This is a genomic window from Paraburkholderia denitrificans, from assembly GCF_042655705.1.
GTDB lineage: Bacteria > Pseudomonadota > Gammaproteobacteria > Burkholderiales > Burkholderiaceae > Paraburkholderia > Paraburkholderia denitrificans.
In genome coordinates this window covers 1-57671 of record NZ_JBHSMP010000003.1, presented here as the reverse complement: position 1 = coordinate 57671, position 57671 = coordinate 1, and the positions used below count along the sequence as shown (strand labels likewise).

Annotated in this window: 44 protein-coding genes and 2 pseudogenes (1 of these 46 running past the window's edge); 27 read left to right on the top strand and 19 right to left on the bottom strand. The window is 63.1% G+C overall.

Features of this window, described 5'->3' with window-relative positions; all coding sequences use genetic code 11:
- From pelF to ACFPTO_RS00615, 6 genes are all read right to left on the bottom strand, one after another.
- Positions 1-941: the 5' portion of a GT4 family glycosyltransferase PelF gene (gene pelF / locus ACFPTO_RS00640; RefSeq protein WP_377708685.1), read on the bottom strand. 754 nt of this gene lie to the left of the window's left edge; only the first 941 of its 1695 coding nucleotides appear in the window; it begins with the start codon at positions 939-941; the stop codon falls past the left edge of the window.
- On the bottom strand, positions 938-1948 hold the full coding sequence (locus ACFPTO_RS00635; protein WP_377708684.1) for a hypothetical protein: 1011 nt from the start codon (positions 1946-1948) through the stop codon (positions 938-940). Before ACFPTO_RS00635 ends, pelF begins: the two co-directional genes overlap by 4 nt.
- On the bottom strand, positions 1941-3374 hold the full coding sequence (locus tag ACFPTO_RS00630; protein WP_377708683.1) for a PelD GGDEF domain-containing protein: 1434 nt from the start codon (positions 3372-3374) through the stop codon (positions 1941-1943). Before ACFPTO_RS00630 ends, ACFPTO_RS00635 begins: the two co-directional genes overlap by 8 nt.
- Positions 3375-3416: 42 nt before the next feature.
- Positions 3417-3962 carry a penicillin-binding protein activator LpoB gene (locus ACFPTO_RS00625; RefSeq protein ID WP_377708681.1) on the bottom strand — a complete coding sequence of 182 codons (546 nt, stop codon included), beginning with the start codon at positions 3960-3962 and terminating at the stop codon, positions 3417-3419.
- Positions 3963-4067: 105 nt separating this feature from the next.
- A complete protein-coding gene (locus ACFPTO_RS00620) occupies positions 4068-8078 on the bottom strand; it encodes a tetratricopeptide repeat protein (RefSeq protein WP_377708680.1) in 4011 nt (1336 codons plus the stop codon).
- Positions 8068-10767 carry a polysaccharide deacetylase family protein gene (locus ACFPTO_RS00615; protein WP_377708678.1) on the bottom strand — a complete coding sequence of 900 codons (2700 nt, stop codon included), beginning with the start codon at positions 10765-10767 and terminating at the stop codon, positions 8068-8070. The genes ACFPTO_RS00620 and ACFPTO_RS00615 overlap by 11 nt, the downstream gene beginning before the upstream one ends.
- Positions 10768-11453: 686 nt before the next feature.
- On the opposite strand from ACFPTO_RS00615, the gene mug reads away from it, so the two are divergent.
- The gene (gene mug / locus ACFPTO_RS00610; protein ID WP_377708677.1) at positions 11454-11999 is read left to right on the top strand and encodes a G/U mismatch-specific DNA glycosylase; all 546 of its coding nucleotides are present in this window, start codon (positions 11454-11456) and stop codon (positions 11997-11999) included.
- 84 nt (positions 12000-12083) lie between these two features.
- On the opposite strand, the gene ACFPTO_RS00605 is transcribed toward mug, so the two are convergent.
- Positions 12084-12983: a LysR family transcriptional regulator gene (locus tag ACFPTO_RS00605; RefSeq protein ID WP_377708675.1), complete on the bottom strand. Its 900-nt coding sequence runs from the start codon at positions 12981-12983 to the stop codon at positions 12084-12086.
- A 158-nt stretch (positions 12984-13141) separates the two neighbouring features.
- On the opposite strand from ACFPTO_RS00605, the gene ACFPTO_RS00600 reads away from it, so the two are divergent.
- Both ACFPTO_RS00600 and ACFPTO_RS00595 read left to right on the top strand, forming a co-directional pair.
- Positions 13142-13312 (top strand): hypothetical protein, encoded by a 171-nt coding sequence (locus ACFPTO_RS00600; RefSeq protein ID WP_377708673.1) that lies wholly within the window; start codon positions 13142-13144, stop codon positions 13310-13312.
- Entirely contained in the window at positions 13290-13490 is a 201-nt protein-coding gene (locus ACFPTO_RS00595; protein ID WP_377708672.1) for a copper chaperone, read from the top strand. The genes ACFPTO_RS00600 and ACFPTO_RS00595 overlap by 23 nt, the downstream gene beginning before the upstream one ends.
- Positions 13491-13615: 125 nt before the next feature.
- Here the strand turns inward: ACFPTO_RS00595 and ACFPTO_RS00590 are convergent, their stop codons facing one another.
- On the bottom strand, positions 13616-13807 hold the full coding sequence (locus tag ACFPTO_RS00590) for a hypothetical protein (RefSeq protein ID WP_296651108.1): 192 nt from the start codon (positions 13805-13807) through the stop codon (positions 13616-13618).
- 394 nt (positions 13808-14201) lie between these two features.
- Here ACFPTO_RS00590 and ACFPTO_RS00585 point away from each other — a divergent pair, with 394 nt between their 5' ends.
- From ACFPTO_RS00585 to ACFPTO_RS00575, 3 genes and pseudogenes are all read left to right on the top strand, one after another.
- Positions 14202-15710, top strand: a complete 1509-nt coding sequence (locus ACFPTO_RS00585) for an acetyl-CoA hydrolase/transferase family protein (RefSeq protein ID WP_377708671.1) — start codon at positions 14202-14204, stop codon at positions 15708-15710.
- 774 nt (positions 15711-16484) lie between these two features.
- Positions 16485-19607 (top strand): diguanylate cyclase, encoded by a 3123-nt coding sequence (locus tag ACFPTO_RS00580; RefSeq protein ID WP_377708670.1) that lies wholly within the window; start codon positions 16485-16487, stop codon positions 19605-19607.
- Between the two features lie 115 nt (positions 19608-19722).
- Positions 19723-19875, top strand: a pseudogene (locus tag ACFPTO_RS00575) (L-threonine dehydrogenase); the annotation flags it as partial.
- Between the two features lie 106 nt (positions 19876-19981).
- Here ACFPTO_RS00575 and ACFPTO_RS00570 read toward each other — a convergent pair.
- Positions 19982-21112 carry a branched-chain amino acid ABC transporter substrate-binding protein gene (locus ACFPTO_RS00570; protein WP_377708669.1) on the bottom strand — a complete coding sequence of 377 codons (1131 nt, stop codon included), beginning with the start codon at positions 21110-21112 and terminating at the stop codon, positions 19982-19984.
- A 342-nt stretch (positions 21113-21454) separates the two neighbouring features.
- Here ACFPTO_RS00570 and ACFPTO_RS00565 point away from each other — a divergent pair, with 342 nt between their 5' ends.
- On the top strand, positions 21455-22738 hold the full coding sequence (locus ACFPTO_RS00565; RefSeq protein ID WP_377708668.1) for an L-cysteine desulfidase family protein: 1284 nt from the start codon (positions 21455-21457) through the stop codon (positions 22736-22738).
- Positions 22739-22878: 140 nt separating this feature from the next.
- On the opposite strand, the gene ACFPTO_RS00560 is transcribed toward ACFPTO_RS00565, so the two are convergent.
- Together ACFPTO_RS00560 and ACFPTO_RS00555 are read right to left on the bottom strand one after the other, a co-directional pair.
- Positions 22879-23799 (bottom strand): SDR family NAD(P)-dependent oxidoreductase, encoded by a 921-nt coding sequence (locus tag ACFPTO_RS00560; protein WP_377708667.1) that lies wholly within the window; start codon positions 23797-23799, stop codon positions 22879-22881.
- Positions 23778-24347 (bottom strand): TetR/AcrR family transcriptional regulator, encoded by a 570-nt coding sequence (locus tag ACFPTO_RS00555; RefSeq protein WP_377708666.1) that lies wholly within the window; start codon positions 24345-24347, stop codon positions 23778-23780. The genes ACFPTO_RS00560 and ACFPTO_RS00555 overlap by 22 nt, the downstream gene beginning before the upstream one ends.
- 526 nt (positions 24348-24873) lie before the next feature.
- Between ACFPTO_RS00555 and gspD the strand changes: the two are divergent.
- The 3 genes and pseudogenes from gspD (at position 24874) to gspF (ending at position 29861) form a co-directional block, all read left to right on the top strand.
- Positions 24874-27100, top strand: a pseudogene (gene gspD, locus ACFPTO_RS00550) (type II secretion system secretin GspD).
- A complete protein-coding gene (gspE, locus tag ACFPTO_RS00545; RefSeq protein WP_377708665.1) occupies positions 27097-28611 on the top strand; it encodes a type II secretion system ATPase GspE in 1515 nt (504 codons plus the stop codon). The pseudogene gspD and the gene gspE overlap by 4 nt, the downstream one beginning before the upstream one ends.
- Positions 28612-28643: 32 nt before the next feature.
- Positions 28644-29861, top strand: coding sequence for a type II secretion system inner membrane protein GspF (gspF, locus tag ACFPTO_RS00540; RefSeq protein WP_377708664.1), 1218 nt, complete (start codon positions 28644-28646; stop codon positions 29859-29861).
- A 55-nt stretch (positions 29862-29916) separates the two neighbouring features.
- Here the strand turns inward: gspF and ACFPTO_RS00535 are convergent, their stop codons facing one another.
- Positions 29917-30330, bottom strand: coding sequence for a type II secretion system protein N (locus ACFPTO_RS00535; protein WP_377708663.1), 414 nt, complete (start codon positions 30328-30330; stop codon positions 29917-29919).
- 103 nt (positions 30331-30433) lie between these two features.
- Here ACFPTO_RS00535 and gspG point away from each other — a divergent pair, with 103 nt between their 5' ends.
- The 11 genes from gspG to ACFPTO_RS00480 all read left to right on the top strand — a co-directional run bounded on the left by gspG (position 30434) and on the right by ACFPTO_RS00480 (position 40101).
- Positions 30434-30904 (top strand): type II secretion system major pseudopilin GspG, encoded by a 471-nt coding sequence (gene gspG, locus ACFPTO_RS00530; protein ID WP_377708662.1) that lies wholly within the window; start codon positions 30434-30436, stop codon positions 30902-30904.
- A 9-nt stretch (positions 30905-30913) separates the two neighbouring features.
- Positions 30914-31396, top strand: coding sequence for a GspH/FimT family pseudopilin (locus ACFPTO_RS00525; protein WP_377708661.1), 483 nt, complete (start codon positions 30914-30916; stop codon positions 31394-31396).
- A 2-nt stretch (positions 31397-31398) separates the two neighbouring features.
- Positions 31399-31827 carry a type II secretion system minor pseudopilin GspI gene (gene gspI, locus ACFPTO_RS00520; protein WP_377708660.1) on the top strand — a complete coding sequence of 143 codons (429 nt, stop codon included), beginning with the start codon at positions 31399-31401 and terminating at the stop codon, positions 31825-31827.
- Positions 31805-32494 carry a prepilin-type N-terminal cleavage/methylation domain-containing protein gene (locus ACFPTO_RS00515; protein WP_377708659.1) on the top strand — a complete coding sequence of 230 codons (690 nt, stop codon included), beginning with the start codon at positions 31805-31807 and terminating at the stop codon, positions 32492-32494. Before gspI ends, ACFPTO_RS00515 begins: the two co-directional genes overlap by 23 nt.
- A 2-nt stretch (positions 32495-32496) precedes the next feature.
- On the top strand, positions 32497-33627 hold the full coding sequence (gene gspK / locus ACFPTO_RS00510; protein ID WP_377708658.1) for a type II secretion system minor pseudopilin GspK: 1131 nt from the start codon (positions 32497-32499) through the stop codon (positions 33625-33627).
- Positions 33628-33661: 34 nt separating this feature from the next.
- Positions 33662-34996 (top strand): type II secretion system protein GspL, encoded by a 1335-nt coding sequence (gene gspL / locus ACFPTO_RS00505; RefSeq protein WP_377708657.1) that lies wholly within the window; start codon positions 33662-33664, stop codon positions 34994-34996.
- Positions 34993-35499, top strand: coding sequence for a type II secretion system protein GspM (gspM, locus tag ACFPTO_RS00500; RefSeq protein ID WP_377708655.1), 507 nt, complete (start codon positions 34993-34995; stop codon positions 35497-35499). Before gspL ends, gspM begins: the two co-directional genes overlap by 4 nt.
- 122 nt (positions 35500-35621) lie before the next feature.
- Positions 35622-36401, top strand: coding sequence for a type II secretion system protein N (locus tag ACFPTO_RS00495; protein WP_377708653.1), 780 nt, complete (start codon positions 35622-35624; stop codon positions 36399-36401).
- Between the two features lie 255 nt (positions 36402-36656).
- Positions 36657-38303 carry a phosphodiester glycosidase family protein gene (locus tag ACFPTO_RS00490; protein ID WP_377708840.1) on the top strand — a complete coding sequence of 549 codons (1647 nt, stop codon included), beginning with the start codon at positions 36657-36659 and terminating at the stop codon, positions 38301-38303.
- A 323-nt stretch (positions 38304-38626) separates the two neighbouring features.
- Positions 38627-39112 carry a hemerythrin domain-containing protein gene (locus ACFPTO_RS00485; protein WP_377708652.1) on the top strand — a complete coding sequence of 162 codons (486 nt, stop codon included), beginning with the start codon at positions 38627-38629 and terminating at the stop codon, positions 39110-39112.
- A 437-nt stretch (positions 39113-39549) separates the two neighbouring features.
- Positions 39550-40101: a cytochrome b gene (locus ACFPTO_RS00480; protein ID WP_377708650.1), complete on the top strand. Its 552-nt coding sequence runs from the start codon at positions 39550-39552 to the stop codon at positions 40099-40101.
- 21 nt (positions 40102-40122) lie between these two features.
- Here ACFPTO_RS00480 and ACFPTO_RS00475 read toward each other — a convergent pair whose 3' ends face one another.
- Entirely contained in the window at positions 40123-40752 is a 630-nt protein-coding gene (locus tag ACFPTO_RS00475; RefSeq protein ID WP_377708649.1) for an AraC family transcriptional regulator ligand-binding domain-containing protein, read from the bottom strand.
- Between the two features lie 317 nt (positions 40753-41069).
- Between ACFPTO_RS00475 and ACFPTO_RS00470 the strand changes: the two genes are divergently transcribed.
- The 5 genes from ACFPTO_RS00470 to ACFPTO_RS00450 all read left to right on the top strand — a co-directional run bounded on the left by ACFPTO_RS00470 (position 41070) and on the right by ACFPTO_RS00450 (position 48101).
- Positions 41070-42704 carry an AMP-binding protein gene (locus ACFPTO_RS00470; RefSeq protein ID WP_377708648.1) on the top strand — a complete coding sequence of 545 codons (1635 nt, stop codon included), beginning with the start codon at positions 41070-41072 and terminating at the stop codon, positions 42702-42704.
- A gap of 666 nt (positions 42705-43370) precedes the next feature.
- Positions 43371-45068 (top strand): methanol/ethanol family PQQ-dependent dehydrogenase, encoded by a 1698-nt coding sequence (locus tag ACFPTO_RS00465; protein WP_377708646.1) that lies wholly within the window; start codon positions 43371-43373, stop codon positions 45066-45068.
- Between the two features lie 119 nt (positions 45069-45187).
- Entirely contained in the window at positions 45188-46420 is a 1233-nt protein-coding gene (locus ACFPTO_RS00460) for a c-type cytochrome (RefSeq protein ID WP_377708644.1), read from the top strand.
- Between the two features lie 57 nt (positions 46421-46477).
- Positions 46478-46792, top strand: a complete 315-nt coding sequence (locus ACFPTO_RS00455) for a high-potential iron-sulfur protein (protein WP_377708642.1) — start codon at positions 46478-46480, stop codon at positions 46790-46792.
- Positions 46793-46979: 187 nt separating this feature from the next.
- Positions 46980-48101 (top strand): porin, encoded by a 1122-nt coding sequence (locus ACFPTO_RS00450; RefSeq protein WP_377708641.1) that lies wholly within the window; start codon positions 46980-46982, stop codon positions 48099-48101.
- 41 nt (positions 48102-48142) lie between these two features.
- Here ACFPTO_RS00450 and ACFPTO_RS00445 read toward each other — a convergent pair whose 3' ends face one another.
- From ACFPTO_RS00445 to ACFPTO_RS00420, 6 genes are all read right to left on the bottom strand, one after another.
- Positions 48143-48571, bottom strand: a complete 429-nt coding sequence (locus ACFPTO_RS00445) for an ExbD/TolR family protein (protein ID WP_377708640.1) — start codon at positions 48569-48571, stop codon at positions 48143-48145.
- The gene (locus ACFPTO_RS00440; RefSeq protein ID WP_377708639.1) at positions 48562-49314 is read right to left on the bottom strand and encodes a MotA/TolQ/ExbB proton channel family protein; all 753 of its coding nucleotides are present in this window, start codon (positions 49312-49314) and stop codon (positions 48562-48564) included. Before ACFPTO_RS00440 ends, ACFPTO_RS00445 begins: the two co-directional genes overlap by 10 nt.
- 46 nt (positions 49315-49360) lie before the next feature.
- Positions 49361-50086 (bottom strand): energy transducer TonB, encoded by a 726-nt coding sequence (locus ACFPTO_RS00435; protein ID WP_377708638.1) that lies wholly within the window; start codon positions 50084-50086, stop codon positions 49361-49363.
- 19 nt (positions 50087-50105) lie between these two features.
- Entirely contained in the window at positions 50106-52403 is a 2298-nt protein-coding gene (locus tag ACFPTO_RS00430) for a TonB-dependent receptor (RefSeq protein ID WP_377708636.1), read from the bottom strand.
- A 72-nt stretch (positions 52404-52475) separates the two neighbouring features.
- Positions 52476-54002, bottom strand: coding sequence for an acetaldehyde dehydrogenase ExaC (exaC, locus tag ACFPTO_RS00425; protein WP_377708635.1), 1527 nt, complete (start codon positions 54000-54002; stop codon positions 52476-52478).
- Between the two features lie 440 nt (positions 54003-54442).
- On the bottom strand, positions 54443-56488 hold the full coding sequence (locus ACFPTO_RS00420) for a sigma-54-dependent Fis family transcriptional regulator (RefSeq protein ID WP_377708634.1): 2046 nt from the start codon (positions 56486-56488) through the stop codon (positions 54443-54445).
- A gap of 368 nt (positions 56489-56856) precedes the next feature.
- Between ACFPTO_RS00420 and ACFPTO_RS00415 the strand changes: the two genes are divergently transcribed.
- On the top strand, positions 56857-57671 hold an 815-nt coding region (locus tag ACFPTO_RS00415), incomplete at its 3' end, for an AMP-binding protein (RefSeq protein WP_377708633.1).

Genomic DNA, 57671 nt, shown 5'->3' with positions numbered 1-57671 from the left:
TCGACGAGCGGCATCAGCGCATCGACGTCGATGCCGTTCGGGATCGTGCGCGTCAGCGCCGCACGCGCGCCATCGGCGATCTGGCGCTGGCGGTTGCCCTCGTACAGCGCGACGATCTCGTCGGCGGCGTCATACGCAAGACGCCCCAGCGCTTCGAAAAAGCGCAGCCACAGGTCGCGGAAATAGCTCACGTCGGACATGTCGCGCTCGAACACGCCGCGGTTGTCGCGAATCCAGCGGCTTTGCAGCAGGTCGATCTTGCGTTCCTTCGTATAGATGCCGTGCTCGCTGACGACGAGCGGGCGACCGGTGCGGTGATGCAGCAGCGCGCCGAGATAGCCTGCATAGCCGGTCGATATCGTGTGGTAGACCCTGGCCTGCACGGTCTGGGCCGCCACGTTGGCGAGCTGCCAGAGCGGCTGGTGCATGTTGCGCACGGTCCAGAAATAGTCGGTAAACGACGGGTCGGTGCAGCGCTCGCGATACTCCTGCTCGATGTATTCCCACGATTCGCGGCTGTGCAGGAACTGGTCAACGTCGAGTTTTCCGCCCTGCGCGAGCATCGAGATCAGTTCCACCATCATGGCGCTGATTTCCGGCTGCCGGTCGCGCTCGCGCAGCAGCTCATGGAACGTGGCGGAGAGCGCGAAGGCTTCGCGGTCGCCGCGCACCTTGCGGCGATGCTGCTTCGGTTCGACCGGCGCGGTGCCGTAGAGAAAGTGCTCTTCGAAGTGCACGACATTCCCGGGCAACGGGTAGGCGGGCTTCGGATAGTCTTCCTTGCGTCCGCCGATAAAGACGATGCCGAATTGCCGCTGCGGATAGGCGCGGATCATGTCGTTGACCCAGCTCGATACGCCGCCGCGCACGTAGGGAAAGGTGCCTTCGAGCAGCAGGCAGATATCGGTTTGCGCGGCGCGGCGATAGAGCGATGTGTTCATCGTGTCCAGTAATCGATCACGGGTTTGAGCGCCGGGGTGCTGGCGTGCCGCGCAAGTTCGCCGACGATAGCCGCCGCTTCGGCGTGATGGCCTTGCCGGAAGGCTGCCTCGGCGAGCCACGGCAGCAGCCGCTCGCGCGGAAAGCTGAGCTCGCGTGCGCGCTCGAGGAGCGGTGCGGCTTCGTCGGCACGGTCGCGCGCGAGCGCGAGGCGCGCAAGCAGCAGGCAGAGCGCGGCGTCGCGCTCGCCGTTGGCGAGCGATTGCGCCGCGCGCGCGTGCTTTTCGGCCTCGGCGATGGCGTGGCGGTAGACATCGCCTTGCGCGAGCCGCTGATAGACCAGCTCGAAATGCAGTTCGGCGAGCCGCCGGTGCAGTGCCTGCTGTTCCGCTTCGGTGCGCTCGTGTTCGAGCGCGTCGCGGCAGGCAAAGATCTGGTTCACGATCTCGTTCTCGGCCTGGTCGAGCATGCCGTAGGCGAGCAGGCGCAGATCGTCGACCGGGTCGGCGAGCAGATTGCGCAGCAGCGCGCCGGTAGTCCGGGTCGGCAATTGCTGGATCGAAACGAGTGCGGCGAGGCGGTCGTCCGTTGCGCCATGCCGGTTCGTGAGACGCGCCTGCACGCGCGCGCCCGCGGCGTGCGAGACGCGCGAGACGAGGTGCGAGACGAACTCGGGCCGCCCCACGAGATCGAGTTCACGCGATGGCCGCGCAATCGCCAGCCCCGCGCCGGCGTAGCTGGCGATCACTTCGAGCAGCCCGCCCACGCCCGGCACGAAAAACGACAGCGCCCAGAGATGGAGGAGCGCGCCGCGCCGCGGCTCGCGCTTTGCGGCAGGCAGCATGCGGCGCAATACGACGGCCTCGGCGGCGGCGGCGGGCGCCTGGAGCAGCAAGAAGCACGCAAGCGCGCCGATTCCGGCTGGCGGGTGCAACGCGCCCCACACGGCCAGGCCTTGCAGCAGCGCGGCAACCGGCGTGGCGAGGAGGAGCGCGAACGCGTTACGCATGGCCCATCGCCCGTTGCAGCAGTTCGGCAAGATTCGTGTTCCCCGACGCGCCCGTCACGAACAACGTGTGCACGCCGATGTGCGCGCGCTCGAAATCGGTGTCGAACTGGTTGCGCAGGTTCGACTCGATGCGGTTGAGATAGCCGGACACGCCGGTCGCATCGGCCAGCGGCATCAAGTTCAGAAGCACGGAACGCTGCGGCGTTTGCAGCGTCCAGGCGAGATCCGCCGAGCGTCCGCGGCGCAGGACGTGTTCGAACAGCGAGTCGCGCGCTTCGTCGCGCGGGAAGGCGAGGGCGACCACCGACGATGCGACGCCGCTGCGCCGGTGCAGGCGCACGAGACGGCCGTATTCGAGGCCGAAGTCGGTCGGGCAGCCTGGCACGGCCTCGATGAGTTCGCGCGTCGCGCGGGCGTATTCGAGCCCGTCGCCGTAGTAGCCGAGCAGGACGAAGAGCAACTGGAGGTTGTCGTGATTGAGCGACAGGAACGGCATGCGCTGCACGACGAGCAGCGCGCGCGTCTCGCCGGTGGCCGAGATGAGCGGCGCGCAGGCGATATACCGGCTGTCGCGCACGGCGCCGTCCGCCGATTTGAGGTGGGCGAGCTGCCCGGTCGAAAGGGCGAGTGCGGGCAGCGGGTCGGCGGCGTCCAGATCGAAGGGCTCTCCGGCCGTTGCGAGGGGCGTGAGTCCGAGCTTGCCGTGGTGCACCGGGTAAAGCGCCGCGACCTCGATCTGGCAGGACCGTGCGATGAATTCGACGAGCCGCGCCGTGCCCGGCAACGCTGCCCCGGTGGCCGCAGCGGATTCGCTCGTGGCCGCGTCGGCGGCGTTGCCCGCCGCGAGCTGGCGCAGTTCGTGGATCGAGTCGCGCAGCGTGGTCGGCCGCGTGAGCAGATCGCGTTCGAGCCGCTCGTGCGAGAGCCGCAGCAGGTAGTGGTTGTCGGTGAGCGCGGTGAGCCGCTCGTTCAGATAGTCGTTGACCGCATTGGCGCGGTCGGCGCGCACGTTCCAGGTGTCGGCAAAGTGTCCGGTGAGGATCACGAGGACGCCGCCGCCGACAAAGAATGCCGTAGGCCACGGCGTCCCGGCCGGGTAGGCGAACACCCAGGTCAGCGCGAACAGCAGGGCCGAGGTGAACCCGGGTGCGACGCCGTAGCGCAGCGCGACGAGCGTCGGAACGAGCCAGAGCCAGGGGAAGCCGCTCTTGAGCACGAGCGGGTCGGCGCGATCGACGAGCCAGGCGAGCGCGAGCGGCACGATCGTGACGACTGCGGCCTCGATCCACGCGAAGCGCCGCCGCGCGACCGGCGCGAGCAGGCTGCGCAGCCGGCCGGGGTTGCCGTGGGAGCGCTCGTACAGGTGCCGCCGGCCGGCGGGTTTGCGTGCGGTCTGTTCGCCGGGGCTAACGGTCTGCGTGTCCATCTACGTCTCGCATTGGGCGGTATTGGGCGGTGTTGGGCGCGTTCAGCCGTGCGCGGCGAGCGGCGCGAGCAGCTTGCCGACGAGGCTCTGCGCCGTACCGCCGAGCGCCGAGCGGCTCCAGCCGCTGCGCGAACCCGTTGCGCTCCAGACGACGCGCCCCGAGGGCAACTCGCGCAGTTCGAACGATAACGCGACGACAGGTTCGCCATCCACGCCGACCTTGTAGCGCCACTCTTCGACGGCGCCGCTCAGGACGAATTTCGCGTGGTGCGCGCGGGCCCATTCGAGGCCCTGTTCGATGCCGGGCTGCGTGGTGGCGTCGAAGGTCGCACCGTTGTCGGCGGCGGGCATGGCCGCCACGTTCGCGAAGCCGTGCTTGCGCAGCGTGTTCGCCGCGATGGCCTGGGCGGCGCGCCCGGCATCGGGCGTCTCCGTGAGATTCGCAAGCGGCAGCACGGCTACGCTGTCCGTCGCAGCGATTGCCGGTGCGGGCGTCGAGTCGACGCTCGCACACGCGGCGAGCCCCAGCATGCATGCCGCGGCCAGCGCGTGCGCCCAGTTCCTGCGGATGCGTGCGATTGCATTCATGTGCGTTCTTCCTTTTCGATTCGTCAGTTGTCTATTGTCGGTTGTCTCTTGGGTCCTACCGGCGGCGTGCGCCGTTCCGCTTCAAATCGCGCTTTAAATCGCGCTTCAATACAGCCAGCGATAGCGCGCGCCGATCAGCGTGACGGCCGTTCCGTTCTGGGCGACTTGCTCGCGCTGGAAATAGAGCGCGGCCTGGTCGCCGCCGAACACCGATCCCGCGATGCCGAGATTGGCGTCCACGCCCCATCCCTGCACGGTGTCGTGCACGATGCCGACGTCCAGATACGGCCGCCACGCGTGCGTGTAGCGCTCGGCCAGGTCGTTGCCGAAGCCCGCGTAGAGGCCGAACTGCGTGTAGCTGTTCGGCATGAACGCGGTGACGCCGGGCCCGGCGGCGCCGGGCGGCACGAGCCGCGCAAGCAGGGCGTCCGGATGGCCGCTGTCGTTGTAGCTGCCGTGCGCGCCGACGAGGCGCAGCGTGTAGTCCGGGTAATCGGTGCGGATCTTGTAGTCGATTTCGGCCTGCTGGACGATGCCCGTGCCGACGAAATTGCGCGCCTGGCTGTAGAAGCGGTCGGCTTCGATGTTCGCGTTGAACGACCAGCGCGAATCGATCTGCCAGGCGAAACCGGCCGTCGCCAGGTCCTTCATGCCGCCGACCAGCAGCGTCTGTACTTCGTCGGCTTGCGCGTTGCGTGCGATCGAGCCCGTGAGCGTAAGCGGCGACGCCTTGCCCGTCGTGCCGTCGAGCCGGAACGTATAGAACGAGTCGAGTCCGTCGCGCCGCCCGAAGGCCGCATTCACGGTTGCATCGCGCGTTTGCCGGCGCAGATAGAACGCTGCCGCGCGGTCGACGCTGTCGACGTTGATGAGCTGCGTCTCGTCGGCGCTGTGCTGGAACCGCTGGCGCGCGGTGAGGCCGATCAGGTAATGGTCGCTCAGCTTGAGGCTTGCCGCGATGGTCTGCTGCACGTAGTCGAGCGGGTGCTCGACATAGCTTTCGACGGATGCGCCAATCGACTGATTCCAGAAGAGCGAGGTGTCGACGAGGCGCGTATGCAACTGGGTGTCGTCCGGCGCGCCGTCGAGACCGGCGAACGCATGCGCTTGCGCGGCGCCCTCGCGGTCGACGAGGCGCTCGGCGTCGATGCGCGAATAGAGCGACAGCGCCGCACCGCGCGTGTCGAGAATCTGCGTGACCTGCCGCGTGTCTTCTTCGGCCAGTGCGATGGTGAGCCGCTCGTTGCGGTCGGCGGCGAGATCGGCTGCGTAGCGGCGCGCGAGCCAGCGCCTGGCCACTTCGTTGCGTTCGCCCGAGAGCGCCCACGCGACGGCGACGTCGCGCGCCACCGCGTGGCGCAGCCGCTGGTACTGCGCATCGCGCTCGTTCGGCGTGGGCAGCGGCGCGACACCTTCGGCATTGCCGAGCAGGCTGGCCGCGGAGGGGTCGTCGGGTGCTTTCGCAGCGGGCGCCGAAAGGGCGTCGAGCAGCCGTGCGGCGGCGTCGCCGTCGGTGAATTCCTGCGCGAGCAGCGCGCGGCGCGCCTGGAGTTGCTGGCGCGCGTCCCATTCGTTGCGCGCGGGCGTCGTGAGGCGCTTCGCTGGCTTCCCTTCGCCTGGTATCCCGGCATCTGGTTTTCCGGCGTCGTGCGTCTCGTGCAGCAGCGCGAGCCAGACGCGCCGCCGCACTGCCCACGCCTGCTCCGTGTGCCCGGCCATATCCTGCGCGTCCGCATACGTGAGCAGCCACAGCGGATCGTTCTGGTTCGAGGCGGCCTGGCGGCGCAGATAGCGTAAGGCGGCTTCCGGACGGTTCAGTTGCATTTCTCCGGCGGCATAAGGGCCCCAGAGCGATTCGTCCTCAAGCGAGCGATTGCGCCAGCGTTCGAGCGCCGCGCGCACTTCATCCACGCTGCCCGCATCCACCGCCATCCACAGGTACGCCGCGCGCGTATCGTTGCTCGCGCCCGACATCGCCACCGCGCGGCGCAGATCGGCGAGCGCCGCGCCGGTGTCGCTGAGCTGGCGCTCATACTCGGCGCGCGCGGCGAGGAATTCCGGGTTGCGCTCGGCGGCCGCGCGTTGCGCGGGTGTGAGCGAGGCGAGCAGCGCGCCCGCTTCATCGAGCGCGTGCGCGGCAACGAAATACGTGAGCGCGTCGTGCAGCGCCTGGACGTCGCCCGTCGAGCGGAAGTTGCGCGTCGCCGTGCGCGCGGCGTCGATCGGATACGGGTAGTAGAAAAAGGTCATCGCCGCGAAATCGTCGGCGGTGGTGCCGGGGCTCAGCAGCAGATGCCGGTAGGCGATGTTGGCATCCGCGTCGTCCTCCAGCAGCCGCGCGAGCTGCGCGTAGGTGCGCCAGTAGAGCGCATCGGCGTCGCCTTCCGGCTGCTGCACGCGCTTGAGCGCGGCGAGTGCGCCCGCGTAGTCGCCGCGCTGATACAGGAGGTTCGCGCTGCGCTCGGCGTACTCGGAGCTGTGCGGCACGGCCTGCTGCAGCGCCTCGTAGGTCGCGAGTGCCGTGTCGAAGTGGCCGCTGCGCTGCGACAGCCACGCGTAGCGGCGCTCGATCTCCTCCGTGCGTGCGCCGTGCGCGCGCGCTTTCAGGAAGGCGAGCCCGTCCTCGGGGCGGCCGAGCCGCTCGTAGGCGGCGATCACGCCGTCGACCAGCGACAAGTTGGCGGGCTCCGCGTCCGACGCACGCACGAGCGACTGCACATAGGCTTCGTCGTCGTGCAGCATGGGCGCCATGCGCTGGACGTTGCGCCAGCCATCGGGGTCGTCGGTTGCCTTGGCGTACGTGAGCCACGATTGCATCGCCGCCATCGGCTCGTTGTGCCATTCCTGGACCTGCGCGAGGCGCTTGCGCCATTCGGGATCGCTGCCCGCGCGCGCGACTTGCTTTGCCGCGACGGTTTCGGCGCCTGCCAGATCGTTCGCTTCGAGAAACGACTGATAGAGCGTGAGGGCGAGCTTGTCGTCCTGCAACGGTTTATCGACTGCTGCGGGCGCCGATGCCGCTATCCGCACGAGCCGTGGCCGTTGCGCGGTCGCGTAATCGATCTCGACGATGCCGCCCGCTGCGCGGTGCGCAGGCGCGGACACAAAGCGGTCGATGCCGGGCAGCCGCAGCCAGACTGCGTGCGCTGCGTGCGATGTTCCGGGGCGGGTGGACGCAGTGTGCGCGGTTGCCGTGACGGTTGGCATGGCGGCGGCATGTGCGGCTGCATGTGCGGCGGCGAGCCGTATCGCGCCAGCCTCGGGCGTACGCTGCGCGACGAACGGCAAGAGCGCGCGCGCGTAGCGTTCGACGAGTTCGGGACGATTGGCCGCGCGCGCGAGTTCGAGCATGACTTCGAGCGTGGCGCGGTCTTTGGCGAGCGCGCCGAGGTGCGCGTCGCCCTGCGCCAGCGCGTCGTCGAGCAGACTGCCCGCCTGGAGCGCGCGCACGGCGGCGATGAAGTCGCGGCGTGCTTCGTCCGTGGTCGACGCCATCGCCTGGGCGACGAAGTAAGCCGATGCCGCCTCGCGGTATGCGCCCGTCGCGAGATCGTAGCGTGCCGCCTCGCGCTGCCAGTGCAGTTTGCGCGCGGGGTCGGCCGCGACGAGCCGTTCGTCGTAGCGCGCGGCGGTGGCCGGTGCGTTCACGGCGAGCGCCTGGGTCGCGAGCCATTGCAGTTGGTCAGCACTCCAGGCTTCCGGAACCATGGCCTTGAGCAGCGCCTGCGCATGGGCGATATGGACCGCGCGGTCGGATGAATGCGGCTCCGCCGCGAAGGCGCGCGTGAGGTCGCAGCGCAGCAGCAGATCGTCGGCGTCGCGGCGCTCGCCGGGCGTGCCGAGCGCGGCGAGCCGTGTGGCGATCTGCTGTGCGTCGTCGAGCCGGCCGAATCCGAGGTACTGGGTGCCGAGCGCCTTCAGGTACGTCGGGTCCTTGGGCGCGCTGCGCAGCCACGCTTCCAGGTAGGCCGTATTCAGCGCGTTCGGCGTGTTGTCCCCGAGCACGCGCGAGCGCAGATGCGCCGCGTTGTAGGTGCCGGCGAACGCCGCCATGAGCGCGATTGTCGCGCCCGCGAGCATGGAGGTCGTGGCGATGCGGGGCCGGTCATTGGCCACAGGCGACCTCGACGGGCTGGTACGTTACCCGCACGCCGGGGACTGCCGGAGTGACGATGCGCAGCGTGTCGCCCTGGCGTTGCGTGGCGAGCGCGCGGCCGCCGCTACTTGCACGGCACTGTGCCGCGTGCGCGATGGCGACGAACGGCTGGTAGTAGCCGCCGAATTCGAAGTGCAGCCCGTGCGCGGTGCGCGTGAAGTTGCGCACGAAACCATTGGCCTGAGCGATGTACGGGAGTGCGCCGTTCGGATCGGACCGGACGAGCGAGAAACGCGCGCTGCCGCCGTCGATATGGATATAGGTGCCGTCCGGGCCCGGTGCGTAGCCGGTGACGCCTGTCGCATCGTTCATGCGCGGCACGTCGCTGGCGGCCCAGTGCAACTCGCGCACGTGACCGTTGCCGCGCACGAGCCATGCGTCGCCCTCGCGCGCGACCGCAAAGGTATGCCAGTCGAGCACCTTGCGCTCGTAGTCGGCGATCTGCACGGGCAGCACCGGCTGCGCGAGCACGGTGCTGAAGATCGTGTCGAGTGCGCGCAGCGACGCGAGCTTGGTGCCGCTGTACATGTGGTAATAGACGTCGATCGGCTTGAAGCGCAGTGGCCGGTCGGTCATGTCGAAGGTTTGCAGCACCTGGGTGAAGCCATAGAACGGGCCTTGCCAGTCGTTCGTGTAGACGTTTTCGTCCTGGTTCGGCGCCAGCACCTGGTACGCGCCCGGACCCTTGTCGATGCCGATGGGCGCGATGTTCGTCCAGCTGTTGTTGTTGCGCGTGATGACCGTGTCGCCGCCGTTGATATTGAATACGCCCGCATCATAGGTGCGCTTCACGGCAACGGCTGGCGGCATGCAGTCGCCGGACCATTGCAGCACGTCCACCTTTTTGCCGGGGGGCGCGAGGCGCGTGTTGATGTACTTGATCGAGCCGAAGATTTCGCGGTCGAGATTGAAGCGATAGCCCGGAATATTCAGCGAGAACGCCGCGTCGGAGCCGCCGCGGTCGGTTTGCCCGCCGCTCTTGCTGTCGACTTCCTCCCAGATGAACGGGTGCGAGTACGTGTGCGTGCCGATCTCGACGTAGGGCAGCGCGAACATCTTGCGCGCGATGGCTTCGAGACGCGGCGAAATCGCGGGATACAGGCCGTCGGGGCCGACTTCGCCTTCGATGACCGATAGGGTCGTCGGGATCGGATAGCGGGTCCAGATGCGCTGATAAAGCGCCTCGCCCGAATAGTCCGGGCCGGGAAATTCGGCGCGCGAGGCGAAGCCGTCGCCGTCCACGTGGCTCATCAAAAGACGCCGCCCGTTTTCGGTCGTGACGCTCGGGCCCGGCAGCGCGGCAAGCCGCAACGTCGACTTCAGGAAGTCGATCGGCTGGATCACCCAGCGCTCCTGGTTGATGCCGTTCAGCGATATCTCGGTGTACTGGTTCAGGGCGAAACCGCCCCACGGCATCACGCCCGCGGCATCCACGCGCGTACCGTTCGCATCGATGCCGAGCAGCGAGCGGCCCGCGCTCGTCACGCGTACGTTGGGCAGATCCCGCGGATCGGGCGCTGGCATCGCTTCGAAGCCGATCATGGGGTCGCGCGCGGCGATCGACAGCGGCCCCTTGAGCGGACCGTTCACTGAGGCGAGTCCTGGAAGCTCGCTCGAATCGCCCGCGGCGAAACCGAACTGGCCGAGAAAGGTGATCGGCACGTGCGCGCTACTGACCTCGCGGAGCCAGTGTCGCCACGCCATCTGGTTGTCGACGTCGCCGTGCTGGATCCACACCACCACGCCCGCATACTGGTCGGGCGTGACGTTCTCCGGCAGCGGGCCGGTAATGTCCGCATACCGGGCTTCGTAACCGAGGTAGTTGAGCGGCGTGGCGAGCACGCGCACGCCCGGCGTGGAGTCGATCTGCTCGTCGGCTTCGCGGTCCTGCACGACCAGCACCTTGCGCGGCATCACCTCGATGCGGCCGATGCCGACGACGTCCTGCGCCGCATCGGTCACGTACGGATCGAGCCCTGCCGACAGCACTTGCTGAGCGGTGCGGCGCGCGCACGCGCGGTCGGTCGCTGGGCAGTATTCGAGCGAGACGACCGGAATGCTGGTCTCGTGCGTGAACGCCTGCGCTGCTTGCAGCGCACCCGGCGCCGGAACGGGCTGTGGAACAGGCTGTGTGGGGTCCGGCGCCGCGTCGTCGGCCTGCGGCGCGCTGAAAAACGGGCCGGACAGCACGGCATAGATGTCCTTGGCGTGCGTGCGCGCCGCATTCAGTGCGTCGTCGCCAGCGAGCACGATTGCGGCGTCGGGATACGCCGCGCGAATTGCGCCGATCGCATCGCGTGCCGCGGGCGTATCGAGCACGAAGCCGTGAAAGCCGCGATTCCAGAGCGGCGCAATTTCCTGCGCCATGAAACCGGCGACCGGTTCACCGGGCTGCGCCGTCGTGCGCGCGATGTAAATCGTATGCGCGAGCGGATGCAAGGCCGGATCGAATGTGCGTGCCGGATCGAGCACGACGGCGTCGAACGCCTGCAACAGATCCATCGGCGGATTGTCGGCGTCGAAAGTGGCGAGATTGATGTGGCGCGGCCCGGTCGTTGCAGCGGCAATCGTGAGCGCCGCCTCGGCAGGCGTTGCACAGGCGACATGCGAATACGCACTGACCGCGATGCAGGCGGCCAGCGTGCGCATTAGTTTGAAACACCCCGTCGAATGTAAAGCCTCTCGCGTAGAGAGCACCATCTTATGTGCAAGACTTGCCAACTTCCGTACCCGGATAAATTGAATCGTCGGAGATCAGATCGACACGCGCCATTCAATCTGTGGTAATGCGGATTTGTCAAGAGACGCCGTTGCGCGCAGGTGCTTGACTCCGTCTATAGGGGGCGAAGTTACCACGAATTCCGGGGGAGTTCGAAGTCATTTAAAACCCTGGGCGTTAATGCGTTGTTTTAGTCAGACGTCGCCGGGGCAAATAAAGAAAGGGTGCCGCACCACCAAAGCTGCTCGCGGTTTCGCACGTTCTGGCGATATAAACTGAACTAGTTTTATAGCAAACGTTTTACCTTTGCAGGTTAGTCCGGTTTTGAAAATGGGTTACCGGATCACGCGGCGGATAAAAGGGGGCAATCAGGGAGGATTTACACGCGAAAATGGTGGCCGATGAATGGTTCTAATGAGCCGCGGTCCACGGAATTACCCGTCGTGTATTCCTTCCGGGTCCGTGAAGCACGGGTGGATCACTGCGTGCCGCCGCCGTGAATCGCTCAATGAATGGCCGCATGCGCGCTCGCGACGGGCGGCTCATCACGTTGACCCGCGCGACTTCAGAGAGGAAGCAAATGTGCAGCCATGATCCAGAACCGGAGTCGGCCAGCATGACATCGATGATGTACACCCATGCGGATCAACCGCTTCCCGACATTATCGAACCCGGGTTGTCGATACTTTTTTGTGGAATCAATCCAGGGATGTCCGCAGCGTCGACGGGGCATCACTTTGTGGGGAGGGGCAATCGATTCTGGCGCGTCCTTCATCGCGCCGGATTTACGGACGAGGAGTTTCGTCCCGAGAACGACCGGCAACTGCTGCGCTATGGCTGTGGTCTGACGACAGCCGTCGCGCGTCCCACGGTTCGTGCAGACGAGTTGTCGAAGGCGGAGATTCACGCCGCGGCTACGCAGCTTGAATATAAGGTTCGACACTACGCGCCGCGATTCATTGCCTTTCTTGGCAAGATGGCGCTCTCCGAAATGTCCGGTCGGCGCACGGTTCAATGGGGCTTGCAGGACGCCGGTTTCGGCGGCGCGCGTGCATGGGTCCTGCCGAATCCGAGCGGCTTGAACCGCGCGTTCAGCCTTGATGCACTCGTCGCTGCGTACCGTGAACTTCGTGTTGCGGCTGAGTCCTCCTGGCAGGACTAGCAAGACGCAATCGTTGTGCGGGCAACGCGGACTTTCGTGAAAGTGTTTCGTTGCTCCTGCCTCGCTGTCGCGCGGCAGGCCGGATCAAGCTGCCGCGATGCGATCCTTGAGGCCCGGCGTTACGAAGTCGAGAAACGCGCGCAGCTTCACCGGAAGGGGTGTTTGTCCCGTATGCACGAGACTGACCGGCAATGGCGCCGCCTCGAAGGCTTCGAGCACGACGCGCAATTCGTTCGCGCGTATAGCGTCTGCCACCTGGTAAGACAGCACACGTATCAACCCGGCGTCCAACCTGGCGGCAGCGATTGCGGCATCCGCCGTGTTGACGGCAAGCTGCGAATGAACGGGCACCGACTGCGCCGACCGGCCGGACCCGAAAGCCCAGGCGCGCATGGATTCGAGCGCCTCGAACGTAATGCACTTGTGCCCGCCAAGCTCGCCTGGTTGCTCCGGCGTGCCATGCGTTGCCAGATAGCGGGGGCTGGCACAGATGACCCGGCGCACTGTTCCGACGCGCTTCGCGACCAACGTGCTATCGGGCAATTCGCCGATCCGTATCGCGACATCGGCGTGCTCGTCCAGCAGATGCACGACGCGATCCGTGAGGATCAGATTGATGTCGATTTCCGGATAGTGCGTGAGAAAATCCGTAATCACGGGCACGACGTGCAGACGGCCAAAGGCAATGGGCGCGGTGACGACGAGTTCGCCTTTGGGCGCCGCGTATTCGCCCGTCGCGGTGCGCTCGGCTTCGCCGATCTCTTCAAGAATGCGCCTGCACGCAGCGACGTATGAGCTTCCGGCCTCCGTCAATGAAAGCTTTCGTGTCGTGCGGTGAAGCAGACGTGTTTTCAGATGCGATTCCAGTTCTCCCACCTTGCGGCTGACTGTGGCCAGCGGCATGTCGAGATTGCGCGCGGCCGCCGAAAGGCTGCCCGAATCGACGACCGCGACGAGGATGGACATGGCTTCGAGGCGATTCATGGAGCCTGCCAATTAATGGAACGATGAATTTCGATCCTGCTGGATTCTCTTTGTTGATGCAAGCGTGTAACTTTGGCATCCTGGTTGGCTGCACAATCGCCGGTGCGATTGGCGCGGCATAGGGAAGGCGTGCGGTATACGGCGCCGGAGCGGCGTTCATGGTGCCGGTCTGGATGGCTGCCGCACTTCTCTTGCTGAAGGGTGCGCCGTCCACTAATCTTTCCTGTGGGCGCCTGCTTGCTGTGCGGTGGTCGCTGATGCGGGACAACCGCCCGATTCGCGCGTCTTTGAAGGGAGACGGGAAAAATGAAGTTCGCGATGAAAACTGAAATCGGGGCAGACGATCGCGTAACGATCGAGCATGCGATGAAGACTGTCGACGCCGACGCGAAAGTCGATCTTGACATTGCCGCACAGACGGTCAGTGTCGACTCGTGGCTGATGCCGGAGGAGTTTCTTATCGCGTTCTATGAGGAAGACTACGACGTGGCTATTGCCGAATGGTAAGTCGCACGAGACTGAAAGCGGTCTTGCGTCGGACAGAAAAAAGACCGAGCCGGCTGCGCTGTTGCAGGCGTGGCCACGCGGCCGCTGTCATGGCGGGAGGCGGCGCATGCGTGCCTGGCATTCCCCTACTGGTGACCCACGTGAGACTTGATCGCCCGCCATGTGGCCTGCCATATCGGCCAGTGGACGTGTTCTGAACCGGCCTGGGTGGCGCGCCAGGCGAGAACCGCAGCCGCGGCGATTACCGCGATAAACACTGCGGGCGCGATCAGCGATCGCCATTCATTTTTCATCGCTGTTTTTGGATCGGTTGCCATCGGGTGCTCTTGTTATACCGCGTCCTGCGGCTTTCTTGTAGCTTTCAACGGTCTTCTCGTGGCTGCTGGGAAGCGGCGTGACACGCGGCGCGCACGCCTGAGACAGACATCCAGTGGGTTGCGCAAGCGTAAAATTGCGCAGAAGGCATTGTTCCCTGAATTGAATTCGGCAATTTAACTGAAATCAAACTGCCAGCGAAAACAATCCGTAAGATGTAGGGCGCTCGCGCCGGTGCGGCGGAGCGCCAGATTGCCCGGCATCGTAAACAGGGAATGCCGGAAGCTGGGCAGGAGACGCGTAAAGTGATGGAAAGGGCGGGCGGCACAGCGAGGTGTCGCCCGGCCCGTGACGTTTAGAAATGTGGCAGAAGCCCTGGAACGGCAAGGAGTGGAAATGGAATCGCGAATTCAGAATAACTCGTTCATATCGAAGGTGATGCCAGCCAGCGAAGCCGCTGCGCTGATTCAACCGGGCATGACGGTGGGTATGAGCGGGTTTACCGGCGCAGGCTATCCGAAGGCTGTACCGGTTGAACTCGCTCGGGTGATCGAGGAGGCTCACGCGCGGGGAGAGCGCTTTGCAATTCGCGTGCTTACAGGCGCATCGACTGCGCCGGAACTTGATGGGGCGCTCGCCAAAGTCGGCGGAATCGATTTTCGTCTTCCGTATCAGAGCGATCCGGAACTGCGCGCCCGCATCAATCGCGGCGAAATCGAGTACATGGACATCCACCTCGGGCAGGTGGCGCAGTATGCGTGGTTCGGCTTTCTCGGCGAAATCGACATGGCGGTGGTCGAGGTTGCCGGCATCCTGCCCGACGGCCGTCTGATTCCGTCGACCTCGGTGGGCAACAACAAGACGTGGCTCGATCTGGCGAAGAAGGTGATCATCGAGGTGAACTCGAATCAGCCGGCCGGACTCGACGGCATGCACGACATTTATTACGGCACGGCGCTGCCGCCCGACCGCAAGCCGATTCCGCTCGTCGCGCCCGGCGACCGCATCGGCGAGCCGTATCTGCGCGTCGATCCCGCGAAGGTGGTGGCGGTTGTCGAAACTCACGCGCTGGACCGTCTCGGCCGCTTCGCTCCGGCGGACGATACCAGCGCGCGCATCGCCGGGCATCTCGTCGAATTTTTCCGCCACGAGATTTCGCGCGGACGCCTGCGGCCGGAGTTGCTGCCGCTGCAGTCGGGCGTGGGCAATATCGCCAACGCGGTGCTCACCGGCCTGCGCGACGGCGGCTTCGAAGGCCTCACCGCATTCACCGAAGTGATTCAGGACGGCATGCTGGACCTGATCCGCACGGACACGATGCGCGTCGCTTCGGCCACTGCGCTCTCGTTGAGTCCCGAGGGCGTCGAAGAATTCCAGCGCAATATCGACCACTATCGCAGCCGCATCGTCTTGCGTCCGCAGGAAATGTCGAACCATGCCGAACTGGTGCGGCGTCTGGGTTGCATCGCCATCAACGGCATGGTGGAAGCGGATATCTACGGCAACGTCAATTCCACGCACGTCGCGGGCACGTCGATCATCAACGGCATTGGCGGGTCGGGCGACTTTGCGCGCAATGGCTTCATGTCGTGCTTCGTGACGCCGAGTACCGCGAAAAACGGCGCGATTTCGTGCATCGTGCCGATGGCAAGCCACGTGGACCACACGGAACATGATGTGACCGTGATCGTGACCGAGCAGGGCCTTGCGGATCTGCGCGGGCTCTCTCCCAAGCAGCGCGCCAAGGCGGTCATCTCCCAATGCGCGCATCCCGACTATCGTCCGCTCCTCGAAGACTACTTCGAGCGCGCCAGCCGCGACAGCGTCGGCAAGCACACGCCGCATCTGCTCGGCGAGGCGCTGTCCTGGCATCAGCGCTATTTGGCGAACGGCCGCATGCGATAACCGTGTGCGCCCCGATGGGCGCACACGCGACGGCGGGCTCGATGGTTTGCGCCCGCCTCGTCGCCCGCTTTGTCGCTCGCCGTTAGCTGCATAAGATTGCGACGCTTCTTCCTCGTAGCGACGAAATAGTCGCTTCGGGGGAGAACACCCAACGGTGGCGTTTGACGCGTGACGTCCTGACGATTGATCAGGATATCTATTCGTTATGAAAAAATAGCGCCGCCAGATTTTGCACGAAAAATGCAATGGCTGCGCATTGGAATTGTCAACGTTTTACCTGGTTTGCGGATCATTTCGTGACGTAACGCAAAACACGCCCCATTTTTTTCTAACATTTTACGCAGAGGCTCCGTTAACCGAACGGGTGAATCGTTTCCCTGTATAACTACGTGCATACGCAACCAGCGTGTGCTTGCATTCATTTGCCGAAGTGACAATTCAGAGGAGAGCGACGAAGCGCCATTGCCGGGAAAGAAGTCTCGCACCGGGATCTCACCCCAGGGTATCGCCCCAGGCTGGCTGGCGGGGCAGGCAAGAAATTGGCATGGACAGATCGATTCAACTGTCATGCGCGCCGGACAGCATCTGGCTGGCGCATCAAAACAGGGCCGCGTGCGCCCGGACGCTCTGGAGGCGAATGATCATGACCGAAGGACAGGTCGATACAACTTTTGCACGAACAGGCGCACGGCGGGTCCGTGCGTCGATGTCGTTAGCGATTCCTCGTGGACACGGGGAAAGTTCGTCCGGCAACAGGCAGGGACTTGAGGTGAAATGGAATTGAACCTGCTGGCGTTGCAGGACGTCATGTTGTCCGCCATGACGGGCAATCCGCCTTTGGGCGAAACGATGTACGTGCTGTGCAGCGAAGTTCAGCGTATGGCGCCCGATGTCGTCTTGGCGGCAGTCAGGCTCGATAGCGACAGACGCATGCGCCCGATCCCGTCCCCGAGTCTGCCGTCCGGTTACGACGCGGCGCTCGACGGCATGCTGGCCGGACCCGAAACCGGAACCTGCGGCCCCGCCATGATGTCGGGCGAGGCAGTGCTCACGCGCGATATTCGCGAGGACCCGAACTGGCGCATGCTCGCGCATCTGGTCGAGCCGCTGGGTCTGCGCGCGTGCTGGTCGCATCCGGTCAAAGATCAAAGCGGTCGGGTATTGGGCAGTCTCGCGTTCTATTTCAGGCAGCCAGGCGAGCCGGGCGACGCTCACGTGAAGCTCGCCGAGGCGTGTCTTCGGTTGTGCTCGCTGGCCTTCGAGCTTGAGGACACACACAGCAGCCTGCAGCGGCTCGCGTATTTCGACGCACTGACCGGATTGCCGAATCGCGGCATGCTCGAACGGGAGGCCGGGCGCATCCTCGCGCAGACGCGCCGTGCGGGTGCGAGCGTGGGTGTGCTGATGATCGATGTCGATCACTTCAAGCGATACAACGATACCCACGGACATCTGGCCGGCGACAAGGCGTTGCGCCTGATCGCCAACTGCATTGCGGGTGGCGTGCCGCATCCGGGAGATATTGCGGGCCGCTACGGTGGAGAGGAATTTTGCGTGGTGCTACAGGACGCCGATCCACGCGAATCGATTGCGGTTGCCGAATCGATCCGGCTCACGATCGAGGAGGAACTGCACGCGAAAGCCCCCGGCGTGAAGACCACGCTGACCGTCAGCATCGGCGTATCGAATTCAGACGAACATGCCGAAGATTCATTCGAGGACCTGATCGAACGGGCGGACCGCTGCCTGTATGAAGCCAAACGTACGGGGCGAAACAGGGTGGTCGGGCCGCGGCTCCGGTCGGAGGACGTTCCGCAAGGCCAGTCCGGCGCGCCGGGCTTCCACGATAGCCGGGAGATGCCGGGCGCGATCCAGCTGGACGAGGTTGCGTATCTGTATGGCGACGATCTGGCGCCGGAGATGGCGGCGCTCGCGGAGGTACTGCAACCTGACGTCGAGATCCTCATCGACGAGTTCTACGAGCAGCTCAGTGACTTGAAGGGCGTGGGCAAGCTGATTCGGAGTCTTGCGCAAACGGAGCTGGTTCATCTGAAACGGCGTCAAGCAGGGCACCTGATGCTGTCGGCATCCGCCGGCTTGACCGCCAGCAAGCATCGCGCCAGCAGCATGCGAGCGGGACGTATACATACGCTCTTCGGCATGAATGCCCGGGATCTCGCGCACAGCCAGGAACTGCTGCAAGCCGTGGTGAGCCGCCGTGTCGATGCGAACACGCATCACTTCGCGCTGGCCGTGCTGTCCCGGCGGCTGAGCCGCTGTCTGACCTGGCAGATAGAAGCGTCGCGGCTGGTGTGGGAAAACTCGCGAGAGGTGTTGCTGCGCACGACCGAACTCGCGTGGAGCGCCACCAGTCACACCGATCTGATCGACAAGGCCGCGACCATCCTCGGTGCGCTCGATGGCAGCGTCGGCTGTTCGTTTGGCCGCCCGGGCGTCGAGGGCATTTTCCGTTTCGAATCCGTTTCCGGTGACCGGCTGAAGGCGTATTTCGCCGACATCGAGGCCACGGATTCCAGCGTGGTCATGAAAGGAGCAGGGCCGCAGGGGCAGGGGCCGACCGGGCGAGCGTGGCTCGGCGGACAGGTCGAGCGCTGCATCAATTTCGAAACCGATCAGAGGATGGGGCCGTGGCGCGAAATCGCACGGCGACACGGCATTCGCTCCAGCGTGGCGATTCCGCTGTGCCCGCCCGATCGCACGCCGAGCACGGTGCTGTCGTTGTACAGCGATTTGCCTGGGGGCTATTCGTCGGCTGAGCAGGCCTCGTTTATCCGCCAGGTGCAGGCGGTGATGACGTTTGCGATTGCACGCGTCGAGAGCGGCTCGCGAACCTCGCAGGCACTGCCGTGGTCCACGCGGCAGCGCTGGGCGGGCCTCATCGGGACATCCGCGCTCGAAATGCACTATCAACCGATCCGGGATCTGCGTTCGGGGCGCGTGGATCGTGCCGAAGCGCTGGTCCGCCTGCGCGACGGCGACGATACGCTGTCGCCCGGCAAGTTCTTTCCGTGTCTGTCGCGTGAAGATTTCGTTGTGGTCTATACGCAGGGGCTGCATCAGGTATTGAGTCAGCAGAATCGCTGGCTGCGCGAAGGGCTCGACATACTGGTTTCGGCCAATCTTCCGGCCGAGGCGCTGTTCGATCCGCGCTATTACGACATCACCCGTGAGGCATTGCGCCGATACGGCAGCCGGCCGCAACGGCTGATGCTCGAAGTGCTGGAAACGTCGGGCACGGGCACGAGCGATTGCGAACGCTACGGTCTGGAAAAATTCAGATCGCTCGGCATCAAGCTGGCCGAGGACGACCTGGGCGCCGGGCACAGCAGCCTGGATCGTCTGCGCGCATTGCCATTCGATGTGATCAAACTCGATCGCAGTCTGATTCAGGGTGTCGAACGCACCCCCATCGATGTGCTCAGTTCGATCTACCAGCTGACCAATCTGTGTCATGCGCTCGGCAAGTCCGTCGTAGTGGAAGGTGTCGAGAGCGTTGATCTGATCGATGCGGTCGCGTTGCTCGGTGCCGATGCGGTTCAGGGGTACGCCGTTGCGCGGCCGATGCCGGCTGCCCGTTTTACCGACTGGATACGGCTGCATGGCGCGACTTACCAGATACCCGACCGGATGTATCCCAGGGGGTACCTCGCGAAGCTTGCGAAGCTGCTGATCTGGGAGTCTCACGTGCAGTTGCTGTTTGGATCGGCGCAGTCCCGCGTACTCGAATTTTCCGATGGGCACACACCGGTCTTGCCGTTCAGAATGATCGATCCTGAATTGCAGACCTCGCTTCTGGGGGCTGCGATGAATCACGGTATTGCAGGCTCGGAATATCACGCCGCTCGCGAGAAACTGATCGCGGTGTTGAGTCGATGACCATGAACAACCTGCCGCGCATGTGACATGTAACGTGCGACATGTGAAATTCTGGAACGGTGTCCCGGGCAGCGTATGTCGAATCAGGGCAGTCGCCGTTTGTCTCCCGCGTGTTATCAACATCCCGTCGGGTCTGGCGGGCCTCGGCGTGAAATCTGAGGATCACGAAGTGATGGCGAGCAACGCGCAGAAAGACGCGTGCGTGCTGACCAATCCGCGCAAGGCAACGCTTGCGCAGGTCATCGCCATTTTCGAAGCGGCCATGTAAGCCGTTTCCTCTTCTCGCCCGGCTACATTAAAAAAAGCCGCATGCGCTTCTCGCGCATGCGGCCTGATTCTGTGGCCTGATTTAGCCGCGTGAATCGAGGTTCGATTTACATCGAAACCTTGTTGATGAACTGGCGCTTGCCGTCCTTATAGCCGTAGATCGAGATGATGCCCTTCTTCAGGTCGCCCTTGGCATCGAACGTCGTTTCGCCGATCACGCCCTTGTAGTCGGTCGTCGGCATGGCGGCGAGGATCTTCGCCGGTTCGACCGAGTTCGCGCGCTTCATTGCGTCGGCGATGATATAGACAGCATCGTACGTGTACGGCGAATACAGCACGACGTCCTGGCTATAGCGCTGCTTGTACTTCGACGCGAACGCCGCGCCGCCAGCCATCTGGTCGAGGCCGATGCCGGCAACCGAGCAGATGATGTTGTCGGCGGCCGTGCCGGCCAGATCGGCGATGTTTGCCGTGCACACGCCGTCGCCCGAGAGAATCTTCGCGCGCAGACCGAGCTGCTTCGCCTGCTTGGCGAACGGGCCGCCCGTGGCGTCCATCGAGCCGATCATGATCGCGTCGGGGTTTTCGCCCTTGATTTTCGTCAGAATGGCGCGGAAGTCGACGGCCTTGTCGTTCGTCGCGTCATGCGACAGGACGGTCAGACCCGCGGCTTTCGCGGCCACTTCGAACTGCTGCGCGAGGCCTTGACCATAAGCGGTCGAATCGTCGACGATCGCGACCTTCTTCACGCCCATTGCCTTCGCGGCGTAATTCGCCAGCGCCGGACCTTGCTGCGCGTCGGTTGCGACGACGCGGTACGTCGTCTTGAAGCCTTGTTGCGTGTACTTCGGATTCGTCGCCGACGGCGAGATCTGGACGATGCCGGCAGCGCTATAGATCTGCGAAGCGGGAATCGACGTGCCCGACGTTTCGTGGCCTACGACGGCAACGACCTTGTCGTCCACCAGCTTCTGCGCAACCTGCGTCGCCTGACGCGGATCGCCTGCGTCGTCTTGCGGGTCGAGCTGGAGCGTGACTTTCTGGCCGCCGATCACGAGGCCCTTCTTGTTGATCTCCTCGATCGCGAGGCGAGCACCGTTTTCGTTGTCCTTGCCCTGGTGGGCCGAGCCACCCGTGAGCGGTGCGACGTGACCGATCTTGACGATCGTGTCGGCCGATGCGGTATTGCACAGTGCGAAAGAAAGCGCGGCGGCGGCGGCCAGGCTGGTAAGAGGCAACTTGTACACTTCGTGAGTCCCTTATATTGATTTAGGTTCGCAATGATACTACCGATACTGCTTCGGGCCGTGACGGCTGAATGAAGGCACCCGACGTCATGACCTGCCGGCCTTCGTCGCATGGGTGCGCTTATGCCGCACGAGGCGCGGATTCGGCCTATGGGGACAAACCCTTTCGTGCGCGCATGCGCGCAGTATCGGGACAGCGCCGGAAGTATGGGGCAAACCGCGCGGAAATAATTTCTATTATTTCGCCTGCGCAAGGAGAAACTTGGAATAACTATTCTCGTTGAAGAACATATAATTTTGCGTCTCGGAAACAGAAGCAGCAGAAGCACGACTATGGATGCACAAGTACTGATTCAGTGGTTAAAACGCGAGGTGTCGCCGGCGCTGGGATGCACGGAGCCGGTCGCGATTGCATTTGCAGCAGCGGTCGCGGCGCAGCACCTGGGTGAACCTGTCACCGGGATTACGGGCACGGTGTCCGAGAATCTGTACAAGAACGCGATGGGGGTCACCATCCCGGGCACGGGTTCGAGCGGTGTGGCGCTTGCGGCAGCCATCGGCTCGATCGGAGGCGATCCGGACGCGGGGCTGGAAGTTTTCCGCAAGGTCACGCTTCAGCAAGTCGCCCAGGCCAATCTGATGGTGAGCGACGGCCAGATCGCCATCGAGCAAAAAGCAACCCACGAATTTCTCCACGTCGATCTCACGCTGAAAGGCGAGAACAGGCAGTGCAGGGTGATCGTGAATGGCGGACACACCAACGTCACGTACCTGGCGGTCGATCATCATGTCAGGATCGATCGTCCCGCACGCTCTACAGGAAGCGCCGACGCTGCCCTTCCGGCGTTTACCCTTCGCGATGCTTTTGAGTTCGCCAGTTCGGTCGACTTCGACGACATCGCTTTCATTCTTGAAGCGGCAAAAATGAACAGCGCACTCTCCGCCGAAGGGCGACGGGCGCGCTATGGCCTCAACGTAGGCGGAACACTGCGGGACGCCATCTCGCAGGGACTCATGCAGGACGATCTGCTCAACAGGATCGTGATCGATGCGACCAGTGCGTCGGATGCACGCATGGGCGGCGCCACGCTGCCCGCGATGACGAATTTCGGCTCCGGCAATCAGGGCATTGCCGCCACGATGCCTGTCGTCACCGTTGCGGAGCATCTTCAAGCCGGCGACGAGGCGTTGGCGCGCGCGCTTGCGCTCTCGCATCTGGTTGCGATCTCCATTCATGCCCGCTATACGCGCCTTTCGGCACTGTGCGCCGTGACGACCGCGGCCATGGGCGCGGCGGCGGGAATGAGCTGGCTGTTCTCGAAGGATTTCGGCGTGCTGGAATGCGCGGTGTCCAATATGGTCGGCGACATCAGCGGGATCATTTGCGATGGCGCGTCCAATACCTGCGCGATGAAGGTTTCGACGTCCGTCAATAGCGCCTTCCGTTCCGTCTTGCTGGCTGGGCAAAATATTCGTGCGAGTTCGGCGGACGGGATTGTGTGCGAGAACGTTGAGGACACAATCGATAACCTGTGCAGACTGGTGACGCAGCCGATGAAACATACCGATCAGGCCATCATCCGGATCATGTCTGACAAGTCGTTGCGCGTCGCCTGAACCGGATTCGTGGATGCCGTTTCGCACGCGCGGATTACGCGTGTGAAATTGAAGGGTGGGAAGGGTGGGCAGGGCGCGTAACGAACGCGCCACTTCGTTGCGGCTGCAAATTCAGATGCCCGTTGAATGCAGCGCCATGCTCACTGGGCGGTGAATCCTTGCTTGCCCGCGAACATCACTGAACTGGCGAGATCCTTTTGGGCCTGCAGTTCGGCGAGGCTGCGCGTATAGCTCGCTTCCAGCAAAGCGTAGGCGTCTCCGCCGAGAACGGTACGCAACGGCGGCTCCTGCATCTGACTGACCGTATAAATGACGCCTGCCATTTTCACGGGATCGCCCGAAGCATATTCATCGCCGACTGCCTTGATCTGCTGGCGCAGTTTACCGACGACGCCGTCTTTATAGGCGTCGATTTCTCTCGCCCAGCGAATATTGGCCACGAAGTCCGTTTTGATGGAGCCCGGCTCGATGATGATGGTCTTGATGCCGAATCCGGCGATTTCCTGGCTCACGGCTTCGGCAAAACCTTCGAGGCCGAACTTTGCAGCGTGATACATCGAGCCACTCGGAAAGCCAGCACGTCCGCCGACGCTGGTGACGTGAATGAAGGTGCCTTGTTTTCTCGCGCGCATTGCGCCGAGGAATGCACGCGTGACATGGATGGGGCCCAGCAGATTCAGCGCGATTTGATGCTGGATGTCCGCTTCGCTCAATTCCTCCATCGCGCCGATGACGGCGCCGCCCGCGTTGTTGACGACCACATCGACATCGGAATGGCGCGCCGCGACGGCCTGCACCTGCTCGGGACGGGTCACGTCCACCGACTCCACTTCGAGCCGATCCGGCCAGGCTTGTTTAAGCGACTGCAACGCTTCGACGCGGCGCACGGCTGCGACCACATGATGCCCTTCGGCCAGCACTTTCTGCGTAAGCGCGAGCCCGAGACCGCCGGATGCGCCGGTAATGAACCATTTCTGCGTGGACATAGTGACTTCTCCTTTAAGGTGAGCGCGTACGCACTCAATTAACAGACAAAATTTTATGGCGTGATTGCCCGCCATACAGCGTGAAACCCCAACTGCCGGTAACGGTCGGCATCGGCGGGTTGCCTGTCGACGTATTCGATCGTGGTATCGGCAATGCGCTCGATAATCGAATAAAGAAACGCGATCGGTGCGTTCACCAGGACGCCGCTTTGCACGGCATCCTCGATCATTCCCGACACGGCCTGGAACGGCTCCATGCCTTGTGCCCGGGTCCCATCCAGCAACTGCACCGAAGCCGAGAGTCTCGCGACGGCGAGTCGCGCGGCCGTATTGCTCAGACCCCAGCTCACATAACGCTGGAAGACATGCTCCAGCCGATGCCGGTAATCGGCCTGATGAGGATAGTCGGGCATGACGGCGTCGGCCAGTTCGTGCTTGACGTGCAGATACAGTTCCTGGAACAGCAGCTCTTTGTTCTCGAAGTAGGTGAACAGCGTTCCTTCGGCGACGCCGGCGCGCCGGGCAATGCTTGCCGTCGTGGCCAGTACGCCCTGTTCGGCGACGGCATGCGTCGCCGCGAGCAGTAAGGCATTGCGTTTTTCCGGGCTGAGAGGGCGGGCCATCGCGTCCTGAATCGATATAGAGTGAGTAAGCGCTCAATTATAGACACGAAGCCAGGCGAACGCGATCATCTTGTTTTCCGCGGGGAAGGCCGCGACGTTTCCCGCCTTGCGGACGCATCGCGCGCCGCATTGCGAGCGCACGCGTCGGCATAGTCCTGAACGCCGCGCACGAGGTGACAGTCGCGGGTTTCGACAGCGATAACGATGTGCGTATAACGGACTCCGGTCAGATGTCGCTATCGTAGAAACAAGGAACACAAAAATCCGACAGGCCCATTGACCTCGATCCCTGCCCGAATCTCTGCCTGATTCGCAGTGCAAAAAAGAGTCGCCTATACGCTCATGGGAGCGTGTGGTACGCTTCGCGACTATCCGCGCGGTCGCTCAGCCGGGATGTACCGGACACCCGCCCGCCGCGATGCCTCGATTGGCAAAATAATCGTGCCGCCCACGGCGGTAACGATGAGCATGTTCCGGTGATTTATCCACGTGACTGCAAATACGTAGTCGTCAACACCAAGAAATAATGCGCTATACCCAACCCGCGCTTCGGCGCCTTTTCAAGTCGCTCTTATTCTCAGGTGTACTGACAGTCTGTACAGCAAACGCACAGGTCAATCTCAATTTCGCAAACGCGGATATCGATCTGGTCGCCAAGGCAATCGGCGCGGCAACGGGCAATACGATCCTGGTCGACCCGCGCGTCAAAGGCCAGATCAACCTGACGTCCGAAAACGCCGTTCCGATCGACCAGGCGCTCAAAACGTTGCAGGCGGCGCTGCGCATGCAAGGTTTCGCGCTGGTTCAAGACCACGGCGTATTGAAGGTCGTACCGGAGGCGGATGCCAAGTTGCAGGGCGTGCCAACCTACGTCGGCGATACGCCGACAGCGAAGGGCGATCAGGTCATCACGCAGGTATTCACGCTACGCAACGAATCGGCCAACGGCCTCTTGCCGGTCCTGCGCCCGTTGATTTCCCCGAACAACACCATCGCGGCCTACCCGGCGAACAACACGCTCGTTGTCACCGACTACGCCGACAACGTGCGGCGCATCGCATCGATCATCGCGGGCGTGGACACGGCCGCAGGGCAGCAGCTGGAGATCGTGCCGCTGCACAACGCCAACGCACTGGATATCGCGGCACAGCTTTCGAAGCTGCTCGATCCGGGCGCGATCGGCGGCTCGGATCCGACGCTGAAAGTGTCGCTCAGCGCCGACGCGCGCACCAATTCGCTGATCTTGCGCGCCTCGACTCCGCAACGGCTTGCGACGGCGAGAAAACTGGCGAAACAACTCGATGCGCCCACGGCTCAGCCGGGCAACATGCACGTCGTGCGGCTGCACAATGCCGACGCCGTGAAGCTCGCCAAAACCCTGCGCGGCATGTTGGGCAAGGGCGGCGATTCGGGCTCGTCGGGCGGCACGGCGAATTTCTTCAATGAGAACGCGGGCAACGATTCGTCGACCGGCACGTCCGGCCTGCCTCCGTTGCCCGGCTCGTTTGGCGGCGGCAACGCGAAGTCGAGTAATCCGATGTCGGGTGGCGCCTCGTCAGGCGGCAACGGCGCTTCGTTACCCGGAGGCGGCGAAGACAACAGCGGCGGCGGCATGATCCAGGCCGATGCGGCGACCAACTCGCTCATCGTCACCGCGCCGGAACCCGTCTATCGCAACCTGCGAAGCGTCATCGACCAGCTCGACGTGCGCCGTCCGCAGGTCTACATCGAGGCGCTGGTCGTCGAGCTGTCCGCGAACACCGGAGCGAACCTCGGCATCCAGTGGCAGGGCGCGCTGATGGGAGACAACGGGAATAACGGCGTCTACGGCGGCTCAAATTTCGGCTCGGGCAGTTCAAGCATTGTCGACCTGACGGCGCGCGGCGCCCTCATCGCCGCCAACCCGGAGGCGGCCCTGGCTGCCGGGGGGCAGGGTCTGTTGCCAAACGGGCTGAACATCGGCCTGCTGCACCGCTTCGGCAATGTGTTCGGCCTGGGCGGCCTGCTGCAGGCGCTCTCGACGTCGTCCGACGCGAACGTGCTTTCCACGCCGAATCTCATCACGCTCGACAACCAGGAAGCGAAGATCGTGGTGGGCCAGAACGTGCCGGTCGTGACGGGCTCGTATGCAACGCCGACCGCCAATACGGCAACCGTCGGTGACGGCGTTCAATACGTTCGAGCGCATCGACGTGGGCGTGACGCTGCACGTGAGGCCGCAAATCACCGAAGACGGCATCCTGAAGCTGCAGCTCTACCAGGAAGCCTCGACCGTCGACAAAACGACGATCAACCATCCCGGCGGCGTGACGATCAACAAGCGCTCGATTTCGTCGACGGTGCTCGCCGACGATGGCGAGATCATCGTGCTCGGCGGGCTGATGCAGGACCAGTATGCGGGCGGCACCAGCAAGGTGCCGTTGCTTGGCGACATTCCGCTGCTCGGCCAGTTGTTCCGGTCGGAGAACAAGACGCGTTCGAAGAGCAATCTGATGGTGTTCCTGCGGCCGGTGATCGTGCGCGACGAGGCGACGAGCCGGGCGATTTCGATGGGCCGCTACGACTACATGCGCGGACTGCAGAACGGCTATCAAACCGACAACCGTCTCATCCGGGACAAAAACGTGCCGATTTTGCCGCCGGCGCCGCCGGGTCCGAGCCTGGGCGCAGCGCCCGCGCAGAACCTCCTTGACCTGAGCCAGACGACGCGCCAGCCCGGCGAGCCCGATGACGGCCACGGAGCGCAACAGTGAATGCCCTTCAAGCGGCGGAATCGACCACGCATACGCATACGCAGCACACGACTACGCGCGAGGCACCGTCGCCGCTCGCCGCGCGCCTCGTGCCCTACGGCTTCGCGAAGAGCGGGCAGATCCTCATTGCCCAGCAACATGCGGACGGCCTCGAAGTGTGGATCGGCGAGCACACGGCCAGTGCCGCAATCGCCGAGGTCGCGCGTAATTTCGGCGCGCTTCGCTTCGTGCGTCTGCCCGCCGACGACCTCACGCATGCGATCAACCAGGCCTACGCGCGCCAGGACGGCAGCGCGGCGCAGGTGGTCGGCGAGGTGGAGGGCGAAGTCGATCTGTCGCGTCTGATGCAGGACATTCCCGAGGTGGAGGATCTGCTGGAGTCGGAAGACGACGCGCCGATCATCCGCATGATCAACGCGCTGCTCACGCAGGCCGCGCGCGAGCAGGCGTCCGATATTCACATCGAACCGTTCGAGCATGCGTGCGTCGTGCGCTTTCGCGTCGACGGCACGCTGCGCGACGTCGTGCGCCCGAAGAAGGCGCTGCATGGCGCGCTGATCTCGCGCATCAAGATCATGGCGCAGCTCGACATTGCCGAAAAGCGCCTGCCGCAGGACGGCCGCATTACGCTGCGCGTGGGCGGGCGGCCCGTGGACGTGCGTGTCTCGACGCTGCCGACCGGTCACGGCGAGCGTGCAGTGTTGCGTCTGCTCGAAAAAGACGCGCAGCGGCTGAATCTCGAAACGCTCGGCATGGCAGGGGACACACTGAAGCAGTTCGACGCATTGATCGCGAAGCCGCACGGCATCGTGCTCGTGACGGGGCCGACCGGCTCGGGCAAGACGACCACGCTTTATGCGTCGATGTCGCGGCTCGAGACGGCGACCACGAACATCATGACCGTCGAGGATCCGATCGAGTACGACCTCGCGGGGATCGGCCAGACCCAGGTGAACGAGCGCATCGGCATGACGTTCGCGCGTGCGCTGCGCTCGATCCTGCGCCAGGATCCGGACATCATCATGATCGGCGAAATACGCGATCTGGAAACCGCGCAGATCGCCGTGCAGGCGTCGCTGACCGGCCACCTCGTGCTCGCGACGCTGCACACGAACGACGCCGCTTCCGCCGTCACGCGTCTCACCGACATGGGGGTCGAGCCGTATCTGCTCGCTTCGTCGCTGCTCGGCGTGCTGGCGCAGCGGCTCGTGCGGCAGCTCTGCCCCGCGTGCCGGCAAATGCGCGCCGAAGCGGATGGTGGCCAGCGCTGGCATCCGGTGGGGTGCGAGCGCTGCCGCCAGTCGGGCTACGCGGGGCGGCGCGGCGTGTACGAACTGCTGCCCATCGATGAGCCGATCCGCGCGCTTATCCATCGCCAGGCCGCCGACGCCGAGATTCTCACAGCCGCTCGCGCACAAGGCATGCGCACGCTGCGCGAGGACGCCGCGCGCTATCTCGATGCGGGCACGACTTCGCTCGAAGAAGTGCTGCGCGTCACGGGCGGCGCATGATGGACTTCAAATAAGCGGGGCCGCCAACCACGATGCCAGCATTTCGTTTTGAAGCAATCGACGCGGCGGGCAAGCCGCAAAAGGGCGTCCTCGAAGCCGACAGCGCACGCGGCGCACGCACGCAATTGCGCGGCCAGGGGCTCACGCCGCTCGTCGTCGAACCGGCCGCGAGCCGCACGCGCGGCGCACGCGAAGCGCGGCTCGCGCTCGGGCGGCGTCTGTCGCAGCGGGAGCAGGCGATTCTCACGCGCCAGCTTGCGAGCCTGCTCGTCGCCGGATTGCCGCTCGGCGAGGCGCTCGCGGTGCTCACCGAACAGGCGGAGCGCGACTACATTCGCGAACTGATGGCGGCGATCCGCGCCGAAGTGCTCGGCGGTCATTCGTTTGCGAACGCGCTCGCGCAACATCCGCGCGATTTTCCGGACATCTATCGCGCCATCGTCGCCGCGGGCGAGCACACCGGCAAGCTCGGCATCGTGCTCTCGCGGCTCGCCGACTACATCGAGCAGCGCAACGCGCTCAAGCAGAAGATCGTGCTGGCGTTCACGTACCCGGCGATTGTCACGATCATCGCGTTCGCCATCGTCACATTCCTGCTGAGCTACGTGGTGCCGCAGGTCGTCAACGTGTTCGCGAGCACGAAGCAGGCGTTGCCGCTGCTCACCGTCGTGATGATGGCGCTCTCGGGGTTCGTGCGGCACTGGTGGTGGGTCGTGCTCATCGCTGTGGCGCTTGCCGCGTGGATCGTGCGCGCGATCCTGCGGCAGCCGGCTGCGCGTCTGGCGTTCGACGGCTGGCTCCTTGGCGCGCCGCTCGCGGGCAAGCTCGTGCGTGGCTACAACACGGTGCGCTTCGCGAGCACGCTCGGCATCCTGAGCGCCGCGGGCGTGCCGATCCTGCGCGCATTGCAGGCAGCGGGCGAGACGCTGTCGAACAAGGCGATGCGCGCCAACGTCGACGAAGCGATCGTGCGCGTGCGAGAAGGCACGTCGCTCTCGCGCGCATTGAGCAATACGAGGACGTTTCCGCCGGTGCTCGTCCACCTGATCCGTTCGGGCGAGGCGACCGGCGACGTGACGACGATGCTGGACCGCGCAGCCGAAGGCGAAGCGCGGGAGCTCGAGCGCCGCACGATGTTTCTCACGAGCCTGCTTGAACCCCTGCTGATTCTGGCGATGGGCGGCGTGGTGCTCGTGATCGTGCTGGCTGTGATGCTGCCGATCATCGAGTTGAACAACCTCGTGCGGTAGCGGTTGCGTTATCGATTGCGTTATCGACAGCGACGGCGACAGCGGCAGCGGCGCGTCAGCGCACGTAGATGGTGGGACCGGCGCTGTTGGCGGGCAAAAAGATTTCGGAGTTCGCGCCGTGGCGGTCGATGACGATCGAGCGCGGGCGCACTTCGGCGAGCGTAGTGTCTTGACCGAGCGCGCCGCCCAGCGAGACGGCTCTCGCAGGTTCGCCGTCGGTGCTGACGATGGCCGCGGCGCCTTGCTCAAGTGCGAGGATGCCGAAGAGGTGGATGTTCTGCGTGACGCGCTTCTGTGGCGTGCCGCCGAACAGCCTGGAGGCTTCGTTGAGCGATACCGGGGCTTCGGCGGCGGCGGCTTCGACCGGTCGAGCACGCGTTGTGGCGAGTGTGACGACCCAGTGAGTCGAGGTGGCGCACAGGGCTGCGAAGGCGGCGAGTGTGAGCAGGTGGCGTGATGTCGGGGCCATAAGTCGATTGATAGTTCGCATGACCTGGAGTATAGCGCCGTAAATTGAGTCGCAATAACCGTGATGAAACAGTAAACATCAGTAGTTTTAGGAGTCCGATTCGATGAACGTTTTACATACTGCGCGTTTGCGCACGGCATCGGCGCGAGGTCACAAGCGCCGCAGTCGAGGATTCACGCTGATCGAAATCATGGTCGTGATCACGATCCTGGGCATTCTTGCTGCGCTGATCGTGCCCAAGATCATGAGCCGGCCCGACGACGCGCGACGTGTCGCCGCGCGCCAGGACATCGGGACGATCATGCAGGCGCTCAAGCTCTACCGGCTCGACAACGGCCGCTATCCAACCGGGGAGCAGGGCCTGGAGGCTCTGGTGAAGAAGCCGTCCACCGACCCCGTGCCCGGCAACTGGAAAGACGGCGGCTATGTCGAGCGCCTGCCGAACGATCCGTGGGGCAACGCGTACGCGTATCTCAATCCAGGCCTGCACAGCGAGGTTGACGTCTTCAGCTATGGCGCCGACGGCAAGCCCGGAGGCGAAGGCAACAACGCCGACGTCGGATCCTGGCAATAAGGGCGATCCATGCGCACGCGTTCGACACGGCTCAGGCGCTCGGCGGGTTTTACGCTGCTCGAGATGCTGGTGGTGCTGTTCATTGCGGGTTTGCTGGTTTCGGTCGCGTCGCTGACGGTCTCGCGCAATCCGCGCAGCGATCTGCGTGAGGAGGCCGAACGCGTTGCGCTGTTGTTCGAATCGGCGGGCGACGAGGCCCAGGTGCGCGCAAGGCCCATCGCGTGGCAGCCCGTTACGGGCGGATTTCGTTTCGACGTGCGCACGGAGGATGGCTGGCGTGTGCTGCGCGACGATCTTCTCGGCCCGCGTCAATGGGAAGGCGGTGTGACGGGGGCCGCAATTGCGTATTCCGGCAGCGGTGACGCTACGCACGCGAGTCGCCTTGTATTCGGTACCGAAGCCGTGGACGCGCCTGTCGAGGTGACGCTCTTTTCCTCAGCCGGGCGCGTGACGATCGTCGGCACCGGCAATGGCCGCTTCGAGGTGCGCTGAACATGTCGATCTCCCAACGCTCCTTCCGCGCGGTGCGCATTCAAAATCACATCCACGGCCGCATCCAGGGCTTCACCTTGATCGAAATGCTTGTCGCGCTGTCGATCATCGCCATCGCGCTGGTCGCGTCGCTGCGCGCCGTGGGCAGTCTTGCCGCGAGCGAGGCGGATCTGCACGAGCGCCTGCTCGCGGGCTGGAGCGCCGACAACGCACTCGCCCAGTTGCGTCTCGATCACGCGTGGCCCGCGCTCGGCGAGCGGAGCTTCGACTGCTCCCAGGCCGCGCTGCCGCTCATGTGCACGCAGACGGTGAGCGAGTCGCCCAATCCGGTATTTCGTCGTGTGGAGGTGTCGGTCACGACGCCCGGCCGAACAGGAAATCTTGCGCAACTCGTTACGGTGCTCGGCAATGAGACGAACCGATCCCTGTAAGCGCGCACGCGTCACACTGGGTAAGCGGGCGTGCGGCTTCACGCTCATCGAGCTGCTCGTTGCAATCGCCATTCTCGCCGTGGTGGCGATCCTCTCGTGGCGCGGGCTCGACCAGATCATCCGGGGTCGCGAGACGATCACGCGTTCGATGGCCGATGAACGCGTGTTCGCGCAGATGTTCGACCAGATGCAGATCGATTGCGGTCGCGCTGCCGACGACGATGAAGCGGGCGTGAGCGCGATCTCGCTCAACGAGGGCGTTTTGCAGATCGTGCGCGCGTTTGCTGTGCCGCCCGGTGCGGCCCCGCGGCTCCAGGTGGTGCGTTATCGCCTGAACGAAGGCCGTGTGGTGCGCTACGCGTCGCCGCCGCTTGCGAATCGCGGAGAACTGGGGCGCGCGCTTCGCGGCGGCGAGAACGACACGTGGAGCGCTTTGCCCATGATGGGCGGCGTCGACTCGATCAGCGCCCGGTTCTATGTGCCGAGGGTCGGCTGGATCTCGGACATGCAGGACGTGGGCGCGCAACTTGCCGCCAATATCAGCAATCTCAAGGTGCCGTCGCCCGCCCATGCGCCGCTGCCGCGCGCCGTGACGGGGCTGGAGGTGCGCGTGAGCGCCCAGTCGCTTCAGTGGCCCGTTACGCGCGTGTTTCTGGTGGGTGGATGACGATGCGTACGCCGAATCTTCATATAACGTATCCCCTGCGGCGGCCGCGCCGCGCCTCGCAGCGCGGCGCCGGGATCATCACGGCCATGCTGGTCGTCTCCCTTTCGGCCATCCTCGTTGCGGGCCTGCTGTGGCGCCAGCAAGTGCAGCTGCGTCGCATCGAGAATCAGCGGCTCATCGCGCAGGCACAGTGGATCTCGCGCGGCGCGCTCGACTGGACGCGGCTCGTGCTGCGCTCGCAAGCCGATACGTCGGCGGCCATCACCTGGCTCGGCGGCGCGTGGGCCGTGCCGGTCGCGAGGACGCGCCTGTCCGATCTTCTTGGCCAGATCGGCGACGTGCGTGCGCAGCAAGGCGCTGCCACGTATCTCGCCGGTTCGATCGAGGATGCGCAGGCGCGCCTGAATTTGCGCAACCTCGTGTCGAGTCCCGCGCCCGGTCTGCTCCAGCTCAATCTCACACAGATCGAGGCGTTCGCGCGCCTGCTGCAACTGCTCGGCATCAACGGGCAACTGGCGAAGAACACGGCCGTGCATGTGCGCTCGGGGCTCATGCATTCGGCGACACGCTTTCAGACGGACGTGACCTCCACCGCGCAGCCGCTTCAAGGCGGCGCGGGTGGTGCCGGTGGTGCCGGTGGTGCGGCGGGTGCCTCGACGTTCACCCGCAACCCGGGCCTCGACGATGCCGACAGCAACAGCGCGGTCGCGCCGCTCATGATGACGAGCGTCGATGCACTGCTCGACGTTCCTGGCTTCACGCCGGACGCCGTCGAGAGACTGCGTCCGTTCGTGACGATCCTGCCGTCCACGACGGCAGTGAACATGAACACGGCGAGCGCGGAAGTGATCGCGGCGACTGTGCCCGGCATGAATCTGTCGAGCGCGCAGGCGTTTGTCGCGCGACGCCAGCACGTGTTTTTCCGCAATGTGGCCGACGTGCAACTGGCGCTACAGGGCGCAGGCATACCGCAAACGCCGATTGACACGAAACAGTGGGACGTCAACACGAGCTATTTCCTCGTTCATTCGCGCGTGGACCACGAGCGTGCCGAGGTGGTCCGCACGACGCTCGTCTGGCGCGACCCGCTCACCCATATGACGCGCATCGTGCGCGTGGGCGACGAACCATGAATCCGACGCAATCCAATATCGAAGAGAGGTGCGATTGAGCACGCTGATGGTTTTGATGCCGCCGCGAGATCCGGCGGTGCACTCGCAGGAATGGCAGTTGCCGGAGCTGCCGTTCGTGCTGCTCGACAAGGCAGGCAACACGCAACGTACGGGCCGTGCGGCGCTCGCGCTGCTGCCGCGCGCGTCGTCGACTGTGCTGCTGATCGCCGCGCGCGACCTGCTGATGATGCAGGTCGCCGTGCCGCCGCTTAAGGGACCGCGGCTGCGCCAGGCGCTGCCGAACGTCGTCGAGGATCAACTGATCCAGGATCCGCAGACTTGCCATCTGGCGCTCGATCCGCAGTCGATGGCCGATGGACGGCATACCGTCGCGGCGATCGATCGCGGCTGGTTGCGCTTTCTGGTCGAGGGTTTTTCGGCGGCTGGGCATCGCGCATTGCGCGCCGTGCCCGTTGCGCGCTGCCTGCCACTGCCCGAAACGCACGCGCCGGAAGCGGCCGTCGAGCCCGCAGTTGAGCCGACAGTCGAGTCGGTAGTTGAGCCCGCAGTTGAGCCGGTGATCGTCTGCGTGTTCGGCCCCGTCATGTCCACCGCGCCCGCGCTGCTTGCGGGCGATGCGCCCGAACAAGCGCTGTCCGCGCCGGACGCGGCGCTCGAACTCGCCGTCGTGCGCGGCGCCTCGGAGCAAGGTTTCGCGGTCCCTGCCGAGGGTGCGGCCGCCACGATCGCGGCACTGGCCGGCGACGCACCCGTCGCGCTCTATTCGTTATCGGATCTGCCGGGCGAATCGTCCGCCGCGGTACTGCCCGGCGCGCAACCGCTCACGCTCGAAGCGATTGCGCGGCGTGCGCTCGCATGCCGTTTCGATCTGTGCCAGTTCGAATTCGCCGCGCAGCCGTGGCGCCTCGACCGCGCGACGCTGCGCCGCCTGCGCGTGCCGCTCGCGCTTGTGGCAGCGTCGCTCGCGGTGGCGATTGTCGGCGCCAATCTTCAATGGCTGATGCTCGCGCGCCAGCGCGACGCCATCGAGGTGCAGATGACCGAAACGCTCCTTCACGCATTTCCGAACACCACCGTCGTACTCGATCCGGCAGGGCAGATGACGCGCGGGTTGCAGCAGTTGCGCACGGCCGCGGGCGAGCCTTCACCCGATGACTTCCTCGCGCTCGCCGACGGTCTCGCACGCTCGCTCGGTCCCGTGCCAGCGAACGCGATTGCCGCACTCGATTATCGCGAGCGCCGCCTCGACGTGACGTTCCAGCCTGGCGTCAATGTCGATACCGGCCTCGCCGGACGGCTTGCGCGCAACGGCCTCGCGGGCACGGCGGACAGCAGCAACGACAAATGGACGATCAGGAGCGCATCGTGAAGGCAACCGTTTTGAGCGGCGCGTGGGCTGGTTTCTGGGAATCGCGCACGGCGCGCGAAAAGGTGCTGCTGACGTGGGGCGGCGCGGTACTTGCTGTGGCGATTGGCTGGTCGGTGCTGTGGGCGCCTGCCGCTGACGGCCGCGCGCAGTTGCATGAGCGTATGCCGCGCTTGCAGCGCGAGCTTGCGCAGATGACGGCGCAGGCCAAAGAATCGCGCTCGCTCGCGGGCAAGGCGGCAGGCGTAGCGCCGGCCGGTGCGGCGCTCAAGGATGCGATGACGGCGTCGCTGGACGAGCACGGCCTCCAGGGCGCGCAGGTGCAACTGATCGGCACGACGGCGCAGGTGAAGCTCGAAAATGCGGCGTTCGCCGCCGTTACGGTATGGCTCAACGACGTACGCAAGCAATTCAAGGTGGAGGTGATCGAGGCGCACGTCATGGCGCAGAAGCCGGATGGCCAGGTCGATCTCAACGTGTTGCTGCAATCGGCGAACGTGCAGTGAGCGCAATTGGGCTCTGCATGGGACCCGAGTAAACGCTGAAGCGCCAACTCGGGTCGACAGCTTTGCATGGGACCAGCGTAAGCGCTGAAGCGCTAACTCTGGTCGACAGGAGATATCAACGTATGACGTACTGGATACGACGCGCGCGCGCGGCATTGCCGTGGCTGCTGGTGGGTGCGGTGTCGAGCGCCGCCGTGCTGCTCGCGCGCCTGCCCGCAGCCTGGATTGCACCGCGGTTCGCGCACATGAGCCACGGCCACGTGAACCTGGTCGATCCGGCAGGCTCGCTGTGGAACGGATCCGCGACGCTCATGCTCGCGGCGGGCGCGCAGGCGAATGGTGCGACGCTGCTGCCGGGCCGCGTCGAATGGCGGACCGCTTTCTGGCCGCTTTTCGCGGGGCGTGTGCGCATGCAGATGCACCAGACGGAAGCGATGCCGGAACCGGTGACCGTCGAGGCGACGCTGCGCGGCGCCACCTTGACGCCGGGTTCGATTGCCGTACCCGCTTCGTTGCTCGCAGGACTCGGCGCGCTGTTCAACACGCTCGATTTCGATGGCAGGGTGCGGCTCGCGTGGGGCCCGTGGCGCACGTTTGGCACGGATGCATTCGGACGACTCACCATCTCGCTCGCCGACATGAGTTCGCGCGTATCGCTTGTGAAGCCGCTCGGATCGTATGAGGTCGTGGTGCAGGCGAAGGGCGCGTCGTCGTCGCTCGATCTATCGACTCGGACGGGGGCGCTGCTGCTGAACGGGCACGGCACGCTATCGCGCACGTCGACTTCGTTCGAGGGAACCGCAAGCGCAACGCCCGATCAGCGCGAGAATCTGGCGGGTTTGCTGAATCTGCTGGGCCGCTCGACCGGACCGGACACGGTTGCGCTGACCTTCGTCCGCTGAGCGGGCACCGTTGCCATCACGGAGCTTGTTGCAACCACGCGGCGCTTGCTCGGTCACGCTGCGTCTCAAAAGCCACGATCGAGGAATTCGGCCAGGCATCGAGCGGCGCTCAATGAATGCTTGCGTGCTCATCACACGAGTTTCATGTTCAGGCCATAACCTCGTCTTCCCAATTTCAAAGAAGTGAGGAAGTGCGTTGTGATCAATCACCGTTATGGTTCAATTCGTGTCGCAGTCCTGATCGTTGCCGGATCGATGTTTCTCGGCGGATGCGGCAGCGATGGCGCAGTCAGCACAATATCGTCGCCGGGACAAACTGCGCCCGAAACCTGGACGATGCCGTCTACGGAAGCACCGCTCGGCCCTGCGGGGACCCGTCAATCGATTACAAGCCAGCAAGTGACCGCGGGTGTCACTTATTACCAGATCCAGCGCGGCGCGCTGAGTCCGAACGACTTCTGGACCGTCAATGTGGGTTTTTATCCGACGCAAGCTGCGGCAAAAGACGATGCCGAGGCGTTGAAGGCGTTGGGATTCGACACGCGCTTCGATCGGTCCGCCGGAACGGACATCAAGGGCGATGTGCTCGGGTACTACCTGTCGGTCGACAAGTTCGGCACCCGAGCCGAAGCGGCCACGTTCGCCAACCAGATCGCAAAAGCGACAGCCAACAAGTACGAGCCGGGCGTGCGGAACACCGCGTTGGCCCGCAACGGCGCCACCGGCCCATGGATCATTAACGTGCTGGCGATCAAGCCATCGCAGACCACCGCGCGGCTTTCGTTTGCATTGCCCGGGGGAGACAATCTGGGCGGCGCGGGCGAAACCGTGTCGGCCGCGGTGTCACGGCTCGGCGCCGTGGCCGGCATCAACGCCGGATTCTTCTCGAATATCAACCCCTTCCGCATGCCGCAGCCGCCGCGATCGCCGGTGGGCACAACGGTGGTTGACGGAAAGCTGGTCGGCACGGCGGCAGGCGGTCGTCCCGGCGTCATGATCACGACGACTGGCGCAGGTCATCCGAAGGTGACGGTGCTGCCGAAGCTGACGTCGTCGATAACGGTGACCGACGCGCAGAATTCGGCCATCGACGTGAAAAGTGTCGACCGTCCCATACTCGGCACGGTCGTCAATTGCGGCACGCCCGCACAAGCGCCGCTCAAGACGCCGCAGCAGGATTACGTCTGCACCAACTTCGACGATCTCGTGATGTACGACGCGCTCTACCTGCAAGGCGAGTCTTCGAACACGCTCGTCAACGCGAATTACAAAGGGTCGGCCTACGAGCTGGTGGTTGACGCAGCCGGTACGGTCGTCGCGAGTCATGCGACGCTCGGTTCGCCCGCGCCGAAGGGCGGATACGTACTGCAAGGCCTGGGCAAGAGCGCGGCATGGCTCGAGCGTCACGCGGCGGTCGGCACGAAGCTCACCCGGGCGGAGCACGTCTATTCGAACGGTAACGAGATCGCGCTCGCACCGGGCATGGCGATCGTCGAGGCAGGACCGACCCTTTCGGGGGAGAATCCGCTGCAGAACGCCTGGACCGAGGGTTTCTCGCCGACCCTGAGCGGAATCGTCAGTAGTGACTCGGTAGACCCATCCAACATTCGCTGGTACGAAGGCTGGGTTGTGGCGCGCAACGGGCGCACGGCAATTGGCGTCAGCGGAGACGGCACGATCCTGCTGGTCGAAATCGACGGGCGGCAACCGATGGTCAGCCTGGGAACCTCGATTCAGGAAACGTCGGACGTGATGACATGGCTCGGTGCGACCTCGGCCATCAATCTCGATGGCGGCGGGTCGAGCAACATGGTTGTGAACGGAGCGACTGTGGGCCATCCGTCCGATGGCAGTGGCGAACGCGCAGTAGGCGGCACGTTGCTGATCGGGGCGAATCAGTAAATCCGGACAGGCCTCGGCCATCTTCGTGAGGCCGAGGCTGATTGCGTCAGCGGCGATTCTGAAGTCGCCGCCTGCAGTACGTGGGCGAGGAGCGAACGTCCGCGAGGTGCGACAAAATGCTTGCGCCGACCCGTGGGCATTGTGCTTATCTCATAAAAGATGTATCGTTCGTAGATGTTAAGCGCAGGCCGGGCCAATTCCGGTACTACCTGACACGTTGGCGCGCCGATAACAAGGCGGCAGACGTGTAGCGATACGAGTACAAAATGACTTCTGATAGCCGCCTGTTCAAGCCAGCGCCCACTTTTGACGAACCCATCGAAATGCTGAAGGCGTGCCACGAGCGCATTGCCGCTCAGTGCGCGACGCTCGACAAGCTCACGGCGTACCTCCCCGAGCATGGCTCAGATGCGCAGGCGCAGCAGGCAGCCCGAAACATCATGCGCTATTTCGATGTAGCGGGCGCGCATCACCATGCTGACGAGGAACAGGATCTCTTTCCGATGCTGGTCGAAGTCGGTCGACGCCAGGGCCAGGCAGTGGACGAACTGATTGCATCCTTGCTTGGCGAGCATCGATCCATGGAGGCTGCATGGGCGCGATTGCGCGCGGTGCTTGCCGACATTGCCGAAGGAAAAGCTCAGTTGCTCGAGCGTGCCGGGGTGGATGACTTTATCAGCGCTTACGCCAGCCACATCGCCAAGGAAGAGCGCGACGTTCTGGCATTCGCCGAAGCGAATCTGGATCGGGAGCAACTGGCCAGCCTCAGCGCCGTCATGGTGGCGCGCCGCAGCGCTGCGCACCAGTGACGCGGTTTTACGCGTGCCGTACCGGGCCGGGCGCGTGACTTCGGTCGTATCGCGCATTTTCGCTGCGTCTCTCGCCGCTTCTCTCTCCGATACGACACGCTTGCTGACAGCTATTTCGTCTTTGCCTCGCTTGCCTGTGCGTTTGGCCTGCCGGTGAGAATCCGGGCAACGGTTCTTGTTGCTCGGTCGCGGATTAAGGCCTTCAATCCAGTCTGACCTTGAACGGTCCTTTCGTGCGGCTCCTTGGCACGGCGGACTGTCACTTCCAGCCAACACAGGGCGACCCGTCGATTCGGCTCGCCCTCTAGCACTTCAGGGCGTCGCGGGCGTTTAGAAAGCGTTCATGTTGTTGTACATCCTCTCATGCGGTGAAGATAATTTTCATCGTTGAGCAATACCGATCAATGGATCGGCCATAGAAAAAGGATGTTTTAAACATGTCTTCCGCTTCGCGGGCAAGTACACGGCCTCGATCGCCGAACGTCGACCGATATGACCGGTTTTCCCGCGTGCTGCACTGGGCATTTGCGGCCATCATTCTCTACACGATGGCTGCAGGCATCTCGCTTCATTTCATCACGAACCAGAAAATCTGGGGTTTTGTGTCGACGCTCAACATGTCGCTCGCGACGTGCCTGATCGTCCTGTTTCCGATACGGTATTTGTGGTCGTTCTTTCGCAAGACGCCGCCGGAGATTGATTCGATTCCAGAAAAGCAGCGCGCGATTGCGCATCTGGTTCATTCGCTCATTTACACGCTTATCGCCGTGGTGCTTCTGAGCGGATTCATGATGGTGCCTGATGGATACTGGTTGTTCTGGACTGTATTCGTGAAAACGCCGTTCTCCGCCGGGCCGGTCACCGAGCAGTGGTTTGCCGTGCACAAGGTTGCATGCTACACGCTGGCCGCTCTGGTGGCGGCACATGCCGGCGCCGCACTGAAGCATCACTTCGTCTCGAAGAACAATGTTCTGAAGCGCATGCTGTGATGCTTGCTGATGCACGTATCGTCATAGCGGGTCCACCAGCGAGCCGACGGCCAGTCTTCGTGCGCGAGATGAATGTCGTCGGCCACCCGGATATGTTCGGAATCCAGCGTCGGGTAGCGCAAACTGCATGTCGATCAAGGAGTAATACAACGGCGTGCCGGGCTCCGGAAGGACAACCTCGTTGTAAGCCGGGAAGTGCCAGGATGCAGTCTCGCCCTGCTTGTCCCACCAGATACCGATGACACCATTCGCGAGCCGGTGAAATTTGACCGCCGAGTCGAAGGCATGAGCCATCGTTTCCGCGCACAGCGCCGCATACCCGAACATGCCGTAACTGGAGGCGTGCAGCATCCCGCCGACCCGTATTCCGAGATCGGAACCGGGGTATTGATGAATGGCGTTTCGTGCTGCGGTCAGAAACTGCTGTGTCGATGTGAGCGTAAAGGGATTGGCGATTGCGGCCAGATCAAGCCCGGTGCCGCACAGGACGTCGTGCGGATCGAGTCCCACGCTGGACGCAACCGCGATCAGGGCCACAAGCTTTGAGGGCGAGAAACGTTTTTCGCCTAGCGTGGCGCGCCGAACAGGGCTGGATGCTCTGCTATTGGGGCAGCCTGGCCCAACCGGATCCGGTGCGCAATCTTCTTTCATGACTCAAGCCGGGAGAGCGGTTCGATTCGCTTGTTCAACGAAAGCGTGTTGGGGGCGGAGCAAAAATCTCTCCGAGACTATTTATTTGGCGAGTGTCGAGATTACGACAATCCGACAACGTCGTGTACACGGCTCGTGGCCAATTTTAATGGCCGTCTCCGTCATTTCCAAAGCGTGTATCGCACGCCATAGTCGCAGAGAACAACCGTTCATATACGCGGTACTGGACACGCCATTGCCTGTGCGCGGCCGGGCTCAAATGCGGGTAATGCCTGCATGCGAGTGCCGCGTTCGTCCTTGTATTTTTCGGATACTAAATGACTACGAGACACTGGATCGATTCCTATGGATCGATCCCTTCAGATATTGAACCCGATGGTTTCCGCTCGCTGAATGTCATGCTGAATGAGGCGATGACCGGATTCGCCGACAAGCCTGCGTTTCGGGTCGAAGATCGCACGTTATCCTATGCGGACGTCGATCTTTTATCCGCTTCCCTGGCGGCATTTCTGCAGAAAGCTGCCGGCGTTCGCAAAGGCGATCGCGTGGCGGTGATGCTGCCCAACGTACTGGAATTTCCCGTCACCTTCATCGCCGCCACGAAGATCGGCGCCATTGAGGTCAATGTCAATCCGCTTTATACGGCGCCGGAGCTCGAACACCAGCTCAACGACGCGGGCGCCGATGTGATCGTCGTCTGCAGTGAGTCGATGGGAACACTGGCGGACGTCATCGACTGCACGCGGATTCACACCGTCATTTCGGTGGCGCCCGATGAGCCAGGCGAAGCGTCGGATCCATGCGCCGGACATCCGGTGTTGCGCGGCAAAGCGATCACGTTCATGACGGCTCTCGCCAAAGGCCAGCAACTCGTCTACGAGCCGGTCTACCCAAGCGGTGACGATCTGCTTTTGCTGCAATACACGGGGGGCACAACGGGGTTATCGAAAGGCGCCGCGCTGTCACATCGCAACCTGGTTGCGAATATTCTGCAGTTCCGTGCTTTTCTGCCGGACGCGCAAAGACCGGGCAGGGAGGTTGTGGTCACGGCGCTTCCCATGTATCACGTCTTTGCCTTCATGGCGAACTTCCTGTCGTATTTCGTGATCGGCGCGGAAAACTGGCTCGTGGCCAATCCGCGGAAGATCGATACGCTCATCGACATTCTTGAGACCGCGAGACCAACCGTCTTCTTTGGTGTCAACACGCTTTACGCGGGACTCGTCAATCACCCGCGCCTGAAAGAGGTGGACTGGTCGCGCCTTCGATTGTCCGGCGGCGGTGGGTCCGCGATGTTCGAGGCCGTGTCGGCGCAGTGGGAAAAAGCGACGGGAAATTTCATTCGGGAAGGCTATGGCCTTTCGGAAACCTCTCCCATCGTTTCGTTCAATCCGCAGTCCATCAACGATTTCGGCGGCACGGCGGGTCTGCCGGTTCCTTCCACCGATGTCAAGCTGCTCGACGAGAACGGCTGCGAAGCCGGTATCGGGACAGCCGGTGAAATCTGCGTAAGAGGGCCTCAGGTGATGCGCGGCTACTGGAACGCGCCTGAGGCGAATAAACAGGCCTTCACGCCGGATGGCTACTTCCGCACGGGCGATATCGGTGTCTTTAACGATAAGGGCTTTCTGGCGATTGTGGATCGCAAGAAGGACATGGTGATCGTCTCCGGTTTCAACGTTTACCCGAACGAAGTGGAAGCGGTTATCACGGCACTTCCCGGTGTCAGGGAATGCGCGTGCGTCGCCGTGCCGGACGAAAAGACAGGTGAGGCGGTCAAGCTGTTCGTTGTCCAGGCCAAGGAGGAGGGGGTGGATGAGGAGACGCTAATCGCCCACTGCCGTTCCAGGCTAGCCGCTTACAAGGTGCCAAAAATCATCCGGTTTGTCGACGAACTTCCGAAAACCGCGGTCGGGAAAATTCTTCGCCGGGCAATGCACGAAGTTTCGTGACGGACGCCCGTGCGCTCCGGTGAAAGCTCGCACCGGAATCGAATCAATCATGTTTTTCCAAAATAAAGACGGAGACAACGAGCAATGAAATTTCGCTATCACCAATGCTCACGTGTCGGCCGCTTTTCAGCAGGCACTGAGTACGCAGTTGACCGGTGGCGCAACAGCGCGGCTGCCAACCGGCGCGCATGTCGATAGCGAATGGTCCCCCGTGTTTAACGGAGGTATTGCGTACCAATTCGATAAACACTGGTCAGCCGCGTTTTCGATTTCTTATCTTCCGTTTTCGACCAAGGCCAACCTGACCACCCGGCTCCCGACTGGGGTATTACCGGACCACTGCCCATTACCTCTCCCGTAGCGCATGGCGACCGCACTGTTTGCGGGTGCTCCACGCAGCGGTGTCCTGTTTGGTGACATGTGAAACGAGGGGTGTGACGAAATGCGACAGATGCAGTCATTCAAGGCGCTCGGGCAAACCCTGACGTGACTGTCGAAAAATCTTCAGATAGCTTGACCAGTATGACGTGCGGCATTCTGGCACGGAGTGTGCTTTAAGGATGTCAGTTGAATCGGTGCCTACTCGGGTGTCCGGTTTATCTGCCTGTCGCGCCAATCCAAAATCTGGAGACGAAAATGAGAAAACGTGCTGTTTACGCACACCGAATGACGAAGTTGGCTATGGGAATCGCCGCGGTCGCAATGCTGGCCGGCGGCATGGCCCGTGCGGCTTCGGACTATCAGGACGTGACCTTCGAGCGGCTGGAAAACGCGCAGAGCGATCCGGGCTGGTTGACCTACTACCGCACGTACAACGGTCAATCGCACTCGTCCCTCAATCAGATCACCGCAGCGAATGTGGGCGATCTCAAGGCGGCGTGGACCTATAAGTTTCCCGAGGAATTGAAGCAGGGCTTCGAAGCGACACCGATCGTCAACGGCAATTATCTGTTCATTACCACGCCGAAGAACAACGTCTACGCATTCGACGCAAAAACCGGCGAAAAACTCTGGAACTACGAACCGAAGCTGGGCGCCGAGTCGTTCAAGACGGCCTGCTGTGACGTGGTCAATCGCGGTGTCGCCCTGTACGGCAAGAACGTCTATGTCGCGATGCTGAGCGGCGAAGTGGCTGCGCTCGACGCGAAAACCGGCGATCTGGTGTGGAAGAAGCAGATGTTCGATCCGGGCCTCGGCTACGCGTTCTCGCTGGCGCCGCTCGCGCTGAACGATTCGATTCTCGTGGGCACGTCGGGTGGCGAGTATGGGATTCGCGGCTATATCGCGGCGCTGAGCCCGAAGGACGGTTCGATCCAGTGGAAGCGGTACACGATCCCGGGCAAGGGCGAGAAGGGCAGCGAAACGTGGCCCGACGGCATGCAGGAGCACGGCGGCGGTGCCGCATGGCTGACGGGTACGTTCGATCCGAAATCGAAGACGTTGTATTGGGGCGTGGGTAACCCCGGACCGTGGCTGGCGGCGCTGCGCCCGGGCGACAACCTGTATTCGGATTCGCTGCTCGCGCTCAATCCGGCCAACGGCGATCTGAAGTGGCATTACCAGTACACGCAGAACGACACGTGGGACTACGACGGCGTGAACACGCCGATCCTCGCCAAGATCAACTATGAAGGCAAGGATCACAACGCGATCATCCACGCCGACCGCAACGGCTTCTTCATTGCCCTCGATCGCGACACCGGCAAGCTGATTTACGCCAAGCCGTTCGTCAAGGCGACCTCGGTCACCGGCTACACGGCCGATGGCCGCCCGATTGCGGACGCAAGCAAGTATCCGAAGGCGGGCACGACGATCGATACCTGCCCGAGCTTCCTCGGCGGCAAGAACTGGTGGTCGATGTCGTACGACCCGGTTCGCCATATCGCCGTGGTGCCGACCCTGCATGCCTGCATGAGCTTGTCCGGCAAACGGGTCAGCTACATGGAAGGGCTGCCGTTCCTGGGCGAAGGCTTCGAGATCAAGCCTGAACCGGGTAGCGAAGGCTTCGGCGAACTGCAGGCCATCGACGTGAATACGGGCAAGAAGCTCTGGAGCCACTGGACCAAGATGCCCTGGAATGGCGGCGTAGCGACGACGTCGACCGGTCTGTCGTTCAGCGGTTCGCTCGACGGTCACCTGTACGCGTTCGATACCGCCACCGGCAAGATCCTCTGGACGAGCCCGCAACTCGCAAGCGGCGTCATCGCTCAGCCTTCGGTGTTCGCAGTCGACGGCAAGGAATATGTCGCGGTGGTGGCCGGTTACGGCGGCGCCAATCCGATCTGGGGTGGTCCGATGGCCGACATTGCCAAGGATGTTCCGCGCGGCGGCACGCTGTACGTGTTCGCGCTCGGCCAGAACTGATCCCCGCGCCTGGTCGCATTTAGTGAAGTTTAGTAACGTTTAGTCGAGTTTTTGGTCTTGTTTTATCCGTGCCCTGCTGCACGCAGGGCACGGCTTGCCTGCCTCAATCGGAACGCATCATGAAGAATATTCGATCGACCTCCCTGATTTTTGCCACCCTGATCGCTGCAGGGGCGGCAAGCATGCCGTCAATCGCCGCGGCGCGGACTGTTCGGGTTTGCATGTTTCCTGGCAACCCCACGGCAGCGCTGGACACGTCCGTGGCGCGCGAAGTTTTTCGCGTTGCCGGTATCGCAGCGACGATCAGCGAAAAGGGCATCAAGGACGGTGACGACGATGGCGTTTCGACGCATGAGCTCGTGAAATCGCTGGCGCACGATTGCGACGTGGTCGCCGGGTTCCCGGTGTCGTCGAACGCCGACCAGCGCGGAACATCCATGTTGTACTCGCAACCGTATCTGCACTCTGGCTATGTGAGCATTGCGCCGCACGGCGCGGGCGCCGCGACGCCGGAACATGAAACGATTGCCGCAACTTATTCCAGTCCGTCCCAACTGATCGCAGTCCAGCAGCGATATGCACACTACGATCTGGAGAATACCTCGGAGCAAACCGTCAACGCGGTTGCGACGAAGCGTGCTCAACGCGCCATCGTCTGGTATCCGGCGGTCGTGGCTTATGAGCACGCGCATCCGCATCAGCGCTTCGACGTGACATCGGTGACGTCGGAGTATTCGGGCTGGACCCTCGTGTTCGCGCTCAACTCGGGCGACGACGACCTGCGGCAACGTATCGACGCGGCGCTGACGAAATTGCGCGAGAGCGGCGCACTGGCCAGGCTCACGCGTGACTGGGCGCTGCCCGACAACATGCATGCGGCGGCAGTCAGCCGGCCGGTCCATGCGCGGCCCGCAGCCGGTGGAATTCGCCTCGCAGGCTATACGGTTTCTTCCGGCTCACCCTTCGGCGGCGGCTTTATCAAGGTGGCGGACAGTACGGCCAGCGCCGGGGTGCCGTCGTTCGACAAGGAGCAGGTGGCGCATGGACAGGCGCTTTATACCAGTTCCTGTGCGAAATGCCACGGCGACAAGCTGGAGGGCAACGTCGGTCCCGCGTTGAGCGGCCCGGCATTCGCTCCGGCCGAGCATTCTCATATCACGGTCAGCGGTATTTTCCAGTACATGTCCAACAACATGCCCGCCGATCATCCAGGCCAGATGAAGGACGCGGATTATGCCGACCTGATGGCGTTCCTGCTCTACCAGAACGGCTACGACGCCGGTAAGGGTCACCTGACAGCAGACATCGCGAACGACTCCTCGGCACCGCTCAACGCCGGCCCGCGCAAATAACTGAAGATCGGCCGTCCAGGGATTGAATTTAAAATCTGTTTATTGAGGATTGCGAAAATGATTTCAAAAGCAAGACGAGTGTTCATGATCCAATCGATCGGCGTATGCGCGTCGCTCGCCATTGCGCAAGGTGCGAAAGCGGATACGCCGCTCGTCGATGAAAACGACGCGGCTGCCAAGGGACTGGGTTACCACGCCCAGGCAAGCACGGTCGATGCCGCTCACACCCCCAAATACCAGGCCGGCCTGAAGTGTGCCAACTGCCGCTTCTTCAAGGGAGCGTCGAACGAGGCATCGGGGGCTTGCCCGATGTTTCCCGGCAAGAATGTGTCCGCGGAAGGCTGGTGCAACGTCTACGCGAAGCGCGTCTGATCGAATGTAGCTGCGGATATTGACTGTAGCTCGCTGATATTTGACTTTGTCAATCAATATAACAATCAATGTGTTCGAGGAGGCGCGTATAGGAGATCTTGAAGTGCGCGATCCCATATCCTGACTGGAGGGGATGGTGGGAAATCAAACGAAGTGAAACGAAATCACTCGAATAACTAGAGACACGATGAAAAAACGACATTTTCGAAAGACCTTCTTGGTGGCGGTGCTGGGTGGAGCGTCGGGTGTGGCGTCGGCGCAATCGTCTGTGACCTTGTACGGTACGATCGATGCCGGTGTGCTGTATCAGAACCGTGCGGCAACGGGATCGGGCAGTCAGGTTCAACTCGCGACCGGCGGCATCGCCCCGAGCATCTGGGGTCTTAGAGGGGTTGAGGACCTCGGTGGCGGCATGAAGACCATCTTCAATCTCGAAGGGCATTTCAGCAGCAATAACGGCACGATGACCAGCGGTCCTGGATTCACGTCGGAGATATTCCGGCGCCAGGCCAATGTCGGACTCAGCACCAACTGGGGCACGGTCACACTCGGACGGATGTATAGCCCGTCGCTGCTGGCCGCCATTGCGACCGAGCCGAGAGGTTTTGCCGAGAACCTGTCGAACCTTTATACGTGGGCATACAACCAGTTGCCTGCGCCGAACAACGCTGAAGGCGCGGGCACCAATCCCAGCAACGACGTTGGCGTGTTCATCGGCAACGCCGTGCAGTATTCGAATACGTTGGGCCCGGTCTGGGTGGGCACCGCCTGGTCGTTCGGCGGCGTACCCGGCACCCTCAAGAACGGAAGCGAACTGTCGTTGGGCGCGACTTATACCGGCCCGTTTACCGCATCGGCGGCGTATCAGTCGATTGCCGACAGTGTGACGGGGGAAAACGTCAGCCGCCTGTGGAATTTCGGTGTGGCGATGTCGTACGGTCCGCTTACGGGCAAGCTCAACTATCTCGGCGTGATCGATCGCTCGGTCTTTGGATCGGACATTTCGAACGTGCGCTCCATCAGCCCCGGCATCGATTACCGGTGGAATTTCGCCAATACGCTGACGCTGGCGGGCTATTACAACACCTATAGCGGCGCGCACAGAAGCATCACACGATCACTGGTGTTGAGTGACAATTACTCGCTGTCGAAACGCACCACGTTGTATGCGCAGGTCGCCTATGTCGACGCCGGCGTAGTCGGAACAGCCGATCCGCTCGAAGGACTCAAAACGTCTATCGTATCGGGCGGTACGGCAGCGGGTGCGAAGACGGTCCTTGCGAACGTCGGCATCATGCACCACTTCTGATCGGTATCTGAACAGAAAGACGAAGCATCAAATGGGACGGCTCACGGCCGTCCCTGCGGATCGGTCACGAAACCGATTTGTGTCATGCCTGCCGCTTGCGCTTGAGACATCACGTCCGCGACGCGCTCATAGCGCACGGCACGGTCCGCATGAAGGCGCAGCTCGGGGCGCGGGCTCGCCGCAGCTGCCGCGCTCAGTCGCGCGGCAAGCGTGCCGTTTTCGATACGCGTGCCATTCCAGAAGATCGATCCATCCGCCGCGATGCCCACGTCCACATGCTGCGCCGCCGTTGCCTCGGGTTGACTGACGACGCGCGGCAATTCGATCTTCAGCGCATGCTGCATCGCGGGTATCGTCACCATAAACACGATCAACAGTACGAGCATGACGTCGACGAGCGGCGTCATGTTGATCTCGTTCATCAGCGCATCGTCGTCGGCGTCGTCGCTGAAAGGTGCGTTCATTGCCATTCGAGTGCTCCGTTATTGTCGTCGACGCGCTGCGCGCGTGCCGCCGTAGCGCCACGCGAGGCAGGCCGCATGTCCGCCACGAGATAGGCATGCAGATCGTGCGCGAAACGGTTGAGCTTGCGTACGACGGCGCGATTGGCGCGTGTCAGCGCGTTATAGCCGAGCACGGCCGGGATCGCGACGAAGAGCCCGAACGCGGTCATGATCAGCGACTCGCCGACCGGGCCCGCTACATGGTCGAGCGCGGCCGTCCCGCTCGCGCCGATCGCGACGAGAGCGTGATAAATCCCCCAGACGGTGCCGAAGAGACCCACGAACGGCGCGGTGCTGCCGATGGACGCGAGCATCGCAAGACCGCCTTGCAGGCGTGCGATCCACTCGTCGAGCGTGTCTTTGAGGCAGCGTGTGATCCACTCCGAAGCGTCGATGCGCAGGTGTATCTGCGGATCGGCATCGCGATGATGCGCCGCGGCAGTCTTGCCCGCGTGCGCGAGGGCAAGTAACGGATTGTGCTGCAGAGGCATTCCGGCGATGTCCAGGCCTTGTAGGCCGGCTTCGAATGAGCCCGCATGCCAGAACGGCGTAACGGCACGATCGACGTAGCGTGCGAGCCGGACGATGCGCACGAGCTTCACGACGATCACGACCCAGGAGAGCACCGACATCGTAAATAGCACGATGAGGATCGAGCGCGTGACGATATCGCCTTGCGACCAGACGTTTTCAAGTCCGTAATGTTGCATAACGCGTTCTCCATGACCGCCGCTGCGGCGGGTTCTTTCGATCGGATCAGTTATCGAGCCCGAATGTGAAGGGCTGCTCGAACGTTACCGGTATGGGCACGCCCGCTTCGAGATACGGGTGACATGTGCTGCCCTGCAACGCGCCGAGCGCGGCTTCGTCGAGGCGCGGTGAGCCGCTGCTACGCTTTAATTGCGCGTGTTGAATGTGCCCATCCGTGTCCACGACAAAGCGCACGAGTGCCGTGCCGGTTTCGCCACGTCGGCGCGCCGCTTCGGGGTAATCGGGTTGCGCGATGCTGCAATCGATATGCGAAACCGGTTTCGGGGTGCGTATTTCCTGCGGCGGCGAAGCCGGCTGTGCTGCTGGCGCTGCTGGCGGCGTGGCCGGTTTCGACGTGGCGGGTGCGGTTGACGGTGGCGGCGCAATATTCGCTTCGCGCTGTGGTGTTGTTTCGATGCGCTGCGCCGGTTGCGGTTGCAACGGCGCGGTGTTATTGCGATTTGCTTTCGGCAACGGGTGTGGCTGTGGCTGTGGCCGCGGCTGCGAGCGGTTGGGTTCGACTGCCGGTGTGCGTGCCGGAACGATTGCGCGCTGCGGCGCAGGTGCTGCGACGGCGGGCGGCGCGGGCAGCAGGCGCGCGACGATCGTGCGTGGTGCTTCGAGCGGCACCACGCGCACCGTTTGCGCGCGCATCAGCCACAACGCGAGTGCGGCATGGAGCGCGAGGACGGCGACGAACACCACGACGACGTCGTGCGCCGGGTATTTCATCGACACGAATTGCGCGGCATTACTTCCAGGCATAGCGCAGCCCCGCCCACACGCCGCGCGGTGCGCCCACGCCGACGAACTGTTCGCTCACGGGGTTCGCCGGATCGAACGAGTGACCCGGCCCGTTGAAGAAGTTTTCTCCCAATACGCCAAAACTCGCGTATTGCCGGTCGAGCAGGTTCGTCACGGTTGCGAAGATCTGCAACTGCTTCGTCACATTCCACGTCGCGTCGAGATCGATCAGGAAATAGCTGGCGATCTTGCCATTCGCATCCTGGTTGTCTTCGTCGCCGCGCGCAAAGATGCTGCCGCGCCAGGTGAGATTCGCACCGAAATTGACCTGCGAAACCGGCGTGTAATCGAGCCTCAACTTCACCGAATTGGCCGGAATGCCCGGAATACGGTCGCCGGGTCGCACGACGATGTTGCCGTTCGCATCGGCGCTCGAATTGTTCCGGCTGCTTGAAACGAAAGTCGACTGATAAGTTGCATCGACATAGCTATAGTTCGCGCCGATGCCGACCGGCCCGATGCGCGTGCGTGCACCCGCCTCGAAGCCCTGGCGGCGCGTTTTGCCGACATTCTGGAAGTAACCCTGGCTGGTCGCACCGCTGCTGATGAATTGAATGTCGTCGGAGAGCGTCGTGCGCCAGGCCGCTGCATTCCATGTGGTGGCCGAGCCGATCCGCCCGCGCGCGCCGATCTCGAACGTCTTTGCGATCACGGGGCGCAGATCCGGATCGGCGAGGAAATCGTTCGGCAGCGAGCAGGGCGCATTCGGGTCCGCGCAGGCGAGCTCGATCACCGTGGGCGAGCGCATGCCTTCGTTGTAGGTCGCATATACCGTGAGCGCTGTCGACGGGTTCCAGTTCAGACCGACGGCGGGGTTGAAGCGCGAGAACGTGTGACGTCCATCGAGCGCGGGCTGCTGGCCGCTTTCATCGCCGATGTCGGCGCGTGCCCAGTCGTAGCGACCCGATACCGTGGCCGAGAGTTGCTGCGTGAGTGACAGCGTGTCGCTGAAGTAGAAACCGTAGTTGGCGCTATGCGTCTTCGCGTTGGTCTGCAACAGAAAGTCGCCGACGCCGACCGCCGCGCGTGTTGCGGTGAAGGTGGCGTCCTGTACGGATTGCAGATATTGCGAATTCGCGAGGTCGGCGCTTGCACCGAGCACCAGATCGTTTTTCATGCCGAGCAGCTTGCCGAGCAGCGTCAATTGCAGGCTCGAACCGTAGCTGTCGGTTGTCACGTCGGAAAGCGCGTTGGTGCCTTCCGGCGAGTTGGGATCGGTCGGATCGAAATCGTTGTTGTTGTTGCTGCTGGTATTCCTGTTGTCGTAGTGGCGATAGTAGATATTGCCGCTCAATTCGACGTTGTCGCTGAAGTAATGATCGCCCGAGAGGGTGACCCATGCGGCGCTGTTCTGGTTCTGGTCCGGGTAGGTGTAGGCCTGACGCGGATTGTCGAGGAACGAGCGCGGAATTGTCTGCGAGCCCTGGAGCGTGTTGTCGGCGCCGCCTGCCGAGAGCGAGAGCGTCGTATCGGCGTCCGTGTAACGCAGTTTGCCGAAGCCCTGGCGCACCTTGCTCGCATTGTGGTCGGCCCAGCCGTTATCGTTCGCGACGTTGCCGGTCACGTAGTAGTCGAGGTTCGAGCCAATCGTGCCGCCCTGTTCGACTTGCGCGGTTTTTCGTCCCCACGAACCGCCGCTGATTTCGGCGCTGCCGCCGGGATGATTGCGGCCATTCTTCGTCGCCAATGCGAGCGCGCCACCCAGCGTATTGAAACCGTAGGTCGGGTTCGAGCCGGGAATCAGCTGGATCGTGTCGATGGCGGCGAGCGGAATCAGATCCCAGTTGACGACGTCGCCGAACGGTTCGTTCACGCGCACGCCGTCGAGGAACACCGAAAGCCCTTGTGGCGTGCCGAGCAGCGGCGATGCCGTGAAGCCGCGATAGTTCACGTCGGTTTGCCACGCGTTGCCCTGAGCCTCGTTGATATCGACGCTCTGGAGGTTTTTCTCGAAGTAGTCGGAAAGGGTTGCGCGGTGTTGCTGTTCGATGTCGCGCGCGCGTACCGTTTGCACGTTCGCGGGAACCTGCGTGAGCGGCGTGCCAATGCCGAGCAGCGGTGTCGTGCCGATCACGACGATGGGCGCGAGTTGCTTTGCGGCCGTGTCGTCGCCAGCCGCGGTGGATGGTGCGCTCTGTGCCAGGACGAGGTGCGGGACACCCGCAAGCGTTGTGCCGAAGGTAAGCATGAGGCCCACGCGGCGCCTGATGTGCAGCCAGACAGGATAGCTTTGGAGGAGGCGCATGATTTTTATTATAGGCACAACGGGAGTGAACGATGGCCCCTATGGGGCCATCGTTCTACCAGACCACCGGAATCAGAAGAAACCGAGTGCGTCGGCTTCGTAACTCACCAGCAGACACTTCGTATGCTGATAGTTCGACAGCGCCATCTTGTGCGTCTCGCGCCCAATGCCGGATTGCTTGTAGCCACCGAACGCCGCGTGCGCGGGATACAGGTGATAGCAATTGGTCCACACGCGCCCGGCTTCGATCTCGCGGCCCATGCGATAGGCGCGTGAGCCGTCGCGCGACCAGACGCCCGCACCCAGTCCGAAGAAGGTGTCGTTCGCGATCGCGATGGCTTCTTCTTCGTTCTTGAACGTCATCACCGATGCGACCGGGCCGAAAATTTCCTCCTGGAACACACGCATCTTGTTGTTGCCGAGCAGCATCGTCGGCTTGACATAGAAGCCTGCGTCCAGATCGGATGAGAGCGTGGCCTGTCCGCCGCCGGTCAGGCATTGCGCGCCTTCGTTGCGTCCGATATCGATATACGACAGGATCTTGTCGAGCTGTTGCTTTGATGCCTGCGCACCGATCATCGTCTGCATGTCGAGCGGATTGCCGGCCTTGATGCGTTCGACGCGTGCTACCGCGCGTTCGATGAATTGCTCGTAGATCGATTCCTGAATCAGGATACGCGACGGGCAGGTGCAGACTTCACCCTGATTCAGGGCGAACATCGCAAGGCCTTCCAGTGCCTTGTCGAGGTACGCGTCGTCATGGTCGAGCACATCGGCGAAGAAGATATTCGGGCTCTTGCCGCCCAGTTCGACAGTCGAGGGAATCAGGTTATCGGCTGCCGCGCGCAGAATGCGCTTGCCGATCGGCGTCGAACCCGTGAACGCGATCTTGGAGATACGCGTGCTGGTGGCCAGTGCTTCGCCCGCTTCCTTGCCAAAACCGTTCACGATATTGATCACGCCCGGCGGGAACAGATCGCCGATCAATTCCATCAGGACCAGAATCGATGCCGGTGTCTGCTCGGCGGGCTTCATCACGACGCAACAACCTGCCGCGAGTGCCGGCGCGAGTTTCCAGGCTGCCATCAGCAGCGGGAAATTCCAGGGGATGATCTGACCGACCACGCCGATCGGCTCGTGGAAGTGGTACGCGACGGTGTTGTCGTCAATTTCCGAAATACCGCCTTCCTGCGCGCGGATGCAGCCCGCGAAGTAGCGGAAGTGATCGACGGCGAGCGGCAGGTCGGCAGCCATCGTCTCGCGCAGCGGCTTGCCATTGTCGATGGTCTCCGCCACGGCCAGAAGCTTCAGATTCTGTTCCATCTTGTCGGCGGCTGCGAGCAGCAGGTTCGCGCGATTGGCGACCGACGTCTTGGCCCACTTGCGGCGGGCGGCGTGCGCGGCATCGAGAGCGGCGTCGACATCGGCCGCGTTCGAGCGCGGGATCTCACAGAACACGCGGCCATTGATTGGCGAGATGTTCTCGAAATATTCCTGGCTGATCGGTGCGACCCATTTGCCGCCGATGTAGTTCTCGTACCGGTTGCGATAGGGGTATTCGATATCGATGCCAAGCTGTTTCAGATCGAAGGGATTCAATTGGTATCTCCGGTTCATTGTTTGGAGTAGAACAACGTGAGTGCCGCGCAGGCATCTAAAGCAATATGCGTACCATGATTAAAGAACACTGATCTGGAAGCGTTACCTGCGAACCCGGATCGCGATCGGGCAACAGGCATGTGTTGCATTTTGGTTCAGGTGCTGCGTCGGGATGGACAGTTATGGCGCAATTGCGGACATGTTTATATTTCGGATCGCTGATTTAGATTGTATGGCTCGAATCCTCATTATCCAAAGCGATGCCGCTTCGAAATCACATTCGCTGACCGTCTCTGGCGGCATCGCCGCGAAATGAGGGAAATCTACATACGAAAGAGGGATATATCGACCACAACAGGTGTTCATTTATTGAACACCTGTTGTGAATTAGAGCGCCAAATGTGACAGATGCGCGCAGTGGCTGGCCGCTGATCGATGCGTCAGTCATCGGTCGGCTCGACTGACGGCATTCGCCGGTAGATAGTGGTGCGCGATACGCCGAGCGCGCGCGCCGCCGCGGATACGTTGCCGCCATGGTGAGTGAGCGCGGAGGCGATAGCTGCCGTCGCGACGTCCTGCAAGCGTGTGTTAGTCGCGGCCAGGACATCCGCATTGGGCGGCGTGCCTGACGTGAGCGACGTGGGCGACGTGAGCGACGTAAGCGGCGTGTCGCACTGCGCCGGTGGATTGCGGCAACTGACGTTGTCGAAGAAATCGTCGGGCAGATGTTCGCGCCGGATTACACCGTCTTCGTCGACCATGGCCGCGGCCGTGCGCAGCAGGTTGCAAAGCTGCCGGAAATTGCCCGGCCAGGCACAGCTTTCGAATAGCGCCATCACCTCGGGCTCGATGCTCAGTGGCGGTTGGTGCGCGCTCTCGTGCGCGTTCTCGTATGCGTTTCCGTGTGACTCGTACTGCAGCATCTTCTGGACGACGATGGCCAGGTCGGTACGGTCGCGCAAGGGTGGCAGCCGCACCGTGAGGCCGTTGAGCCGGTAATAAAGGTCCTCGCGGAAACGGTTCTGAGCGATCATGTCGCGCAAGTCGCGGTGCGTCGCGCAGATGATCGAGAGGTTCACGGGAATGGCCTTCGTCGAGCCGAGCGGATTGACGACCCGCTCCTGCAGCACGCGCAGCAGCCGCGCCTGCAGCGGATGCGGCATGTCGCCGATTTCGTCGAGAAAGAGCGTGCCGCCGTCGGCCTGCAGCAATTTGCCGATGGCTCCCTTGCGTCGCGCGCCGGTGAACGCGCCTTCTTCATAGCCGAACAGTTCGGATTCGATCAGCGATTCAGGGATCGACGCGCAATTGACTGCCGTGAACGGCCCGTCACGCCGCGACGAATCATTGTGGATGGCCTGCGCGAGCAGTTCCTTGCCCGTGCCGGTTTCACCGGTGATCAAGATCGGGATGTCCTTGTCGATGACCTTGCGCACCTTGGTGATCACCGACGCGACCTGCGGGTCCCCGGTATCGAGATATTTAAGCCGCGATAATCCTGCCGCCACGCCCGAGGCCTGAGCGCCGGTCGTGCGTGCGGATGGATTAGCCGCGTCGTGAACCTCGGGTGGTCGGCTGTTGGGCATGTGTGTGGCGCGCCGGAACTGCACGCGTGCGCACACCACCGCGCTATTGCCGAGGTTCAGCATCAGATGCTGGTCGGCGCTGGTGCGCATGCGTTCGATCAGTTGCGCGCACGTCACGTCGAACAGCGACGGCAGCGTGTGGGCGCGCAACGCGGCCAGCGGCATGCCGAGCTGGAACTGCGCACTGCGGTTCGCGGACAGGAACCGGCCATCGGCCGTGAACGCGACGATCCCCTCCATCAACGTACCGAGGAACTCGGGCCGTCCGTGGAACGACACGCGCAGGGCTTCCCGAAAGGTCGCCGTAAACAGATGGTTCTCGATCATCTGCACGGACATCCTGGCGAGCGCCATCGTGTGCTGGTGATAACTGCGGTGGTCGCCGGTTACGTCGAGCACGCCGGCCACGTCGCCGTGCGGATCGAGGATCGGCACGCTCGAACAGGTCATGAAGTGATTCGCGGCGAGGTAATGCTGATCGCCGTGGACAACCATCGGGCGCAATTCGGCGAGCGCCGTGCCGATCGCGTTGGTGCCCTGCTGGTCTTCAGCCCAGTTCGCACCGGCGAACAGTGCGACCTTTGCGGCGCGGGGAAGAAAGTCGTCGTCGCCGATCGAGTGCAGGATCAGGCCTTGTGCGTCGGTGAGCACGATCATGCTGTGCGTGTTGGCGATCTGTTCGTGCAGCGTCTCCATCACTGGCATTGCTTGCATGCACAACATGTGGTTCTGCTCGCGCTTGAGTTCGAGCGCCGCGCTCGAAAGGACGTCGTAGTCGGGTCGTATGCTCACCCGCAGGCCGAAAGTCTCGGATCGCTCATGGGCCTTCTGGATTTCCGCTGGTGGCCAGTTAGCCGGCGTGCCGCCTGCCGTGGCCGCCTGATGAACGTCATCGCGCATTGTCTCCTCCGGGGAATGTGGCCGGGTGTTTGCCAGACTGTTTTCAATCCATGAAGCAAGTACCGGGCCAAACAAGCACACGGCATACGCGATTTGCAAAATCAATTAGCGCAACGGCTATCGAAACCACGGGTATGGCGCGCAACTGTTCAGAAAATGATCAGGGTGCATCGTATTAGGGCAGTGGGGGAGCGCGTCTTCGCTCCTTTCCCTTGGAATCAGGCGCTTTCAGGCTTTGGCACGGTTCGTGCTGTCAGTTGTCGGGGTCACTTCAAGCCGCCGAATCAATGGAGATTTTTCTAAACAGTTTCACGATGTTCAGGCCGCGAAACGGTCGGAATATGCAGTGAAGGAGACAGGGAGAGAAGATGTCTACGATTGAATCAGTTCTTCACGAGGACCGCGTTTTCGCGCCATCCGCGCAAATGGTGGCGAATGCGACGGTGTCCGGTATGGACGCCTACAACGCACTGTGCGCGGAAGCCGAGCGCGATTACGAGGGCTTCTGGGCGCGTCTCGCACGCGAAACCCTGAGCTGGCAGAAGCCCTTCTCGAAGGTGCTCGACGAATCGAACGCGCCGTTCTACACGTGGTTCGAGGACGGCGAGCTCAACGCTTCGTACAACAGCCTCGACCGTCACGTCGAAGCGGGCCTTGGCGAGCGCGTCGCGATCCACTTCGAAGCCGACGACGGCACCGTTACCGACGTCACGTACCGCGATCTGCTCGGACGTGTGTCGCGCTTTGCGAACGCGCTCAAAAAGCGCGGCGTGAAGAAGGGCGACCGCGTCGTGATCTACATGCCGATGTCGGTCGAAGGCGTGGTTGCGATGCAGGCATGCGCACGCATCGGTGCGACGCATTCGGTGGTGTTCGGCGGCTTCTCGTCGAAGTCGCTCAACGAGCGCGTGGTCGACGTGGGCGCGGTCGCGCTCATCACCGCCGACGAGCAGATGCGCGGCGGCAAGGCGCTGCCGCTGAAGAACATCGCCGACGAAGCACTCGCCATGGGCGGCTGCGAAGCGGTGCACAGCGTGATCGTGTACCAGCGCACGGGCGGCAAGGTGACGTGGCACGAAGGCCGCGACTACTGGATGCACGAACTCTCGCAGGCCGAGAGCGACACCTGCGCGCCGGTGCCGGTGGGTGCGGAGCATCCGCTGTTCATCCTCTACACGTCGGG

Bases quoted from the DNA above. Each gene is read 5' to 3' on its own strand.
- ACFPTO_RS00635 (WP_377708684.1), bottom strand. From the start codon at position 1,948: ATGCGTAACGCGTTCGCGCTCCTCCTCGCCACGCCGGTTGCCGCGCTG.
- ACFPTO_RS00630 (WP_377708683.1), bottom strand. From the start codon at position 3,374: ATGGACACGCAGACCGTTAGCCCCGGCGAACAGACCGCACGCAAACCC.
- ACFPTO_RS00625 (WP_377708681.1), bottom strand. From the start codon at position 3,962: ATGAATGCAATCGCACGCATCCGCAGGAACTGGGCGCACGCGCTGGCC.
- ACFPTO_RS00615 (WP_377708678.1), bottom strand. From the start codon at position 10,767: ATGCGCACGCTGGCCGCCTGCATCGCGGTCAGTGCGTATTCGCATGTC.
- mug (WP_377708677.1), top strand. From the start codon at position 11,454: ATGACATCGATGATGTACACCCATGCGGATCAACCGCTTCCCGACATT.
- ACFPTO_RS00605 (WP_377708675.1), bottom strand. From the start codon at position 12,983: ATGAATCGCCTCGAAGCCATGTCCATCCTCGTCGCGGTCGTCGATTCG.
- ACFPTO_RS00600 (WP_377708673.1), top strand. From the start codon at position 13,142: ATGGTGCCGGTCTGGATGGCTGCCGCACTTCTCTTGCTGAAGGGTGCG.
- ACFPTO_RS00595 (WP_377708672.1), top strand. From the start codon at position 13,290: ATGAAGTTCGCGATGAAAACTGAAATCGGGGCAGACGATCGCGTAACG.
- ACFPTO_RS00590 (WP_296651108.1), bottom strand. From the start codon at position 13,807: ATGGCAACCGATCCAAAAACAGCGATGAAAAATGAATGGCGATCGCTG.
- ACFPTO_RS00585 (WP_377708671.1), top strand. From the start codon at position 14,202: ATGGAATCGCGAATTCAGAATAACTCGTTCATATCGAAGGTGATGCCA.
- ACFPTO_RS00580 (WP_377708670.1), top strand. From the start codon at position 16,485: ATGGAATTGAACCTGCTGGCGTTGCAGGACGTCATGTTGTCCGCCATG.
- ACFPTO_RS00565 (WP_377708668.1), top strand. From the start codon at position 21,455: ATGGATGCACAAGTACTGATTCAGTGGTTAAAACGCGAGGTGTCGCCG.
- ACFPTO_RS00560 (WP_377708667.1), bottom strand. From the start codon at position 23,799: ATGGCGGGCAATCACGCCATAAAATTTTGTCTGTTAATTGAGTGCGTA.
- ACFPTO_RS00555 (WP_377708666.1), bottom strand. From the start codon at position 24,347: ATGGCCCGCCCTCTCAGCCCGGAAAAACGCAATGCCTTACTGCTCGCG.
- gspF (WP_377708664.1), top strand. From the start codon at position 28,644: ATGCCAGCATTTCGTTTTGAAGCAATCGACGCGGCGGGCAAGCCGCAA.
- ACFPTO_RS00535 (WP_377708663.1), bottom strand. From the start codon at position 30,330: ATGGCCCCGACATCACGCCACCTGCTCACACTCGCCGCCTTCGCAGCC.
- gspG (WP_377708662.1), top strand. From the start codon at position 30,434: ATGAACGTTTTACATACTGCGCGTTTGCGCACGGCATCGGCGCGAGGT.
- ACFPTO_RS00525 (WP_377708661.1), top strand. From the start codon at position 30,914: ATGCGCACGCGTTCGACACGGCTCAGGCGCTCGGCGGGTTTTACGCTG.
- gspI (WP_377708660.1), top strand. From the start codon at position 31,399: ATGTCGATCTCCCAACGCTCCTTCCGCGCGGTGCGCATTCAAAATCAC.
- ACFPTO_RS00515 (WP_377708659.1), top strand. From the start codon at position 31,805: ATGAGACGAACCGATCCCTGTAAGCGCGCACGCGTCACACTGGGTAAG.
- gspK (WP_377708658.1), top strand. From the start codon at position 32,497: ATGCGTACGCCGAATCTTCATATAACGTATCCCCTGCGGCGGCCGCGC.
- ACFPTO_RS00495 (WP_377708653.1), top strand. From the start codon at position 35,622: ATGACGTACTGGATACGACGCGCGCGCGCGGCATTGCCGTGGCTGCTG.
- ACFPTO_RS00490 (WP_377708840.1), top strand. From the start codon at position 36,657: ATGTTTCTCGGCGGATGCGGCAGCGATGGCGCAGTCAGCACAATATCG.
- ACFPTO_RS00485 (WP_377708652.1), top strand. From the start codon at position 38,627: ATGCTGAAGGCGTGCCACGAGCGCATTGCCGCTCAGTGCGCGACGCTC.
- ACFPTO_RS00480 (WP_377708650.1), top strand. From the start codon at position 39,550: ATGTCTTCCGCTTCGCGGGCAAGTACACGGCCTCGATCGCCGAACGTC.
- ACFPTO_RS00475 (WP_377708649.1), bottom strand. From the start codon at position 40,752: ATGAAAGAAGATTGCGCACCGGATCCGGTTGGGCCAGGCTGCCCCAAT.
- ACFPTO_RS00470 (WP_377708648.1), top strand. From the start codon at position 41,070: ATGACTACGAGACACTGGATCGATTCCTATGGATCGATCCCTTCAGAT.
- ACFPTO_RS00465 (WP_377708646.1), top strand. From the start codon at position 43,371: ATGACGAAGTTGGCTATGGGAATCGCCGCGGTCGCAATGCTGGCCGGC.
- ACFPTO_RS00460 (WP_377708644.1), top strand. From the start codon at position 45,188: ATGAAGAATATTCGATCGACCTCCCTGATTTTTGCCACCCTGATCGCT.
- ACFPTO_RS00455 (WP_377708642.1), top strand. From the start codon at position 46,478: ATGATTTCAAAAGCAAGACGAGTGTTCATGATCCAATCGATCGGCGTA.
- ACFPTO_RS00450 (WP_377708641.1), top strand. From the start codon at position 46,980: ATGAAAAAACGACATTTTCGAAAGACCTTCTTGGTGGCGGTGCTGGGT.
- ACFPTO_RS00445 (WP_377708640.1), bottom strand. From the start codon at position 48,571: ATGGCAATGAACGCACCTTTCAGCGACGACGCCGACGACGATGCGCTG.
- ACFPTO_RS00440 (WP_377708639.1), bottom strand. From the start codon at position 49,314: ATGCAACATTACGGACTTGAAAACGTCTGGTCGCAAGGCGATATCGTC.
- ACFPTO_RS00435 (WP_377708638.1), bottom strand. From the start codon at position 50,086: ATGAAATACCCGGCGCACGACGTCGTCGTGGTGTTCGTCGCCGTCCTC.
- ACFPTO_RS00430 (WP_377708636.1), bottom strand. From the start codon at position 52,403: ATGCGCCTCCTCCAAAGCTATCCTGTCTGGCTGCACATCAGGCGCCGC.
- ACFPTO_RS00420 (WP_377708634.1), bottom strand. From the start codon at position 56,488: ATGCGCGATGACGTTCATCAGGCGGCCACGGCAGGCGGCACGCCGGCT.